Raw genomic sequence first — 57,671 nt, forward strand, 5'->3', positions numbered from 1 at the left:
GTGAACCAGCATCTCCACCGCGTCGCCGATGGCACCTTCCATCCGCTTCAGGTTCTCATCCAGCAGAGCGACATGCGAGGCATTGGCGCGCTTTGCCGCCTCTTCAGCAATGCCACCTTCGATGATGCTGCGCGCCTGGAGAATTTCGAAAGGCCCGTCGCTGTCGTCCGCACGCAAGATCGAGTGCGCTTTCGGACGTTGGCTTACATAGACCCCTGAACCCATGCGGATCTGGATGTAGCCTTCGACTTCCAGCACGATCAACGCTTCGCGAACGGTCGGCCTTGAGACTGCAAAGCGTTCGGCAAGATCGCGTTCTGCCGGAAGCTTGGCTCCGTCCGCGATTTCTCCTGCCTCTATCAACGTCCTGATCTGATCCGCCACCTGTCTGTGGAGGCGACGCGGCTCAAGCGCCACAAACATGATGTCCCCTCCCGCTGCGGCATTGGTAAAGTGGTATTACCAATCATGCCCATTAAGGCAGTTTCGCCGACGAAGTCAATTGGCAAACTTGGATCGCACGTCCAAGCCCCCGTCACATCAGGCGAATGGCTGCGTAATACCCAACCGATTTGCCAGATCTGCGAATGACTGCCGCGTCGCCGGGTCCAGGACGACACCTTGACGCTCCCTTTCGGCCGCGACTTCCCACTCGCGGTCTCCTGGCGCCATCACCCGCGCGCCCTCACGTGCTGGCGAGTTTCGCAACGAGTCCAGATAACGCGTCATCGCTCCCTCGAAGACGCTTTTCTCCAGAAATGCCTCAGGCTTCAGCGCAAGGACGAAGGCACCCATGCCCCTTGGCGTGGAAAAATCCGGGCCACCCATCGAAGCGATGTCGAAGCTGAGCTTCATACCGGTCAACACCGCGCTGAAGATTTCCGCCACACCGCCAAGTGCTGCGCCCTTGAAGCCGAACTCGCCACCGAGCGGAGCAAGCATTGCCGCGGCATGCGGATCCTTGGTGTCATGGCCGCCTTCGTCGGAAGCTGTCGCATCGGGCAAAGGCTGACCAAGGCTCCGATAGAGCAGCACACGGTTATAGGGGATGGAGCTCGTCGCCATATCGAGAAGCCACGGATTGTCTCCGGCGGACGGAACACCAACAGCAATCGGATTTGTGCCATGGAAGCGCTGCGCGCCGTCGTGCAAACGCACGAAGCTATCGGAGTTGCAGAAGGTGATGCCGATAAACCCTCGCTTGGCTGCTTCCAGCGAATAGGCGCCAGCGGGACCAAAGTGAGAGGTATTGCGAATGGCAACGGCCCCGATGCCGAACTGCGTCGCAAGCTCGGTGGCATGGGTCATCGCCGTATAGGCAGCCAGTGCCCCATGCGCATCATCCGCATCCAACGTTTCGACAGCGCCGAGCCCAGCCACCTTGCGAAGGCGGGGTGTGCGGTTGATGCGTCCACCCTGCATGGCAGTCACATAATGGTCGAGCAGACGAACGCCGTGGCTGTCCACGCCATAGCGTGTTCCATGCATCATGGCACGCGTCGCCGCATCCGCTGTTGGGGCATCCGCACCGCAGGCGGCGAAGACCGCACGGCAGAACCGGTCCAGCAATGTCAAAGGGACATGGGCGCGCGCCTGGTCTTGCAGCATCCTGGCTTCTCCTCTTCAAAATGTCTTATGCATACACTAGACATTATTTTTTGGCCGTGCAATCCCTGTAGCGCTAAAAACGATCGCTGGTCGGCCACGAAACCGAGAGTGAGAGAGGAGAACGATGAAGAGCGCTACGACCGGAATCGCGCCCCGCCTGTACCGCAGAGCCTGCGATCTTCTGGCTGCGGACATCGCCAATGGCGTCATCGTTCACGGTACGAGGCTGACCGAGACCATGGTGGCCAATCGCTTCGGCATCAGCCGCGCACCCGCACGCCAGGCGCTGGCTGAACTGGAGCGTCTTCATCTAGTGCGCAAGGCCGAGAGCCGCGGCTATGATGTCGTGGCAAAAAGCAAATCGGTGCCAAAGATACGCACAACCGATGAGATTTCGGTCCCCACGACCGACACTATGCGCATGCAGCCGAGATCCAGTTGGGAACTCATCTACGACAATATCGAGATCGAGATCGTCTCGCGCACATCGCTCGCAGACTGGCGGATCAATGAGGCGATGCTGGCCAAGCATTATGGCGTCAGCAGAACCGTGGCGCGTGATGTCGTCGCGCGTCTGCAGCAGCGCGGTATCGTTCACAAGGACGAGAGCGGGCGATGGTATGCACCGGCGCTCACGGCCAAGCATATCGACGAACTCTATGAGCTACGCTGGATTCTCGAGCCCGTCGCGCTGGAAAAGGCGGCCGCCAATTTTCCGGACGGGCTGCTGCTCTCCTTGCGCAAAAACGTTGCGGACGCCATCCACTCGATCGACAAGATCGACGGCGAAATGCTCGATGCGCTTGAACAACAGTTGCATGTCGAGCTGCTCGGCTACTGCGAAAACGCCTCGCTGATGCGTGCCATCAGCCTGCCGCAGGCGCTGCTCGTCGCCCACCATTTTCTCTATCACTGGACAATGGGGCTTTTCGACACCGAGCCCTTCCTGCCGGAACACCTGGCGATTTTCGACAGCCTTCTGGCAGGCGATATCCAAGGGGCGAAAGCCGGGCTGACACGCCACCTGCAAATCTCCAGAAGCCGCGCGATGATGCGCATCAAAGCCGTTGCGGAGGTCATTTCGCCTGACGAGCTGCCTTATCTCGAGAAGATGGAAGGCGGCTGAGCAGCAGAATTTTACAAGACATACCACCCGATAACCGGAGGAGGGTTATCCGTCATGAAAATTGCATCTATCCATCCCTTCATTCTTCATCTGCCGCTCACGTCCGATTCCATTTCGGACTCGACCCATTCCATCACCCATTGGGGCGTCGTCGGCACGAAGCTCGTCACAACGGATGGGCTGGAGGGTTACGGCTTTACCGGCACGCATGCACATCTCGCCTCGGACCGGCTGATCACTGCCTGCATTCGCGATTGCTATGCGCCTCTTCTGATTGGCGAAGATGCCAATGACCATTCGCGGCTCTGGACCAAGCTTGCCCGCTATCCATCGCTGCAATGGGTCGGCCGTGCAGGCATCACCCATCTGGCACTTGCCGCGGTCGACGTCGCGCTCTGGGACTTGAAGGCGAAGAAGGCGGGCCTTCCGCTGTGGAGCTATCTCGGCGGAGCCCGCACTGACAAGCTTGAGGCTTACAATACCGATATCGGTTGGCTTTCATTCACGAAGGACGCTCTGATCGAGGGGTCGGCAAGAGCCGTCGATCAGGATGGCTTTACCCGGCTAAAGATCAAGGTCGGTCACGACGATCCGAATGTCGATATCGATCGGCTGACGGCGGTTCGCGAGCGTCTTGGCGGGTCGGTGCGCATCGCCATCGACGGAAATGGCAAATGGGATCTGCCGACCTGCCAGCGTTTCTGCGCGCTCGCACGGGATCTGGATATCTACTGGTTTGAAGAACCGCTCTGGTATGACGATGTCGGCAGCCACGCAGCACTCGCCCGCAACACGGCAATTCCGATCGCGCTCGGTGAACAGCTCTACACGGTCGATGCCTTCCGCTCCTTCATATCAGCGGGCGCGGTCGCCTATGTTCAGCCGGATGTGACCCGGCTTGGCGGCATTACCGAATATATTCAGGTGGCGGATCTGGCCCTGGCGCATCGCCTGCCCGTCGTGCCGCATGCAGGCGAGATGAGCCAGGTCCATGTCCACTTGAGCTACTGGCACCCGGCCTCGACGATCCTCGAATACATTCCCTGGATCAAGGATCACTTCGAGGAGCCGGCAGATGTTCAGGGCGGCGTCTACAAGCGGCCGCAACGCCCCGGCGCTGGCACGACCGTGCTGGAAAAAAGCTTTGCCCGTTTTGGCAAAAGCATAGGCTGAAGCGACGTTGGCGCGTTTAGAGCGTGCGATAAGCCCGCTTGAAGTAAAGCAGCGCCTCTTCCCCTTCTCCTACGGCAGTATCGACCACATCGCATATGATGATGTCGTGGGTACTGCCATCATGGATTGCGCGAACACGGCAATCGAAGGAGGCGAGTGCGCCTTTCAGAATCGGTGCACCGGTTTCGAGCGACGACCACTCACCGCCTGCGAAACGCTCCTCCATCGGGGTCTTGCCTCCGAAGAGCTGGCTCAATGGCTGCTGATCTGCTGAGAGCGTGTTGACGCACACGACGGCGTTCTCAAACAACATCCGATACGCCGATGAACTGCGATTGATGCAGACGAGAAGGGTTGGGGGATTGTCCGATACGCTACAGACGGCGGTGGCGGAAAACCCCGCCCTGCCTGCCGGTCCATCTGTGGTGACGATATTGACTGCGCCGGCAAGCTGCGCCATCGCGTTTCTGTAGTCCAGGCTGCGCTCTTCCGCAGTCTTAATCCCCATTGCGGCTTCCTTCTCACCATCTGACATACGCATCTCAAGCGACTGTTCCTAAAGAGTCGTCAAATACAGGACGTCTGTTCCGCTCCACATTAACGTCTCGAGGCCGCAAGGGAATCGAAAATTCTTCCCGCAGCGAATAAATGCGGGCCGACCTCAATTCGCTGTCCCCCAGAGCGCCTTACGTCGTCTTGTTGGATGCACAAACAAAGCCTTACCTTCTTGAAGACGCGCATCGTGATTTTTGCGAAATTTCAAGCCTGATTTTTACACCTCTATTGGTGACAGAAAAAAAGCCCCAGACGACGTCCGGGGCCTTTCATCAGCGATGCTGATCGCGCAGTTTCAGAACTCTTCCCAGCTGTTTGCCTTCAGCGCCGCGTTCCCGTTGAAGGAAGACGCAACGCGATTGACGAGGCTACGAACTGGAGAGCGCTGAGGTGCCGCGGATGGAACGACGGGACGTGCCGAGACCGCCGTCTGAGCGCTGCGCTGCGAACCCGTTTCGAACGCGCCCACGAGGGAAAACAGCGAATCCGCCTCTCTGGCGAGCGAGTGGCTGGCTGCCGTCGACTCTTCCACCATGGCAGCGTTCTGCTGCGTGCCCTGATCCATTTGGGAAACCGCGTTATTGATTTCCTTGATACCGGTGGACTGCTCACGCGATGCCTCAACGATTGAGAGCACGTTGACGCTGATATCCTTCACCTGCGCGACGATGTGGGTGAGCGCCTCACCCGTCTCACCGACAAGGCCAACACCGTTTTTGACATGATCGCCTGACTTTGCAATCAGTGCCTTGATGTCCTTTGCAGCACTGGCCGATCGTTGGGCAAGCTCGCGCACTTCCTGGGCGACGACAGCGAACCCCTTACCGGCCTCACCCGCGCGTGCGGCTTCGACACCAGCATTGAGTGCTAGCAGATTGGTCTGAAACGCAATCTCGTCGATGACTCCAATAATATTGGAAATCTCTCTTGAAGACGCTTCGATCTCGTTCATGGCGCCGATGGCCTTTGTCACGACAACGCCGGAGCGTTCTGCGTTTTCACGCGTTTCGCTCACGAGGCGACCGGCTTCCTCTGCCCGGCGCGTCGTATCCGCCACCGTGGTCGTGATCTGCTCCAGCGCCGCGGCGGTCTCTTCGACCGACGCTGCCTGCTGTTCTGTGCGTCGTGCCAAATCGTCGGCAGATGCTCTGATCTGGTTGGAACCCGCCGCAATCCCCTGCGCGTTTCCGCTGACCTTTATGATCGTATCCTCAAGCCGCTCTATCGCACCATTGAAGTCCACGCGGATCTTGTCGAGACGGTCAGCGAAGCTGTCTTGGATGCGGTAGTTCAGCTTGCCGTTTGCAAGAGCGCCGAGACCCGCACCGAGCGTATCGACCACGTGCTGCACTTCCGCTGCGTCCTGGGCCTGCCGCGCTTCGCGCTCCAAACGTTCACGTTCAGTGAGCGATCGGTTGGCCTCGGCTTCGGCCTCAAGCTTGATACGCTCCTGGGCGTTGGTTTTAAAGACTGCAACGGAGCGAACCATTTCGCCGATCTCGCTGCAGTCAGGTTCAACATCCAATGCAGCATCGGCGCGACCTGCTGCGAGTTCACGCATGGTGCCAACCACGCTGCCGATAGGGCCCGTGATCGAGCGGGTAATGATTGCGGCAAGAACAGCCACGACGGCAAGGACACCTAAGGATGTTAGAATTGATACAGTAAGGCCACGTTGTTCAGACGTCGCAACGCCTGTAGCATAGGCACTCAGTTCCGCACCGACTTTGTCTTCGACCGTCTTGAGAACGTTGATGCGGTCCGTGGTCGCTTTGTACCAAGCTTCTCCGCTGATGCCACTCAACTGGCCTCCAAAGGGCGCCTGTAGAAGAACAGAGCGCTGCGTATCGACAAGCTTGGCGGCATCGCTGCCAAGTGCAGCCTCCAGCGCTGATTTTTCAGCAGCACCTGCATAGGAATCGAAGATCGAGAAATAGACGCCCTGCATGGCACCGAGGCGAACGAATTTCTGATAGCTTTCGGGAGTGATGCTTCCGGTGGTAAAGGCCGCGGTTCCGATTGTTCGTTCCTGGCCCGCCCGTTCCTTCCCTTGCAGGAGTGCAGAATAAGCGATTATCCGATTGGAAATGCGGCTGTCCGACGTCAGAGAACTCATCGATTCGATGAGCTTGATCTGGCTGCCGATCGTATCGGCGAAATAAGCACCAATATCGGCAACAGATGCCTTTAGCGAGGTAATGTCCTGCCGCATGGCGTCAAGCTTGTCGAGCTTTGCTTGCGCGGTAATGGCGAGCTGCATGAAAGCAGGAGTGCCGGCGGCTTCTTCGGTCGTCAGATTAAGCTTTCGAAATCTCGCAATCGCGGCATCGGTCACGAGGCGCTGTTTTTCGAGAAGAGGTCCGAACTCGCCCTGCCCCTTCGCACCCACAAAGCCGGCAGAGGCACCGCGCTCCTTCTGAATTTCGTGGACCATACCACCGATCAGAGGTGCCATGGCTGAGATCTCAGAGACGGAACTGGCTTGAGAGGCAACGTCCAGCCTTCGGAAATTATCTTGGACCACAGCGCCTAGGAGGGCGATTGTAGGGATAGCGGCAACCACGACGATGCGGGTGCTGATTTTCAAGTTCCTGAAAAAATTCACTTTTGCCTCGATCCATCTGAAGACTCTTCGACGGCGCTTGAACGCCTGCGACGACTTTCGTCATGGATGAAGGTAATAGGATAAAATAATTTATTATCGGTTTAATTGCCTAAATGATGATCAGGTGTAACAGCAGTTGATCACATTTTTCATGGCTTAACCAACAGGTAAGGATTGGAGGTGCCTTCCCCTGCGGAGATACTGGGGAAGACGATCCATCGCGAGGCTGTACTGGCCTTAGTCCATCTGAACGTTGGCTTCCTTCACCACCGGACCCCATTTGGCAATCTCTTCCGACACGTGGGTCTTCAGCTCCTCCGGCGACGAACCGACGATTTTAGCGCTGAAATCCGCCATGCGCTTTGCCACATCCGGATCGGACAGTGCCGTTTTGGCAGCCTCATTCAGCTTGGCGATTGCCTCAGGCGGCGTCCCGGCCGGTGCGAAAAGTGCGTTCCAAGTATAGGTTTCGTAACCAGGCACGGTTTCGGCAATTGTCGGCACATCTGGGAATGAGGAAGCTCGCTCCGCCGTCGTCACACCCAGAGCCTTCAAGGTTCCAGATTTGATATGGGCAGAAGAGGACGGCAAATTGTCGAACATGATCGAGATCTGGTTACCGAGAAGGTCATTCAAGGCCGGACCGGAACCCTTGTAAGGCACGTGCTGCATCTCAACCCCGGCCATGCTCTTGAACAGTTCGCCGGAAAGGTGAAGCGGCGTGCCGTTGCCGGAAGAGGCATAAGCGTGTTTATCTGGCTCCTTTTTCAGAAGCGCGATCAGTTCGGCCGCGTTGTTGACGGGCAGCTGCGGATTGACCACGAGCACGTTAGGCACGATAACCAGAAGAGAAATCGGCGCGAAATCTTTTTCGGGATCATATGGCTTCGTCTTGAGGATCAACGGGTTGAGCGCATGTGTCGCAACCGTGCCCATGAGGATCGTGTATCCATCGGGCTCGGCACGGGCGACGCGGTCGGCACCGAGATTGCCACCTGCCCCGCCGACATTTTCCACGACGATCTGCTGACCAAGAGCATCGCCCATTTTCTGCGCAATCACACGTGCAACGACATCGGTCGAGCCGCCTGCCGCAAAAGGCACGACGAGCGTGATCGCGCGCTCAGGAAAGCCTTCGGCATAAGCAGCCGTGTTAAACGTCAACAAAGCTGCCGCAGATGCAGCAAGCATCAAAGCTGCACGTCGTTTCAAAAATCCAATTGCCATAAAATCTCCTCCTCACGGCCCAACGGCCTGGGAGGCATAGTACTAAAAGCAACGACCGTAGCAACCTCTACATGCGATCTGAGCTTTTTCAGGAGTCAATTTGTTATGAAATACACGTATGACGCGTTTCTTATATTTGGATGTATAATCTGAGCAATAAAAAACCCGCCATGAAAGCGGGTTTTTCAGCATCATCACATGAAGCACAGGATTACGCGCGAAGCACGCCGCCCGTTGTCTTTTCGACATTACCGACGATCTTTGCGGTCAAGGCTTCGAAGTCCTCATCCGTCAGGGTCTTGTCCATCGGCTGGATCTGAACTTCGATCGCAATCGACTTCTTATTCTCACCGAGCGACGCGCCTTCGAAGACGTCGAAGACGTTGACGCCGGTGACGAGCTTGCGATCGGCGCTGGTTGCCGCCTTTATGATGGCGCCCGCCTCGACCGACTTGTCGACCACGAAAGCGAAGTCGCGTTTCACCACTTGGAACGGTGAAAGCTCCAGCGCCGGCTTGGTGCGCGTTGCCTTCTTCTTCGGTTCTGGCATGGCGTCGAGATAAATCTCGAAGCCGCAATAGGCACCGGAGATATCCAAAGCGCCGAGTGTCTTCGGATGGAACTCGCCGAAGTAACCAAGAACGACCTTCGGACCCATCTTGATCGTGCCGGAACGGCCAGGATGGTACCAGGACGGAGCACCGGCCTCGATCTGCACATTCGCCATCGGCAAACCGCAGGCTTCGATCACGGCAAGCGCATCAGCCTTGGCATCATAGACATCGACGGGCTTTCCGCCGCCCTTTGCTGTGTTCGACCACATGCGGCCTGCACCGGCAAGCGATGCGGTGCCACGGCGAACGCCACCGGCGACGCGCCGCTGGCCCTCCGGCGTATCGCCTTCATAGGTACCCGACACTTCGAAAATCGCCACATCGCCATAGCCCTTGTCGGCATTGCGCTGGGCTGCGGTCAAGAGACCGGGAAGCAGGGATGGCCGCATGTCGGACATATCGGCAGCAATCGGGTTGGCGAGCTTGAGCGCGGAGGAGCCGCCGCCGAAGAGCTTCGCCTGCGATTCCGGAATGAAGGACCAGGTGACGGCCTCGAGCATGCCACGGCTCGCAAGTGCGCGGCGCGCGGTGCGCGTGCGGATCTGCAGCGTCGTCAAAATGCGCCCGTTGATGGCGCCAACGCTCTCAAGCGGTTCCGGCTTGATGTTGTCGACGCCGTGGATGCGCATGACCTCTTCCACCAGATCCGCCTTGCCATCGACGTCCGGACGCCATGAGGGCACCGACACGGAAACACGCTCGCCGAAGCCTTCGATGCCGAAACCGAGACCTTTGAGGATAGCAAGGCTTTCTTCCGCCGAAACCTCGAGACCCGTGAGGCGCTTCACCTCGGAGAGTGGGAAATCAATCCACTTCGGCTCGAAGCCCTTGTAGCCGACGACCTTGGCATCTCCGGCAACGCCGCCGCAAAGCTCGAGCACCAGTTCCGTCGTGCGCTCGAGGCCCGGCACCATATATTCCGGATCGACGCCGCGTTCGAAACGATAGCGCGCATCGGTAATGATGCCGAGAGAACGTCCGGTCTTGGCGATGTTGATCGGATCCCAAAGTGCCGACTCAATCAGCACATCGACGGTATTCTCGTCGCAGCCGGAATGTTCGCCGCCCATGACACCGCCGATGGACTCGAGCCCGTTGTCGTCGGCAATCACCACATTGTTTGGACCGAGCTTGTATTCACGCTGATCGAGGGCAAGGATCGTTTCGCCTTCTTTCGCGCGTCGCACGACGAGATCGCCCTTGACTTTCGCCGCATCGAAGACGTGCATAGGGCGGCCCTGATCGAAGGTCATGTAGTTGGTAATGTCGACCAGTGCGTTGATCGGGCGCAGGCCGATTGCCAGCAGGCGCTGCTGCATCCACTTCGGGCTGGGGCCATTCTTCACGCCGCGCACGATGCGAAGCGAAAAGCCCGGGCAGAGAGCCGCATCATCAAGCTCCAGCTTGACATCGACCGGCGTTGCGCCCTCGACCTTGAAGCTCGGTGCAGACCGCGTCTTCAACGTGCCGAGACCGGAGGCCGCCAGATCACGTGCGATGCCATAGATCGAGGTGCAATCCGGACGGTTCGGCGTGAGGTTGATCTCGATGACCGGATCATCAAGCCCGGCATAGGACGCGAAAGACGTGCCGACCGGCGCATCTTCCGGCAGATCGATGATGCCATCGTGATTGTCGGATATGTTGAGTTCCTTTTCGGAACACATCATGCCGTGGCTTTCGACACCGCGGATCTTGCCGACGGAAAGCGTCACATCGATGCCCGGAACATAAGTCCCAGGACGCGCCAAGGCGCCAACGAGGCCGGCGCGCGCATTTGGCGCCCCGCAAACGATCTGCACCGGCTTGCCGTCACCGGCATCCACCGACAGCACCTTCAGGCGATCCGCTTCCGGATGCTTTTCCGCCGACAGAACCTTTGCGATGACGAAGGGCTTGTAAGCCGCCTTGTCGTCGACATCCTCGACCTCGAGACCGATTGCCGTCAGTCGTTCGCAGATCTGCTCCAGAGAGGCATCCGTATCGAGATGCTCTTTTAGCCAAGAGAGCGTGAATTTCATACTATATACTCCTCGACTTGACCGATCAGACGCTCAGACCGCCGAACAGCGTCGGCATGTCGAGCGGGCGGAAGCCGTAATGGTTCATCCAGCGAACATCGGCGTTGAAGAAATCGCGCAGGTCCGGCATGCCGTATTTCAGCATGGCGATGCGGTCGAGACCCATGCCCCAGGCAAAGCCCTGATACTCATCCGGATCGAGCCCACCGGCGCGCAGCACATTGGGGTGCACCATGCCGCAGCCGAGGATCTCCATCCAGTCCTTGCCTTCGCCGAACTTGATTATCGGGCCGGAGCGGTCGCACTGGATATCCACTTCGAAGCTCGGCTCGGTGAAGGGGAAGAAGGACGGGCGGAAGCGCATGACGACGCTATCGACCTCGAAGAAGGTCTTGCAGAACTCTTCGAGAATCCAGCGAAGGTTTCCGACATGCGCTTTCTTGTCGATCACCAGGCCTTCGACCTGGTGGAACATCGGCGAATGGGTGGCATCGGAATCCTGGCGGTAGGTCTTGCCGGGAATGACGATACGGACCGGCGGCTTCTGTGCTTCCATGGTGCGCACCTGAACCGGCGAGGTGTGCGTGCGCAGAACCTTGCGCTCACCGTTCTCATCCGGCTGGAAGAAGAAGGTGTCGTGCATTTCGCGGGCGGGGTGGCCTTCCGGGAAGTTCAGCGCCGTGAAGTTATAATAGTCGGTTTCGATATCCGGGCCTTCGGCAATGGAGAAGCCCATATCGGCGAAGATCGCCGTGATCTCATCGACGATCTGGCTGATCGGATGAATGCGGCCGCGTTCGGCAGGAGACTGACGAACGGGTAAGCTGACGTCGAGCGTCTCGGCCTTCAGCCGCGCTTCGATGGCTGCATCCTTCAGCTCGCTCTTGCGAGCGGTGAGGAAGTCCGTCACTTCATTCTTCAGCTGGTTGATGGCGGCGCCGCGTGTCTGGCGCTCTTCCGGCGTCATGGTGCCCAGCGTTTTCAGCAGCTCGGAAACCGAGCCCTTCTTGCCAAGCGCCGACAGGCGCACGGCCTCGATGGCCGCCTCGTCCGCCGCCGCAGCGATCTCCGACATCAGTTGCGATTTCAAAGTGTCCAGTTCAGTCATCTTTTCCTGCCCTGCCGGAGGTCTTGGCCCCGACATCGGTTTCAACAGCATTCTTTAGAAAGTCGGTCGCCACGATAAAGCGTCGCAGATCACTACCCATCTGCACGCGGCCAATCAACCGGGCGAGCGGCAAAAATCGGCCAAGCACACGCACCAGGCGACGCAATTCATCGATGGTCGCCTGTGGTGCATGGGCGGACCATCCGCGATAGGCAGCGCCAAGCGTTGCATCGGTGTTTTCGGCAAAGGCGCTCAGCGGCAAGAACAGCAGCCACAGGTCACGCGCCTGAGCGCTGGCAAGCGGCATGACCGCCTGCGGCTCTTCCTCGAAATCCATGAAGCCGATCCGGCCACCTTTGAGAAAGAAATCGCGAATATGCGGGCGCCCATGGCAAAGACCGGCGGCGTGAAGCTCGCCAAGTTCGATCGCCGACTGAACCAGCAACCGGTCGGGATGTCCTTCGCTTGCCTTGCGCGCCACGATGCCCTGGATGGTCGGCCCCACATCCTCCAGCACGATGGCGGTATCGGAGGAATAGATGATCGCCGGAACGGTGAAGCCCGCATTGCCGAACTCGATCATCCGGCGCTTTTCGCGCGCCATCATCTCGACAGGTGAAAGCACCGGGGAGGGTCTGAGGAACGCGTATGGAAGAAGGCGGGCAGCAAAGCCCTGCAACTTGCTCCACCACCGTGGTTCTTCCGTGCCTTGACGCTTGATCCAGACGGCGCCGGAACTCAGCTCCAGTCGCTGAATGCGCTTTTCGCTCATCAACAGGGTCTGCATGAGCGCAGCAATATCGGCGTCTTCCAGATGAACATGGAAGCCCTTTTCCCTCTCGCTCGCATTGGCAGCCTGAAGCATGATAGTCCCGTCGGCGCCAAAGCGCCCAGAGGGCTTCCTTCTGAAAAGGAAGCATTTTCAAACGTAAAACCCGCCCCGGTTGCCCGGCGCGGGTTTCAAATGAACAACAATTTGTCCGCGCCGTAATTACTTTACAGCGGATTCAAACTCGTTGGCCGTACCTGCATCCTTGAGGTACTCAAGAGCCTTCTTCGCGGCGTCGACGAGCGCGCCGAAAGCTGCCGGCTCATGGATAGCCATGTCGGACAGAACCTTACGGTCAACTTCGATGCCAGCCTTGTTCAGGCCGTCGATGAAGCGGCCATAGGTCAGGCCGAATTCGCGGACAGCAGCGTTGATACGCTGGATCCACAGAGCGCGGAAGTTACGCTTGTTGACCTTGCGGTCGCGGTAAGCGTACTGCTTGGAACGGTCAACCGCTGCCTTTGCTGCACGGATGGTGTTCTTGCGACGGCCGTAGAAGCCCTTGGCTGCCTTGAGTGTCTTGGTGTGCTTGGCGCGGGAAGTTACGCCACGTTTTACGCGTGCCATGTCATGATCTCCTTAAAGTGTCCAAAAATGCGGAAGAGTCTTAGAGACCGTTCGGCAGGTAGTTCTTGACGACTTTTTTGCCGTCAGCTTCGGCCAGAACCATGGTTCCGCGCGCGTCGCGAATGAACTTGTTGGAACGCTTGATCATGCCGTGGCGCTTACCGGCGGCGGCTGCGAGAACCTTGCCGGTGCCAGTGATCTTGAACCGCTTTTTTGCAGCGGATTTCGTCTTCATCTTGGGCATTTTGCTACTCCGTTATTTTGTATCGAAACAGGCAGACGAAGCCCGCTTCAAGCTATTCAAGAACGGCCACGGCATGCCCTGCCGGACCGTTCGGACGCGCGCTTATAACCGCAGTTATGAGAAAGCGCAACGGGGAAGCCAAACTTCCCCTGCGAGAGTGGAAAACGCCGACCTCGATGTCAGCGCGCCCAAGCATTACTTCGGTGCAAGCACCATCATCATCTGGCGGCCTTCCAGCTTCGGCTCGGCTTCCACCTTGGCGATTGTCAAGGTATCTTCCTTCACCTGCTGCAGCAGCTTCATGCCGAGTTCCTGGTGAGCCATTTCGCGGCCACGGAACTTCAGCGTTACCTTCACCTTGTCGCCTTCTTCGAAGAAACGGTTCATCGCCTTCATCTTCACCTCATAGTCATGGGTGTCGATGTTCGGACGCATCTTGATTTCTTTGACCTCGACGATCTTCTGCTTTTTGCGCGCTTCGGCCGCCTTCTTCTGCGTCGAATATTTCAGCTTACCGAGATCGAGAATTTTGCAAACAGGCGGTTCTGCATTCGGCGAAATCTCGACAAGATCAAGACCGGCCTCTTCCGCCATCTTCAACGCCTGGTCCGTCGGCATCACGCCGAGGTTCTGGCCTTCTTCATCAATCAGCTGAATTTTGGGAATGCGAATTTCCCTGTTGGAGCGCGGGCCTTCCTTGACGGGGGCATCGGCTTTGAACGGTCTGCGAATGGTCGTATTCTCCTGATCTGTTTCGATATCGCGTCGGCAAAAACAGCTTGTCGGTGCAAATGGCTGAAATGTCGTGAACGCCTCTGGGAAGTCAATAGCATGGCTTTGCAAAAAAATCACCTCCTGTCGTGGTTTTTACGAATCTGGTCTACAGGGGAAAGAAACGTATGGAGAATAAGATGACGCAGCCACACGAAGCCCCACAGTATATTGTCGTCGGTGAAGGTGACGCCGCGCGCGAGATCGCCATCCTGTCTCGATCGGCTCAAACGTCGGATCATCGCCCTGCCCTCGTCTGGCTCGGGGGCTACCGCTCCGACATGACAGGCACGAAGGCTGTCGAGCTCGATCGTTTTGCGCAACAGGAGGGGCTCGCCTGCATCCGCTTCGATTATTCTGGTCATGGCGCATCGAAAGGCGAGTTCAGAGACGGCACCATTTCACGATGGCTGGAGGAATCTCTTGCCGTTCTGGATGACAAGGCACCTAAAAGCGTCATTCTGATCGGTTCGTCCATGGGTGGATGGATCGCACTCAGACTGATTGAGGAACTGCGCAAGCGCGGCAAGGGCCCGAACGTTTCAGGTCTTGTCCTTATTGCGCCAGCGCCGGACTTTACTGCGGAATTGATCGAGCCCAATCTGACGGAAGCTGAACAGGCGTCGCTTACCGAGCGCGGCTATTTCGAAGAGCCATCGGAATACAGCCCCGAGCCCAACATCTTCACCCGCGATCTGATGGAGGACGGCCGCAAAAATCTGGTTTTGAAGGGCGTGATCGATACCGGCTGCCCCGTTCATATTCTGCAGGGCATGCACGACGACGACGTTCCGTACCAACATGCCCTGCGACTGATGGAACACCTGCCTGCCGACGATGTGGTCTTGAGCCTTATCCGTGATGGCGACCATCGGCTTTCGCGTCCCCAGGACATCGAAAGAATGCTCAGTGCGGTCAAAAGCCTCGTAGCTTCGGGCACCGCGCGTCTTTAAGGGCGCACAAAGAATGCTCTACTCCTTTGAATCGATGCGCCGTTCTTTCCGAAAATCGATTTCGATCTTCGGGCCGATGCTTTAAGCATGTCGGCAACGCTCTTAACCATAATATTCATCTTGCGTTCATAGAAAGCCCGCTTCCGATTGACACTTACCCCTGATCTCTCTTAACACTTTATTAAGACTTCAAGGGACGGGTTTGATGATGAATGCATCGCAGGCACGGGCGCTGCTCATTGCAGTGGCGGCCGGACTACTTTCTGCGGCCTCCGTGCAGGCTGAAAACAAAGGCAGCCCGGCCATGGTGACGGGCGGCATTACATCGCAGCCGATCGGCCATTACGAATTCTGCCAGAGATACGCATCCGAATGCGATATCCGCAGCAAGCTGACACCCGCTCCTCGCGTGACGGATTATGGCTGGACTGTCATTCGCGACATCAACACTGAAGTGAATACCACCATCGTCGCCATGACCGACCAGGAAGTCTATGGCAAGGACGAATATTGGGAATATCCCAAGACCGCAGGCGATTGCGAAGACTTCGTGCTGTTGAAGCGCAAGAAGCTGATCGAGAAGGGCTTTGCCGTCTCCGATCTTCTCATCACCGTCGTGCGCAAGCCCGATGGCGAAGGCCACGCCGTGTTGACCGTGCGGACCAATGACGGCGATTTCATCCTCGACAATTTGTCGAACGAAGTGAAGCTGTGGACCGACACCAACTACACCTATTTGAAGCGTCAGGCTTCCTTCAACACCGGTCGCTGGGTCTCCATCGAAGATGGCCGTGATGTTCTGGTTGGCGCACTGCGCTAAACAGACAGCATTGGCAAACACCGCTTAGGTATCGCCTTATCGAAACGCAGAACGTGATGTGTCACCTGAGGCGTCGCGCTTTTCTTTCAGGCGGGGAACAACAGACCAGCCCAATGTCGAACCTGCTGCGGCCGCAAGAATGGCGACCACGCCGATGATCTGCAGTGGCTGCAGGTGATGGCCGAAGGCAATACGATCAATCATGATCGCCGCCACCGGATAGATGAAGGACAGGGAGCCGGTGAGGTTGGTCGGCAATTTCTGGATTGCGCCATAGAGCAGAATATACATCAGTCCGGTGTGAACGACGCCAAGCGTCACCAACATCATCCATGCCTGTGCCTCGATGCGAGGACCGTCTGCCGAAAATGGCAGGAGCAGAAAAATGCCGGTGACCACCTGAATGAGCGCGATCAGTTGCGGCGGAACGCCCTTCAGTGTCTTGGCGATGATGGCGGCCACCGCATAGAAGAAGGCGGCGGCGAGAGCGAGCGCAATTCCGGCGAGATAGTTTTCACCAGAATATCCGACACCGGGCTTCGCATAGATGATGGCCAGCGTGCCGACAAACGAGATGGCGAGCCACACCATCTTATTGAGCGTCAGCCGCTCGGACAGGAAGACAGCGCCCATGGCCACCAGCATAAAGGGTTGGGTATTGTAGACCGCAGTCGCAATCGAAATTGAAGCGCGTGGATAGGCGGCGAATAACAGCAGCCAGTTCGTGACAATCGCGATTCCGCCGAGCACTGCGAAACCCAACTGTTTGCGCGACATGATACCGAGCCTGAAAAATCCCATTGCTGCGCAGATCGGCAGCAGGATCGCCGCGCCGAAAACGCAGCGCCAAAATACGACGCTCGTCACCGGTTGGCCGGACAAGACAACAAACAGGCCGATGGTGCCGGAAATCACCATCGCGCTTGCCTTTTCAATTACGCCGCGCATCTTTTCAGTCATGGTCAGGCCCTCATTGTGATGCATGGATCCTAATGGACTTGATGGGAGATTGCCTTGAATTTTAAAAGGCTTTACCTCAACAATTCCTATCAAAAGAAGGCTGGGATTGGCCTTCGCTTTAAAGGACAAAGCCTATGCTCGACGATGTCGATAAGCGCATTCTGGAGCTTCTGTCGAATGACGGGAGAATGTCTGTCAAGGATCTCGCGCAGCATGTGGGACTGTCGGCACCGAGTACATCCGAGCGGATCAAGCGGCTGGAAGAACGGGGCGTCATCCGTGGCTTTACAGTGGAAATAGACCCGGCGAGTATCGGGTTCACGCTCCAGGCCATCATTCGTGTTCGTCCCTTGCCTGGCAAGCTGCATGTTGTTCAGCAACTCATCGAGGCAATCCCTGAGATTTCGGAATGCGACAAGGTGACGGGAGACGATTGCTTCATTGCCCGTCTGCATGTCCGCTCGATAGAGGAGTTGGACACCATCCTCGATCGGATTGCCGACAAGGCGGAAACCAACACATCGATCGTGAAGCTGCAGCCGGTCAAACGCCGGCTGCTTCCTCTGTCCTGAAATTTATCCGTGCCCGATGATAATGCCGGCCGCCAGAACCAGCGAGCCGCCGAGGACCACCTGAAACACGGCGCGCAGAAACGGTGTTTCCATGAACCTGTTCTGGATGAAGGCAATCGCCCACAACTCGATGAACACGACCACGGCGGCAATCGCGGTTGCCGTCCAGAAGTGCGGAATGAGGTAGGGAAGCGCGTGACCAAGACCGCCGACAGCCGTCATGATGCCGGACGCCAGGCCGCGCTTTATCGGCGATCCGCGTCCTGAAAGCTTGCCGTCATCATGAGCGGCTTCGGTAAAGCCCATGGAAATGCCAGCACCGACCGAGGCGGAAAGACCGATCAGAAAGGTCTGCCATGTATCCTGGGTGGCGAAAGCTGCGGCAAAGATCGGCGCAAGCGTCGACACCGAGCCGTCCATCAGGCCCGCTAGGCCCGGCTGCACATAGGTCAGCAAGAACTGGCGCTTGGAGGTCTCATCTTCTTCCGATCGCGCATCTTCGGGAAGATGCTTGTCGCTGAGCATGCCGGCAATGTCTTCATGTCCCCGCTCCGCTTCGGCCAGATCGCCGAGAAGCTTGCGGGTTTCTGCATCGGTCACGTGGCGGATTGCCTCGTCGTAGAAGCGAATGGCCTGCTGCTCCATCTCTTCAGCCTGCTCGCGAATATGGTCTAGCGACAGCGTATTGATCAACCAGTCCGGCTTGCGCTCATAAAAGCCGCGCACATGCTCGCGCCGAATAAGCGGAATGACATCGCCAAAGCGGCGCTTGTGCATGTCGATCAGGACATTGCGGTGCGCGTGCTCCACTTCAGCCATGTCGTCGAAAATCTTGGCGGATTGCGGATATTGAGCGCGCAAATGATCTGCATAGGACCGGTAGATCCGTGAATCATCCTCTTCCGACGAGATGGCCAGAGCAAGGATTTCCTGCTCGTTGAGAGAGGAGAAGGGACGTTTGGAGGAAGAGAAGAGACTGCGGAACATGGTGCCATCCTTTTAGAATGATTCTAATTACTCCTGTGATCCGTGCTTCGCAAGTCGTTTTAGAATAATTCTAAGTAGGTCTTTTTGCATGGCCGGAAAGCGCAAGGACATGTCTCGCACACCAATGGTGCCGCCGGTATTCGACCAATGATGGGATGCGAGCAAAGCGCCACAAAACACAAGCGCAGGCAGCACGTTGACCCAACAGCCATCAACCCATTCGCAGCACCCGGTTTATTGTACCGACTGCCAAACGGAATCCGGATCCGACACGCTTGGGGCAGACCATCATGTCCTTGATCCGGAACATTGCTGAAGGTTCGGCATTCCTCATTGGCAATGCCGCATCCGGCTGCGTTGCTCCCCAATCAAGCGAGTTTCGAGAGCGCAATGCCATCACCAGAAAAGAAAATCCGTTACGCCGTCGTCGCCGGAGGCCAAATCTCACAGCAGGCCTTTATGCCCGGCATCAAGCAAACCAATAATTCCGAGCTGGCAGCGCTTGTGACCGGTGATCCGGTGAAAGCGGACAAGCTTGCAAAACTTTACGGAATAAAACCCTGGTCATATGAGCAATATGATGAGCTGCTGAAGTCCGGCGAAATCGACGCCGTTTATGTTGCCACCCCAAACTTCCGTCACGCCCCATTCGCCGTTGCCGCTCTCGAGGCCGGCATTCACGTGCTTCTGGAAAAGCCGATGGCGTCGAGTGTCGAGGAGGCTGAACAGATCCTGGCAGCCCAGAGAAAAAGCGGCGCCAAGCTGATGATCGCCTACCGTCTTCATCACGAGCCCGGCAATGTCGAGCTTTTCACGCGCGCTCGTAATGGCGACTTTGGTGATCTTCGCAGCTTCTCCTCAACCTTCGCCCAGAATGTCGCAGAAGAAAACTCTCGTGGTCATAACGGCTATTGGGGTGGGCCTGTGCCAGACATGGGTGCCTATCCGCTCAATGCAGTGCGCAACCTCTTTGGCAGCGAGCCCGTCGCGGTTCACGCGGTTGGAACCAAGGCCAAAGATCGCGGCTTCAACTTTCATGATACGGTCGCGGTCACTTTACTTTTTCCGCAAGAGCGCACCGCCCAGTTTACCGTGAGTTACGCCACCGCATCGGCCGAAAACTTTACACTGGTCGGAACGAAGGCGACGATCGAGGCTTCGCCCTGCTACATGTTCGGGCCTTCCATGGGGATCGCTTACCGCGAAATCACTGACGAAGGGGAGAAGGAACACGTCTTCGAGCCGGTAGACCAGTTTGGTAACGAGACGCAGTATTTTTCCGACTGCATTCTGAATGACCGCGATCCAGAAGCGAATGGCGAGGAAGGCTTGATGGACATGCGTGTCCTGGCTGCGGTTGAGCGATCGCTTGAGACTGGGGAGACCATCACGTTACCCGCAGCTTCACGATCTCGCAGGGTCGAAGCCGACCAGGCGCTTCACCTGGACCCCGCTGAGCAACCATCGGAAGACGAGATGATCAGCATCATTCCCCAGTCGAAGTAATCAGATCCACGCGCCTCCATGCGTCACGAGCAATCTGCGACACGGGAACAAGCCTTTCGTGTCGCGGTTACGAGACGATGTTCACCTTGGAGGAGACCACAATGGCTTTGAAAGCAATCGCGCTTAATGCAACCTTGAAGGCATCTGGCGGCGAGCCATCATCGACGGATCGCATGCTCGCACTCATTGCGTCGGCGATGTCAAAAGACGGCGTAGAGACCGAAACTATCCGCCTTGCGGATTTTAACATAAAGCCGGGCGTGTCCTCTGATGAGGGCGACGGAGATGATTGGCCGGCAATTCGTCAAAAGGTTCTCGACGCAGATATTCTTATCCTCGGCACACCAATATGGCTTGGACAGCCCAGCAGCGTTTCGAAGCGTGCGTTGGAGCGAATGGACGCGTTTCTTGAAGAAACAGATGAGGCGGGCAGAATGGTATCCTATGGGCGCGTGGCTGCCGTAGCCGTTGTCGGCAATGAAGATGGCGCCCATCATGTCTGTGCTGAACTCTATCAGGCCCTGAACGATGTCGGCTTTACGATCGCCCCCAACGCGGTGGCCTATTGGGTGGGCGAAGCGATGGGTAGCACGAACTTTTCCGATCTGGAGCATATCCCAGAAACAGTGACGAAGGCCGTCGACATGCTGGTCCGCAACACCGTGCATTTGGCAAGGCTGACCAAAGAAGACCCCTATCCAGGTGAAGCGTGAGAACGGGTATTCATATCTTCCTGCATCAAGCGAGTGACGCCTCGGGTCTCAATCATACCGTTAATTAGTCGGCTAATAAAAGCGCCTTGATCGGTTCTTTAAAAGCTCGGAGGCGTGCAGGCACTGATCACCTCGCAGGGCACCGGCCCAACGCAGCGAAAAACATGGGGGCGCCTGCTTTCGAAATAGTAGGCGTCGCCCGGCCCAAGAATGCGGCGCTCGTCATCGACGGTGACCTCGAGGCGGCCAGACAGCACGATGCCACCCTCCTCCCCATCATGTACCAGAGGCACACGTCCGGTGCTGGCGCCGGGTTGATAGCACTCTTTGAGAATCTGCAGGCTCCTGCCGAACAGGTTATCTCCGATTTGCCGGTAGGAAATCGGCCCCTTGCCGATCTCGACCAACTCTTCCGCAGCATAGAAAGCCTTGCGCGGCTTGTCCGGCTCGAAGGCAAAAAACTCTGCAAGGCCAATCGGGATGCCGTCCAGGATCCGCTTCAGCGCACCAACGGACGGATTGGCCGAATTGGACTCGATCAGCGAAATCGTCGAGTTCGTTACGCCTGCCCTGCGGGCCAACTCGCGTTGCGACAACTTGTGCATAGACCGAAGATGACGCAATCTGTTGCCAATATCGACGCTCATTGAAATCTCCGCGTTTCACATGTTCGGTATAGCGCAAACATACACCCTTCTACTCAGTTAAAACAATAGGTTAGGACTGAATAGAAAAGGACTTGTTTACAGCCATAAAGTCGCGGATGGATGCATCATCCAAGTCAAGGGGACCATCATGGACCATCAAACCAAAGCCAACATGCCAAACCTCGCCAATTTCTGGATGCCGTTCACGGCGAACCGCCAGTTCAAGGCGTCACCCCGTCTGCTGGCAAGTGCCGAGGGCATGTACTACACCGATATTGACGGCAACCGGATCCTCGACGGCACGGCAGGCTTGTGGTGCGTGAATGCGGGCCACGGCCGCAAGCGGATTTCGACGGCTGTCGAGCGACAGCTCTCCACGATGGATTTCGCGCCCACCTTCCAGATGGGCCATCCCATCGCTTTCGAATTTGCCGAGAAGCTCGCCGCGCATGCACCAGGCGGTGCCGCAGCCGAACTCGATCGCGTCTTTTTCACAGGTTCTGGATCTGAATCCGTAGATACCGCGCTCAAGATTGCCATTGCCTATCAGCGCGCGATTGGTCAGGGAACGCGCACCCGTATCATCGGTCGCGAAAAGGGTTACCACGGCGTAGGCTTCGGCGGTATCTCGGTTGGCGGCCTCGTCAACAACCGCCGTGTCTTCCCGCAGATCCCCGCCGACCATATGCGTCACACACTCGACTTGGAACGCAACGCGTTCAGCAAGGGTCTACCACAGCATGGTTTGGAGCTTGCGGAAGATCTGGAGCGTCTCGTCGCTCTTCACGGCGCAGAGACGATTGCCGCAGTGATTGTCGAACCGATGTCGGGTTCGGCCGGCGTGATCCTGCCACCCAAGGGCTATCTGGAAAGGCTTCGCGCCATTGCCGACAAGCATGGCATCCTGGTGATCTTCGATGAGGTCATCACCGGCTTTGGTCGTCTCGGTCAGCCATTCGCCACCGATTACTTCGGCGTCGTTCCGGATCTTGTCACGACCGCCAAGGGTATCACCAACGGCTCGATCCCGATGGGCGCGGTGTTCGCGAAGCGCTATGTCTATGATGCGCTGATGCACGGCCCAGAAAACCAGATCGAACTGTTCCACGGTTACACCTATTCAGGCCACCCGGTTGCCTGCGCCGCCGGCATCGCGACGCTCGAGATCTATGAGGAAGAAGGCCTTCTGACACGCGCGGCATCTCTGGCGCAGAAATGGGAAGATGCCCTCCATGGACTGAAGGGTGCACCACATGTGGTCGATATCCGCAATCTCGGCCTCGTCGGCGCCATCGAACTTGCCCCGCGCGACGGTGCTCCAGGGACACGCGCTTACGACGTCTTTGTCGATTGCTTCAAGAAGGGCCTTCTTGTCCGCGTTACGGGAGACATCATAGCGCTCTCTCCTCCACTGATCATCGAGGAAGACCAGATCGATACGATCGTCTCCATGATCGGGGACGCACTTCAGCGGGCTGTGTGATCGCTCACGCTCTGAAAAATGTCCGGGGTGAGGAACCCGCCCCGGACCATATCTGACCAGATTTAGTCAAAATTTAAGAATTTTCATCCCGTTGTAATATAACGACAAAAATCCTCATATCAAAGCAAAGTCACGCTTTGCTTTCTGCACTTCGTATAGCTGTTTTTGTTGGATTTTGATCGCTTTGCGGTGCCTCGACTTGAGTACATTGTTCGATCGATTCGGCGACTTTGCGAGTCTGCACGCGTATGTCAGGCACAGCAGTAATTTCCCAAAACTGCCCCGCTGTCAAGGCACCCACAGCGAATAGGTAAGCCTGTGTATGCCCATCAGGCTTGAGAACGTGAGATTGCGCATCGACCCTGATGCCCAGTCCAAGTGGATCGGTATCGATCATTTTGTCTGTGACCATCTGCTGCAGAAGCGGAGAGTGGGCAATGCCAGCTCGTTCCATGCCGGTACAATTTACCAGCCAGTCGAACGGCAAACAGACCTGGCCCGTTTCACCTCGTTTACGGTAGGTCAGGAAAGGCCCCTCCTCCGCCCTGGCAATACTTTGTACGAAACCAGCGTGAACTTCGACCACATCCTGCTTCAGCAATCCATCGAAGACCTCATGCACTTGCGGCGCGACCCGGTGCCGGTGAATATTCCACCAGGCAAGGGCATGGCGAAGGAACCGCGCCCGCTTCGGTTCATCCAGGGACTGCCAGAGCTTTTGGGTCTGTGGACGCAAACCATCCATGACGGCACGCCACTCCGCGCCCGCTCTTACAACGCGCCGAAGGTCGGCCAGGATTTGACTGATTTCGCTGCGGCCTGGATTGAGCTTCGGGTCTACCGGGGTGACGGGCGATGTGCTGTGACCATGCGGGACGAGGCCACGGCGGGAGATCACATGGATCTTTCCGCGATGCCCCATATTCCGGAGCGACAAAACCTGATCGATCATCGTCAAGCCGGACCCCAAGATACAGATCGTGTCATCGGGCTGAACTCTGGAGAGCCAGTTGAGACGCCATGGGTTTCGGACGACGCGGCGCAGCAGCGCCATATCGGCTTCTCGAGTTAGCCGCGGTAAACTTGCCGTCCCGACGCCAAGACACAGGACCCCCCTTTCGGCAATCAGCGACGTTCCGTCACTAAGCCGAAAGGCGACACGGCCCTCACCAATGGCTGCACACGACATCGCCTTGGCCTTGATAAAGTCAACTCGGATTCGCTGCCTTTGATCTCGAAGAAGGGCGGCGAGTGTATCGTGCAAATAGAGTCCGTAGTCATTTCGGCTGGCAAAGCCAGACCCGTCTACGTCCCGTCCTCGGCTACTCAGCCAGTTGAGAAAGTCGTCGGGACGATCGACAAAGGCGCTCATTCGCGCTGCTGGTACATTTAACCGATGAAGATGCAGTTCAGTGCGATATGCCGTTCCTCTTCCGAAGCTCGCATCATCGCCGACGATGGCAATCGATGTCCCTGCCGGAAGCAATTGCAAAAGATTGGTCACCAGACTGATCGCTGAAAATCCGGATCCCACCACCGCGACGTCATAGATCATATTGGCCTCCTTGGTATTGCATGACCAACAAAGCTCACGCCGACTCAAAAAGCAAATGAAAGCATCGACACACTTGAACTGAGGTACCGCTCGGCAGCGTTGCGGAAATCGGTTAGCCGCGGCTAACACAGTGAACGCATAATGGAGCTTCCGCCTCACGCCTTTGCCAAGACACCAAACTCTATTTCTGATTCAAAATGCCGTTGTATGACGCTGAAAAGATTCATGTTTGGCTTAAGAAATGCCTATTGCGTCAAAAAGAGAATCGGCGCTTATATCCCAGTTGCGGAAAAATCCGATTTCGACGGAAAAAACCGCAACTGATCTAACGAGCGGAAAAGAGAGAAATGACACCTGGTGCTGACCCCAACATTGCTGAGAGAGCGCCCGATCTCACGAGCCTCATCTTACAGCATTCGGCAGCTTTGTCTGCACAGCTTCAGGCGCACAATGCTCACACATTTGCGCCGTTGTCCGAAAAGACCATGCGTACATTCTCACCTTCCGAGACAGCAAAGCTAATCGGTATTGGTGAGGCCTATCTTCGCCAAATCGCCGCCGAAATGCCGGACCTCAGCGCATCGCAGAGCGGCGGCCGCCGCAGCTATTCCGTCGATGACATCCACGCAATCCGCAAACACCTCGATCAGGGCGCGCGCGGTACACGCCGCTATCTTCCGCATCGCCGTGAAGGTGAGGCGCTCCAGGTCGTCGCAGTCATGAATTTCAAGGGCGGCTCAGGCAAAACGACCACCTCCGCGCATCTCGCTCAATATCTGGCGTTGCGCGGCTATCGCGTTCTCGCCATCGACCTTGACCCGCAGGCCAGTCTGTCCGCCCTCTTCGGTCACCAGCCTGAATTGGATGTCGGTCCAAACGAAACACTATACGGTGCTATCCGCTACGACGATGAACAGCGTCCCGTCGCAGAAATTGTCAGAGGCACCTACATCCCTGACCTCCACATCATTCCCGGCAATTTGGAACTGATGGAGTTCGAGCATGACACGCCTCGTGCTTTGATGCGCCGCGCGCCTGGCGACACTTTGTTCTTCGCCCGCATCGGTCAGGCAATCGCTCAGGTGCAGAACTTCTACGACGTCGTTGTCATCGATTGCCCTCCCCAGCTTGGCTATCTGACACTCTCGGCCCTGACGGCTGCGACCTCTGTTCTCGTTACCGTTCATCCGCAAATGCTCGACGTGATGTCGATGAACCAGTTCCTGGCAATGACCGGCGATCTTCTCTCTGAAATCGGCCGTGCCGGTGCGCGTTCGGATTACCATTGGATGCGTTATCTGGTGACGCGCTTCGAACCGAGCGACGGACCGCAGAACCAGATGGTAGCGTTTCTCCGCTCCATCTTCGGTGAGAACGTTCTAAACCATCCAATGCTGAAGAGCACGGCGATCTCCGACGCCGGTTTGACCAATCAGACCCTGTTTGAAGTCGAACGGACCCTCTTCACCCGGTCGACTTATGACCGTGCTTTGGAAGCCATGACTAACGTAAATGCCGAAATTGAAGGCCTGATAAAAAAAGCGTGGGGTAGAACCGCATGAGCAGAAAGCAAATCTTCGCCAATCTCGGCGGCAATAATGCCGATAACAACGAAGCCGCTGCGGACCGTCCGCGCCCACGTATTCGGCCTATTCTCGGCTCGCCGGATCTGGTTACCGATACGGTCAACTCGCCGGTTGGAATGATAGGCCAGTCACTCAACGAGGTTTCCGAACGCAGCAAGCGTGCCGAAGAAATCGAAAAGAAGCTGGCTGAAGGCTTGGCGATCGTTGCGCTTGATCCTGCCGATATCGATCCGTCCTTTATCCCTGACCGCATGCCGGCCTCGCGTGAGGCAGATGTGGGTTTGGTCGAAGCCATTCGTGAGCAGGGCCAACAGGTCCCGATCCTGGTTCGTCCGCATCCAGATAGGCCCGGCCGCTATCAGGTCGCCTTCGGACATCGTCGTCTGCGTGCTGTCGCGGAAATCGGTATTCCTGTTCGTGCTGTCGTTCGTGATCTGTCAGACGAGCAGCTCGTCGTGGCACAAGGCCAGGAAAACAACGAACGCCGCGATCTCAGCTACATCGAGAAAGCGCGCTTTGCACAGAAGCTGCAGCTCAGGTTTTCGCGTGAGACCATCATGGCGGCGATGTCTCTCTATAAGAGCGATCTTTCCAACATGCTGTCGGTCGTAGGCCGCATTCCCGATGATATCGTGGACAAGGTTGGTCCTGCTCCTGGCGTTGGCCGCCGTAACTGGATGGATCTCGCTGATCAACTGACGTCATCCAAGGTGAATGATGTCGCACGGTCCTTCCTTGAGGACGATCGCATCGAAAGGCTCGCCTCGGAAGACCGTTTCAAGGCTCTGCTGGAATATCTCAAGCCGAAGGTGGAACCCAAGCGAAGCGGTGTTCTGGCGTCGAAGAGCGGTCAAAAACTCGCGAAGATCGTCGAGACGGACCGTAAGATCGATATCTCCATCGACCGTAGGGAAGCTCCTGAGTTCGCGTCTTTCGTTCTGGAGCACCTGCAGGCTCTGTTTGAGGAGCACCGCTCTAAACACTAGTGCCCGTCTGTTGCGCGAGGTCAACCAAGGCTTTGCGATAGCGACAGGTTCGAACACGACATCCAAGCGCGAGACGGATTTCTCAAGATTCGACGCGCTTTAACGAAACCAACGAGTGAAACAGAAACAGGAGCATCTGGCCCAAAAGAAAAAAGCCCCCGAACGTTGCCGCGCGGAAGCCTTTCTTTGATTTAAGCACCCGAAGAATCTCATTTCCGCGAATCATAGTCAAGACTCTTGGCATCGAATTCTTTTCGGTGAGCGATTTTCTTTTGCCTTTTTGAAGGTGAAAGACATGAATAGCGATACTGTAACGACGCCCTTTGGGCGCCGAGGGGTTAGTTATGCCCAACTCGCACATCAATTTGCGTCTCAACGCATCAATACGGAACATTCCATCGACAAGTGGAAACTCTTCCGTCGCATCTGTGAAGCAAGAACCGTCCTAGGCGTTTCGGACCGGTCTCTGGCCGTTCTCAATGCGCTTCTTAGCTTCTACCCGAAAACAGAACTATCCGACGAACATGGTTTGGTGGTCTTCCCATCCAACGACCAACTGTCACTGCGGGCCCATGGAATGTCGGAGCAGACATTGCGCCGGCATCTTGCAGCACTCGTAGATGCTGGTCTCATTCTGCGCAAGGACAGTCCAAACGGAAAACGCTATGCCAGGAAGAACCGCGCGGGCAGTATCTGCGATGCTTTCGGATTCTCGCTCGCACCTCTCATCGCACGCTTTGACGAAATCGAGGCCATTGCGGAAATGCTGGCAGAAGAGCGCCTTCAGCTCCAGCGCATGCGTGAAAAGATCAGCCTTTGCAGGCGTGACATTGTCAAACTGATCGAACTCCTTGCCGACTGCACCGACCAAGATCGACTGGAGGTCTTTCACGCACGTCAAATCGTCATCACTGCAAAGATGGATCGCAAGACAAAGGCACCGCAGCTCAACCTTATTCTCGATGAACTTAGCGAAATCCGGGATGATATCGCTAAGCTTTTGGAAAAACAGCTAGAAATCGAAAAAATAAGCGCCAATGCCTATCAAAATGAGCGGCTTATACAGAGTTCAGAATCCGAATCCTCTTTTGAAGATGGCAGCCCTGTGGAAAACGCGGACGCTCCGGAAGAGGAAACGGTGGAGGCACATCCATTGGCGATCAACGCAAACCAATCCTCGAAAAGCGAGGGAACCCTCAGCGAAGAGAAATATGATCTCCAGACGGTGCTACGAGCATGCCCTGAGATCGCGCTTTACGGCCCCAATGGCACTGTGAGGAGTTGGATGGACCTCAAAACTGCAGCCAATGTGGTGAAAACCATGCTCTCTATCAGTCAATCGGCTTATGATGAAGCAGAGAGACAGGTAGGCCCGCAAGCTACCAGTGCAATCATAGCGTGTATTCTGGAGAGATCAGGACAGATCAATTCCGCCGGTGGCTATTTACGAAGCCTGATCAAAAAGAAGCACAGCAACAGCTTCAGTGTGAAACCGATGCTGATGGCGCTTCTTCGTTCCAAAGTGTCAGCCAACCTGGCTCCAGCATCACTTCGTTGCTGAAAAACACCTCCCATGACGCATATTCGGCCCGCTGAACCACAAGAGCTAAGACAACGACCGAGATCAAAACGAGTACCGTAGACACCCCATCCCTTCGCAATCTGCATTGGGCTTCCCATATCAGAAACAAGAAGAGCAATGACAAGGAGCAGCCCATTGAACGACCAGAGCGTATCACTGAAGCCCATGGGACCTGTGACGGAAGCGTCGACGGCCAGAGCGCTGCTGGCGCTTATCCGCAACCCACTCGAAGCACTGCCACCTGCAGTCTTCACCGAACCCCTGGTGTTTTCAAAAGTCGCCGGGCGGGTCAGCATCTACATCTCCGACCCAACGCTGATCCATGAGGCGCTTGTGAAGAATGCGGATGTGTTGGGAAAGGGCGATCAGGTTCGTCGTGCACTTGGCCCCGCGCTTGGGTCAGGACTATTGACGGCCGACGGGGCACACTGGAAATGGCAACGCCAGTCAGTCGCCAGCGCGTTTCGCCCATCTTCGTTGACGGCACTTCAACCTGCCATGCTCGACGCTGCAAGACAAACGCTCGACCGATTGTTGGGCCACCAAGGTGAAACGGTCGATGTCGGCCACGAGATGATGAAGACGACCTTCGATATCATTGTCGAAACGATGATGTCCGGTGGTCATGGCATTGATGTTGAACGGGTTGAACGCAGCATCACCGATTATCTTCGCCCTAGCGGCTGGACCTTTGCACTTGGCGTCGTCGGCGCACCGGACTGGACTCCCTATCCCGGAAGACAGCGGGCCATGAGGGCGGTGGAATTTTTGCGCTCGAGCCTGATGAGCGTCTTGGAAGAGCGCCGGCGTGACCCGTCAGATCGTCAGGATCTCGTTTCCATGCTGATCTCCGCGACCGATCCCGAAACCGGGCGTATGATGACCGATGTCGAGATCATCGATAATCTCATGACCTTCATCACGGCCGGCCATGAAACAACAGCTCTTGGTCTCGCCTGGACCTTCGATCTTCTGGCGCGGAATCCCGAATGTGAGGCCCGGCTGTTGGCGGAAATCGAAGAGGTCACGCGAGGCGGGGAGGTGAGGCCGGAGCACATCGGGGAGTTTAATTACACGAGGCAGGTGTTTTCCGAAGCAATGCGGCTTTATCCACCAGCGCCGATCATTACGCGAACGGCGCTAAAGGACTTCAAGCTTGGAGATTATCTTGTGCCGGAAGGCACCGTCATGTTCGTTCCGATCTATGCCGTCCATCACCACGCCGCGATCTGGAATGAACCGGAGAAATTCGATCCCGACAGGTTCCTGACTGACGCGACGAAGGCCCGGCACCGTTATGCCTATATGCCTTTCGGGGCAGGCCCGCGCGTGTGCATCGGCAACGCTTTCGCCGTGATGGAAGCCGTCGCGGTTTTGGCCGTCATCTTGCAGAAGATGCGCTTGAGAACGGACGGCATCACGCCCGAGCCGCTGATGAAGGTAACGCTGAGACCAAAAACCAGCCTGAAGATGAAGGTGGCATCAGTGTGATACTGGACTGAGAGCCATGTGCAGGCTCGCAAGAAAATGGCCAGCGGATCGTCGCTGGCCATAATGGTTTCACATATCGACTTTGGCGTTTTCGCCCATATCTGGACGGGTGTTGCTGACGGCGGCGGCAGCCATCTTGATGTAGCTAATGACGGTGCCGGGGCTGTCCCAGTACTCAGCGGAGGAAGGCGTGACCTTAAGAACGCGAATGGACGGGTCTTCCGCACTGTCCCACCAGGCTTTTGCCGGCGTTGACCACAGGTCTCGGATCCGCTCACGGTCGTTTTGAACCTCAGCGGTACCGGAAATCGAGACGTATTTCTGTCCCTTCGAGTCGGCGAAGGCGAGGCAGACATTTGGGTGTCGGGCGATCTCCTCATCCTTGTGACTAGCAACATCGGTGAGGAAGTAAAAAGCATTCTCCAATCGCTCTGCATGCGCTGCCATGGGTCGTGCGCGAAGATCGGACCCGGTCTGCGTTGTCAGCATGCAAAAGCCGATCTTTTCAGCCAGATCCCAAACCTTTGTGGTGTCGTCTTCGATATGTGCCATCTGGCCCTCCTCTGATCGATCCTCCCTCAACGAGCTTCGCTATGACATCGTTCCTCTCAAGGAACTTCGAACGCACATGGCCATTTTTCTCTCAGGTCCTATCGGCAGAGAGACAATCACATGCAAAGCAAAGAACTGGGTAAAAGCGATCCATGGAGCGAACGCAACTTCGTGCTCGTCCTGGACGATGGAGAGGAGGCGTTTGGCGCCATCACCAAATTCTGCGAGGAGCAGAACATCACGGGAGCCTCACTCACCGCAATAGGTGCTTTCAAACGCGCTAAGCTCGGCTTTTTCAACTTCACCCAGAAACGCTATATCGACATTCCTGTCGATACCCAATCGGAAGTTCTGAGCGCCATCGGGGATGTGGCCGTCGATGACGAAGGAAAGGCCAGCGTCCACATGCATGCTGTTCTCGGTTTTGCCGATGGCTCAACCAAAGGAGGGCATTTCATCAGTGGCATCGTTCATCCGACATTAGAAATCATCATCCGCGAAAGTGCCGTCGCTTTGCGTCGACGCAAACGGCCTGATCTGGGGATCGCCCTTCTCGATGTGTGAGGGGGTTGCTTCGGATCGCGTGCCCCGGCGATGTCTCGTCTAGCGCTTGTTCAAAGCTCAATATAAGAAATCATTAAATAAACCTTGGCGTTTAACCACCGTTGTGGATCATCTACTGATTTCAGATAGGCAATGTCTTCTAAGAAGAAGCGCAGATGCCAATATAACAATTATCAAATTTTTATAAAATACTTTCCCTGTAAAAGACGCAATTTTGAGACGAACAGACGATCATTTTAGCAATGTAATGATTTTTATATTGAATTTATATTTATGGAATTCATCGGTAATATTCGCCGTTAACCATTCATCAGACGTTTCGCCGGGAATTTATCTCGAATTCAAACGAGAGGAAATCCTATGCAGTTCCGTTCCCTGAAAAGTAAAATAGCAGTCTTATCCGCCTTCAGTGTTCTCGCGGCCGTCGGTGGACTGTTGACCTATAGCCTCATAGCAACGCAGAACAGTCAAGCGGTCGTCGCAGAGAGCGTGTCGGAGTTGACGCGCGACTTGACGAAGGAAAGCCTCCAGCGCCTTGCCACAGCACAGGCCAGTAAGATTCAGGGGTCGCTCAATGAGGCTTTCGATGCCGCCCGTAACATGGCGCGTAGTTTCGAAGCGCTGACGAACGGCGATGTATCTATTCCCCCAGAGGCGCGCAGAGGTCGGCTCAATCAGATCCTGCTGAATGTGCTGAAGGACAATCCAGCGTTCAACGGCACCTATAGTGCATGGGAACCGGGCGCTCTGGATGGGATGGACGAGCGTTTCAGGGACAATCGCAAAGCGGGCTCGGACGCGACGGGCCGTTTTCTGCCCTATTGGACGCGAAACGCCGCGGGTCAGATCGATATCCAGCCTCTGGTGGAATATGACAGCCGGGATTTACATCCCAATGGCGTCACGAAAGGGGGCTGGTATCTAGGTCCCCAGAGCGGCGGGGGCGAGAGCATTCTCGATCCATTGCCCTATATCGTTCAAGGCAAGAATGTCTATCTTGCCACCATGTCGGTGCCGATGACGGTCAACGGTCGCTTCGCGGGCGTAGCCGGCGCAGATTTTGACCTGTCTTTCGTTCAGGAACTGGCACAGTCCGTAAAGGCCGGAATCTACAGTGGCCGGGCCGTCGTGGAAATTATCAGCTACAAGGGCCTGATCGTCGCCTCCAGCCGCAATCCGGACCTCATCGGTCAACCATTTGACCGCAACGATCCTGAACTTCGCGCCGTCCTTCAAAAAATCCAGGCCGGTGAAGCCAATGTCTATAACGACGAAAAGGAACTGCGCGCCATCGCGCCGATCATGATCGGACGGACAAAAACGCCCTGGTCCGTCATGATCGAGGTTCCCGTCGAGGTGGCGCTCGCCAAAGCTGCCGACCTCGATCACACGCTTGCGCAGATAAGTACGCGTGACGGCTGGATGTTGGCGGTCGTAGGTCTCGCAGTCCTGCTGTTTGGTGTCGCCACAATGTGGTATGTGGCCCGCTCCATCGCGGCCCCGATCAGTTCCATGACATCGGCGATGAGCAGTCTTGCAAATGACAATTTCGACGCCGTCATTCCCGGTATTGGACGACCTGACGAGATCGGAAAGATGGCTGCAGCCGTGCAGGTCTTCAAGGAAAATGGCCTGCGCGCACGCACGCTGGAAAAGGAGACTGAAAGCAATCGTCGTGAAACCGAGGAGGAGCGGCGTCGCAGTGCAGAACGTGATGCCAAGCGGAACGACGAGATGCGTCACGCCACCGAAAATCTCGCTAAGGGTCTCAAGCGGGTTGCCGAAGGCGATCTGACTTTCAGCTTCGGCGAAGCCTTCGCCGATGAATACGAAAGCTTGCGGCGAGATTTCAATGCAGCGGTGACGCAGTTGAAGCAGGCGATGGTTTCCGTCGCGGCGGCCACCACCGCAATCGACGATGGATCGCGTGAACTCAGCCAAGCTGCCAACGATCTTTCCAGGAGGACGGAACAACAGGCTGCGGCGCTCGAGCAAACCGCTGCGGCTCTTGACGAGATTACGGCAAACGTCTCAAGCTCAACCAAGCGAGCGCAGGAAGCGCGTACCGTTGCGATCGATGCGAATGAGGCGGCGCGCAAATCCGGGGTCGTGGTGGCGGACGCCGTGGATGCCATGAAGCGCATTGAGACGTCGTCGAGCCAGATATCCAACATCATCGGTGTGATCGACGAAATCGCCTTTCAAACCAACCTGCTAGCCCTTAATGCCGGTGTAGAGGCGGCTCGTGCCGGCGAAGCAGGCAAGGGTTTCGCCGTGGTGGCGCAGGAGGTCCGCGAACTCGCACAGCGTTCTGCGCAGGCGGCGAAAGAAATAAAAGGGCTGATCCGCAATTCATCGATGGAAGTGGAGGGCGGTGTCAGACTGGTTCAGGAAACCGGGTCCGCTTTGAAAGCGATCGAAGACTATGTGGCGACTGTCAATCACCACATGGATGCGATCGCAACCTCTGCACAGGAGCAGTCCCTCGGTCTCTCAGAGGTCAATGCCGCCGTCAACCAGATGGACCAGACAACCCAGCAGAATGCCGCGATGGTGGAAGAGGCAAGCGCGTCCAGTACCTCGCTTGCCAACGAAGCAGATAAGCTGCGCCGGCTGGTCGCGCAGTTCGAGACCGGCGGAACGCTATCCCGACAGACCGCCGCAGCCCGGCCCGAGGCAGTCCGCTATGACCACAGGGCAACGCAATCGCCAGCGCGGCGTCTCCTCGCCAAAGTGGCAGGTGGTGTCGGGTTGCGCGGGGAGGCTGCCGCTGAAAGCTGGGAAGAATTCTAGGGTATGTCGCGCAAAACTGTGCCGGGGTTTTGCAATAACGACATGAGATAAAACAAAGAACCAAAGCGTAATGAGCGAATTGAAAGATCGCGACAGGCTTTAAGGGAACTAGACGACGTTCATTCTGTGCCCAGGGACGGTGTTTCGACTCGTCTCTGGGCAGCACCGTTCGATAGAGACGATTGCCTGGGAAAGGCTCTGTCGCTGCAAGATAGAATGGTGCGGTGTACGTCTCTACCGGCGGACCACCGATACTCCGGGATTTTTTATTTTTAGCGCAAACAGGCAACGCGGTTATCCTCGACGATCTCGCGGTTCACAAGAGCACTAAGGCGGCACAGGCGTTGAAAGAACAGGCGCTTGGTTCCTGTTCCTGCTGCCTTACAGCCCCGATCTCAATCCCATTGAGATGCTTTCTCCAAGATTACGGCCCACCTGCGCGCCGCAGCCGCAAGAATGTTCAAGACCCTTTCAAATGTTCTCGGATCAATCTGCAATCTCTTCGAGAGAACCACGTGCTAAAAATATCTCAAAGCAGCGGGGCTATGCATCCGATTAAACGCATAGTGGTTTGAGTAGATACTGTGAGCTGACTGTACCGAGCCGACCCTTTGCCGTTCAGGCGATGGGTTCGTTCGTGAATAGGTGGCAAGCGGTTCGATCGCCTGAACCTCAGCTCCAGTCTCCCGACCAAACCTGGACAACATGTCCGGGCGAGACTTCCTGATAGGTGCGTGCAGGAGGGTTGAAATCCTTGTTGCGGATGGGGCTTTTCAGCTCGCCGATCGTCAGTTTACGGCGCAACCGCCTGCGCGACGGGTCTGGTACGGGAACAGCCGATAGGAGCCGGCGCGTATAGGGGTGTTGCGGGTGGGAAAAGACCGCTTCGCGAGGTCCGGTTTCCACGATTTCTCCCAGATACATGACTGCCACGCGATGGCTGATGCGTTCTACCACGGCCATGTCATGGGAAATGAAGAGAAAGCCGAGCTTCAATCTTTCCTGCAAATCGAGCATCAGGTTCACGACCTGCGCCTTGACCGAAACATCGAGTGCCGAAACGGCTTCGTCGGCAATGATCAGCCCGGGCTCAAGTGCCAGGGCTCTGGCAATGCAGATACGCTGGCGCTGCCCACCGGAGAATTCATGCGGGTAGCGGCTTCCCATATCAGCCGAAAGCCCGACTTCACCGAGCAGATCGCGTGCAAGCTTGCGCGCATTCCTCGGTGTTTCCAGTCCGTGGATGAGCAGCGGTTCCGCAATCGCATTTTCAACCGTCAGCCGCGGATTGAGGCTCGCAAACGGGTCCTGAAAAATCATCTGCACCTGGCGGGACAGATCGGCACGGCGAAAGGACTTAACCTCGTTGCCATTGATCCGGATCGAGCCGGAATGCGGGCTGTTCAATCCGGCGAGCAGGCGTCCCGTCGTCGATTTTCCACAACCCGACTCTCCGACGATGGCAAGTGTTTCCCCTCGTGCCAAAGAAAAGCTGACATTTTCCACGGCGTGAACACGCGCCTGCACCATGCGGGTATAGGGAGAGCGTATTTCAAAGCGGCCGGACAGCTTCTCGACTTCAAGCAGCAGGGGACCCGACGTATCGACGGTATCTGGCCGACTTGGAACCGGCAGAGCAAGACCTGTCTCCATATCGATGATGGGGAAGGGCCGCGGCCCGCCTTCACCGGCGGAGCCCAACTGCGGCACGGCCGACAACAGGGCTCGGGTGTAGGGGCGCTTGGGCGCAGCAAAAACATCGGACGTCGCGCCCGCCTCGATCTGATCGCCGCGATACAAGACCATTGTGCGATCGGCGGTTTCGGCAACGACCCCCATATCATGGGTGATGAACAGAACGGCTGTGCCTTCCTCTTCCTGAAGGGTTTTGATGAGGTCGAGGATCTGCGCTTGGATGGTCACGTCGAGAGCGGTCGTCGGTTCGTCGGCAATCAGGAGAGCCGGCCGGCAGGCCAAGGCGATCGCGATCATGACGCGCTGGCGCATACCGCCTGAAAATTGATGCGGATAATCGTCGATGCGCCTGGCGGCTGACGGAATGCGTACCTTTTCCATCAGCTTGATTGTTTCTGTCCGCGCCTGCTTCTTTGAGATGCCGCGATGGGCAATGAGCGGCTCCGCGATCTGTTCACCGACCGTCAGCACTGGGTTGAGGCTCGTCATCGGCTCTTGAAAGATCATCGCGATCTGGTTGCCTCGGATCGTTCGCATCCTGGCGGGGGAGGTGCCGATCAGCTCTTCCCCGTTCAACTTGATCGAACCTTCGATCTTACTCGAATTCTCCGGCAGCAGTTGCATCACCGACAGAGCTGACACGCTCTTTCCTGACCCGCTCTCGCCGACGATTGCAAGCGTTTCGCCCGCATGGATATCGAGATTGAGGTCGCGAACGATGGCATTGAACTTGCCCTCGCGCAGGAAGGAAATCTTCAGGTCGCGGATCGAGAGAACAGGATGAGGGGTGGCTTCAGTCATTGTGTCTTTTTCCCTTAGGCGCCGGGTTTGCCGACGCCGCCCAATGCGGCGGAAGAGCGTGGATCGAGCCAGTCTCGGAGGAGGTCGCAAACACCGTTCAGGATCAGGATCATCGCCACAAGCGCAAGGCACGGCCAAACCAGCAGCATAGGTTGATGCGCGATGGCCGCGCGCCCGGTCCCGATCATCAGTCCCAGCGACGGGGAGGGCGGTACGACCCCCAATCCGAGAAACGAAAGACCCGATTCCAGAACGACGGCGGCCGCGGTGACGAAGCTTGCCTGGACCAGCAGAGGGCCCATGATATTGGGAAGGATGGTCTTCATCATGATCCGGCCATTGCTCGCGCCCATGGCCCGCACAGCTTCCACATAGTCCTGGGAGCGTACAGTCAGCACACTGGCATAGGCGACGCGGGTAAACCCGGGAACGAAGACTACCGACAGGACAGGGATCAGCGTTATCGGACCAGGGCCGTAGAGTGTGACCGCGAGCATCGCAAGGAGAAGTGGCGGAAAACACAGGACGATATCCATGGCGCGGAGCGTGAAGATTTCCGACAAGCCACGCATATAGCCGCCGAAGATACCAAGGGCCGTGCCAACGATCGCCGACAGGAGCGCCGTCGACAAGGCTATGAAAATCGAGATACGAACACCAAACAGCAGACGGGAGAAAACGTCGCGGCCCATCTCATCCTGCCCGAGCAGGGAAGCAGCGGAGGGTGGGGCAAACCGTTGTCCCATGTTCATCTTCAGCGGATCCGGGATCGGCAGGACAGGAGCCAGGAGGCACGCCGTTACCATGAGCGTCAGCAGCACCGGCCAGATGAGACGAAGTGAGCGCGTCATTTGCGGACCCTCGGATCAGTAATGCCGTAGACGATATCGACGACGAGATTGAGCGTGATGAACATGGCGGAGATCACTAGAATGACAGCCGTGACGCTTGGATAATCGCGTGAATTGACGGCACTCACCAGCATGCCGGACAGTCCCGGCCAGTTGAAAACGTATTCCACAAGAACCGTTCCACCGAAGAGGCCGCCGAGGTTGAGTGCGAAGACCGTGATGACCGGCATGAGGGCATTGCGAAGAACGTGACGCACAACGATCCGCCTTTGCGGCAATCCCTTGGCGCGGGCAGTGCGGACATAATCGAGCGGCAGAACATCCAACACCGCGGCGCGCGCGATACGAACGACGATCGCAGCAAGGCCGAGAGCGATGGCAAAAGCCGGCATTGCCAGCAGGATGAGATGCTTGCCGGGGTCAACGCTGAAATCGACATAGCCTCCAGCCGGCACCAATTTCCATATTTGAGCAAAGAGCAGAATGATGATCGTTCCGGCAACAAAGACAGGGATACCCTGAGCAAAGCCCGCAAGCACGTTCGACACACGATCAAATCTGCTGCCCTGCCGCAATCCTGCTGCGACGCCTGTGGGGATGCCGACCAGCAGGCTGAGAAGGGCAGCCGCTGCGACCAGTTCCAGTGTGCGGGGCAAACGTTTGGCGATCTCCGGACCGATAGGCGACCCGTCGATCATGGAGTTGCCGAGATCAAAACGCATCAGTCCTGCAAGGCGTTCGGCATATTGGGCGGCGATGGGACGATCGAGGCCAAGGTCGCTGCGCAGCTGCGCGATCGATGCGGGGTCGGGCGTCATGCCATCGCCAGAGAGCAGAAGCTCTGCCGGGTCTCCGGGAACCATGTAGATGGAAAGGAAGACGAGGCTGGTGACGACCCAGAGCAGCGCCAGGGAAATGGCAATTCGCTGCAGAAACCAGAACATGAGGGCAATCCTCCACGGATCTGCCATGCAATGCGGGGAGGACGGACTTCAGCCGTCTCGACCGTGCTGCATGGAGGAAAAGAGATGACGGCCGGTCCTTTTGCGAAGGACCGGCCGACCCGGATGTTATGATATCGAAAGCTCGTCGAAGAGACGCCCAGAAAAAGGAGATATCTGGTCAGGCAGCATGTGGAAGTCTTTGACCGGATTCAGATGCGCAAAGCCTGTGGCGCGATAGGAGAGACCGCAGAAGGGCGTATATTCGATCACCAGCTTATCGACTTGCGCGTAGATTGCCTTGCGCTTTTCTAGATCGAACTCGGCACGTCCCTTCGCCAGCAGCTCGGTGAGCCCCGGAACCTCGAAATTGCGTGAGCGGAAGAAAGTCGGAGAGAGCGTCGGATCGATCAACGAGCTTGCCGCATCCGGATCGAATGTTTCGAGGCCGAGGCCCTGGACAGCAAAGTCTCCCTGGCCGCGATTTCCCATGGTGACGCGGGTGGACCAGTCGGGCATGGTCAGCGTGACATTGATCCCGACTTCGGCGAGATGGCCCTGGACGATGACGGCAGTGTCCCGGTGCATGCCATATTGTGCCGTCGAAAGCAGGTTTACGGTCACGCCTTCCGCGCCGGCTTCCTTGATCAGGGCCTTTGCCTTGTCGGGGTCATAGGTCTGGCCATTGGCCAGTTCTGCATTGTAGTAAGGTGTCGTCTGCGAGCGGGGAACGCCGCCAAGCACGGCGCCGCGACCAAAGAAAACACCATTGACGATTTCCTCGCGACGGATGGCCAGTGCCACGGCGCGCCGCAGACGGGCATCCTTGAAGACGCCTGCGCCGTTAAAGGAAAGGAACATGAAGGCGCCCGTCGCAACGGTTTCGAGCTTCACATTGGCGTCCTTCTCGAGCTGGTCCATCGCACTCCAGGGAACGTAGTCGATCACATCGACGTCGCCAGCGGTGATGGCGGCAACGCGCAGGTTTTCATCCGCATAAGCAGTGACGCGCGCTTTCTTGAACGTCGGCAGCCCGCTCTTGAAATAGTGCGGCGAGGCTTCGAAATCAAAACCAACGCCCTTTTCCGCATTGGTGAGGGTGAATGGCCCGGCGCCTATTCCGTGGTCTTGCGTATCTGTCGAACCCTTGGCGATAATCTGCAGAAAAGGATTGGCAAAGAGCGCGGGGAGCGCGGCATTTGGTAGCTTCGTCATCAGCTTGAAGGTGCGCTCGTCAACGATGTCAACCTTCTCGACATCCAGCATGGAATCGCGTGTCGACGCGCCGGAACCCTCTGCCTTGATTTTCTCGATATTCCATTCGACATCCGCGGAGGTTACCGGCTGGCCGTTGGAGAATTTCGCGTCTTTCAGTTTGACGATCCAGCTGCGGTCGCCGTCGCGCTCAAAGCTTTCAGCCAGCTCCCCCACCAGCTTGCCGTCCGGCGTATAGGCCATGAGGAAACGATTAATCAGCGATGATACGAGTTGACCGGCATAGCCGACATTCACCCAGGGCTTGAGATGAGCCGGATAGGTGGAAAGACCGATGCGCAGTGCGTCGGAGCTTGCAGCGGAAAACGCACGCGGCGCACCCATCGCAAGTGCGGCACCAGAAGCGGCAGTGAGTTTTAGAAGGGTACGGCGATCGAGTATCATGGTTAGTTCCCCATTATGTGTTGATACATGCTTGCCAGCCGGCGTGACGTGTCTGCGGCCCCTTTTTCTGGTTTTGCCAGTCCGAACTGAGCGTGCAGGATTGGTCTCGTCGTTATGGAAAACAATAAAGAGACCCTTTTCGGGGTGTCAAGTGAAATTCCATTAATTAGTCCAGCAGATAAATATTATGCCAATTATCGGAATAAGAAGTGTCCGTTGACCGAGATAAGTGCCTTAACCGCTTCTTATTGTCATTATAGGAATATCATTATTCTTTTGGTCTTAATAATGGAATTTGGTTGACAAGGAAGAACAGCGCGCCTTAGGCTTTTGTTACGGACTGAGATCATCGATCTGCCGTGTTCAGGTGCCGTGGCCTTTTTCTCTCGGCCTCCGGCGCTTTCATGAAAATGCCGCGGCCACTGGCTTCAGGGGAAGGGTCGCTGGGCGATATCGAAAAAGGAGCGACCATGGCTTGGCGTGTTGGCGTGGATTCAGGTGGGACTTTTACCGACGTGTGTCTGTTCGAAGACGAGACGGGTGAATTGATGATCTGGAAGGTCTCCTCGACGCCGGATGACCCCTCCCGCGGGATCACGCAAGGTGTGGCCGATGGTATCGAGCGCGTGGGTATCCAGGCGAGTGAAGTGTCCTATGTCGGTCATGGGACGACGGTTGCCACCAATGCCCTCATCCAGGGCCGAGGTGTCAAGACCGGGCTCTTGACCACGGGCGGATTTCGCGACCTTTTGGAAATAGGACGCCAGAAGCGACCCGATCTGTATGATCTGCAGGCGGAAAAGCCGGAATTGCTCGTGGAACGGCATCTCCGCTTCGGTATTTCCGAACGGGTGCTGGCAGACGGCACGGTCGAGACGCCGCTTGATGAGGTGAGCCTGCGTGACGCGGTCCGCGCCCTGAAGGCTGCAGGCGTGAAGGCCGTTGCGATCAACTTCCTCTATTCCTTCAGCCATGCCGAGCACGAAAAGATCGCGGCGCGTATTCTCGAAGAAGAATTTCCGGAAGCCTTTCATTCGCTTTCGCACCGGATCGCGCCGGAATTCCGCGAATTCGAGCGGCTGTCGACAACGGTCGTCAATGCTTATCTCGGACCTGTCATGCAAGGGTATGTGAAGGCGCTTTCCGGCAAGCTTTCTGATCTCGGAATTGCTGTGGCGCCGCAGCTAACCCAATCCAACGGCGGGGTCATCAGCTTCGATGCCGCGGCGGAAATGCCGGTTCGCACCGTGCTGTCCGGCCCGTCCACCGGTGTCGTCGCCGCGCAGGCCGTCGGCCGGATGACGGGTATCGACAATCTCATCACCTTCGACATGGGGGGAACCAGCTCCGACGTTGCGCTTCTCGCCGATGGTCATTGCCGGGTGGTGAACGAGTCCGTCGTGCATGGGTATCCAATCAAGGCGCCTATGCTCGATATCCACACCGTCGGTGCTGGTGGCGGATCCATCGCCTATATTGACTCGGGCAATCATCTGAAAGTGGGGCCACGTTCGGCAGGAGCCAATCCTGGTCCCGCCTGCTACGGCCTCGGAAATGACGAGCCGACGGTGACGGACGCCAATGTCGTATTGCAAACACAGCATCCTGAATATCTGCTCAATGGTCGCATGAAGATCGACCGGTCCCTATCGGTAAAGGCCGTCGAAAAGCTGGCTGACAGGCTCGGCATGGGTGTTCTGGAAACCGCCAACGGTATTCTCGATATCGTCACGGCCAATATGGCCAAGGCCATCCGCGTCATCTCCGTGCAACGCGGCCATGATCCTCGCGATTACGCACTTGTGGCCTTCGGCGGTGCTGGTCCGGTACACGCGGTGCGCCTTGCCAGAGAGCTCGGCATGAAGCGTATCGTCATACCGAAGACGCCGGGCGTCCTGTGCGCCCTCGGTCTGCTGATGACGGATCTGAGGACGGATTTTTCAGCCACCGTTCTGCACCGTCTCGATGATGTGCAAGCTTCGACGATCTCGTCATTGTATGACGCTCTCTCAGAACAGGCCGAGACATGGTTCGAGCGGGAAAAAATTCTGATCCCGGCGCGGGTCGTCAACCGTACCGTCGATTGCCGTTACGCCGGCCAGAATTACGAGATTGCCGTCGCTCTTCCAGATGGACCGATCACGTCCGAAACCCTGCGTCTGATCAACGACCGTTTCGAGCAGGCACACCGTCAGCTCTATGGTTTCATTGCCGAAGGTGAGCCCGTTCAACTCGTTACCTACCGCCTTTCAGCAAGCGGTCGCGTCGAGAAGGCCGCGTTCAAGCCCCGTCCGATGGAAGGGGAAGACTCCTCTTCTGCGATCACCGGCAAGCGCGACGTATGGATGGCGGAGGCGGGCGGCTTTACGTCAGCGGCGCTTTATGATCGCGACCTGCTGAAGCCCGCCAATATCGTTGTCGGTCCCGCCATTATCGATCAGATGGATTCCACCACCGTCCTGCCCCTCGGCTACACCGCCAAGGTCGATGCCTATCTCAATCTCATCGTGGAGGAGAAGTGATGACCAACGCCGCTATTGCCGAGAAACCTGTCTCGACGCTCAATCCCATCACGGTCGAAGTCATCGGCAGTGCTTTCGCCTCCACGGTCGAAGAAATGGGCGAGGCCCTCGTTCGCGCCAGCTACTCAACAAACATCAAGGAACGGCGTGATTGCTCCACGGCCTTGTTCGATGCGGCCGGCTATATGCTCTGCCAGGCAGAGCATATTCCCATGCATCTTGGGTCTTTCATCGGTTTCATTCCCTATATTCTCGACCATGTGGATGCGGGCAGCCTTGCGCCCGGGGATGTTTTCATCGGCAACGATGCCTATGAGGGTGGCGGCACGCATCTGCCGGATATCGTGCTCGCCGAGCCGATTTTCCATGAAGGCAAGCTGACGGCCTGGGCTATCAACACGGCTCACCATTCCGACTTCGCCGATCGTGGCCATGCGCATATCTATCAGGAAGGATTGCGCATTCCGCCGGTTCGGCTCTATCGCAAGGGAATTCTTCAGGAAGACATCCAAAAGCTCTTTCTGCTGAACTGCCAGGTGCCGCACGAGCGCATGTCTGATCTTCGCGCGCAGATGGCCGCAAACCGTCTCGGCGTTACCCGCTTCAAGGAACTGTGCGAAAAATACTCGACCGACACGGTTCTCGCAGCTGGTCGCGAGTTGATGGATTATGCCGAACGAAAAATGCGCTCCGGTATCGCCTCGATACCGGACGGGACCTATCGTTTTTCGGATCTGTTCGATGCGGAGTCACTTCGCGAGCAGCTGGAATTTTCCGTCACCATCACCGTGAAGGGAGACGAGATACATCTCGACTTCGTCAGCCCGCCGCAGGTGCGTGCTGGCTTGAACGTGGTCTATACCGCGCTTCTCTCCACCGTCTATTACGCGGTAAAGACGGTTGTCGACCCGACAGTCCTTCCCAATGCCGGGCTGACAAGGCCAATCCACGTGACCGCGAAAAAAGGGACGCTGCTGAATTGCGCGCACCCCGCTGCCGTCGATGGTCGCATTGCGGCATGCCAGCGGGTGGTGGATCTGATCCACGGCGCGCTGGCAGAAGTCGTGCCGGACCGCGTCACTGCGGCCTGCAACGGTTCTGTCGCCGTCGCGAGTTTTTCCGGGACACGCCCGGATGGCAGTCTCTGGGTCTACCTCGAAACGATTGGCGGGGGCTTTGGCGCGCGGCACAACAAGGATGGCCTTGACGGTGTCCACGTCCACATGACGAACACGTCCAATCTGCCGCTGGAATCGTTGGAGACCGAGTATCCGCTGACATTGGTTGCCTATGAGCTGGTGGATGGTTCGGGCGGTGCCGGGGAGTTCAGGGGCGGCATGGGCTTGCGCAGGGTCTACCGAGCGGAGGCGGACTGCCGGGTGTCGGTGGGCGGTTCACGCTTCGTCTCGCACCCGTGGGGATTGAAAGGCGGTCTTTCGGGCGCCTGCGGCTCATTTACCGTCATCGGCGCACCGGATCGCTTGGTGAATGGCGCCGGCGATATCCATAAGGGCGACGTGCTGGAAATCATTACACCCGGCGCTGGTGGATATGGCGCTCCGCGCGAGCGGGCTCCAGCATCCGTTGCCGCAGACATTCGGGATGGGCGCGTTCCGCTCGACATCGCCAAGTCCGTCTACACTGTTTGATTTCCCGCCTGGCCCGGGTTTCGGCGCGCTGAAACTCGGGCCTCTTTTGATCGGCTCTCCCATGGGTGCAACTCATTGTTGTGCTTGACTATCGATCTTCCTTTTTCTATCGGTTCCAATAATCGGATTTTAATCCATGTTATATTCACTGGAGATCGAGGAACCGGATGGCCAAGCAATCTTCCAGCAATGTCGAACGCGGTGCGGAAATATTGCTCTCGCTGGGCAATGCAGGGCGCGCGGGTATGAGTCTGGCGGAGATCGCCGAAGATATCGGCGACGCGAAGTCCGCTGTCCATCGCGCATTGACAGGGCTTTCTCATTACGGCTTCGTCGAGCAGAGTGGTCGTCGCGGCAATTATCGGCTGGGCAATGCCATCTACGCCCTGGCGCAGCGCGTGCCGGGCATTGGCGATCTGGTGGATCTTTTCCGGCCCGCGCTGATTTCCGTCACCGCCGGGACTGGCATATCGAGCTTCCTCATGGCCCGTTCGGGTTTCGAATCTGTCTGCCTCGATTTCCAGTTGAGTGCAGCCCCGGTTCAGCCACTGCTTTCAGGCGTCGGTGGACGTCTTCCTCTCGGCATAGGCCACGCGGGTGTCTGCATGATCGCACGGCTCGACAAGGAGTCGCGCGAGCGCATTCTCGAGATCAACGCGCCGCATTACGAGGAATGGAAGATCGAAACGGATACGATACGAGCCGAGATCGAGATGTTCCTGGAGAAGGGTTATGTCATCGGCACACGCAAGGCGGCGGGCTACGAGGTTTGGACACTGGCATTCGCGCCCGCTCCCGGCGACAACCGCTACGGCGAAACAGGTGTCTCGCTTCTGGCGCTGGCCAACAGTGTTTCGGACGAGGAGGCGAAGCGCTGCATCGCACTGATGACAGAGTCTTTGCCTTACAAGTGGTTCGGCAACAGCGCGTAACGCCGTACCATCTCCTGGATATGCGCAAGCCGTGCACTGCGTGCCGGCTCGGACAGAACGTCACGCTCGAAGGTAAAGCGTATTGTGTGAACTGTGGCAACGGTGGCCCAACAGAGATTGGAGATCGAGAGCCAGAGTTCCACCGGGTCGAGGCCCTGCCGAAAAAGGCCCGCGGCCACGCCTTTCTCGAGAATGCCGGCAACCATGCGGGAGATATTTGCCGCATGAACAATGTCGCGATCGGACTCGCGGATGTTTTCGCCGCCATGCAGGTTTTCGATGCCGACGAGCGTCAGAAAAGACTGGTTTTCGCTGTAGTAGTCAAAGGTGAAGGCGGTCAGGCGGTCCAGTGCCGCAACGGGATCCGCCGGCATGTCCAACGCCTGTTCCGCATCGCGCATCGCCCTGTAGGCATCTTCCAGAACATGGCGGAACAGCAGTTCCTTGCGAGAGAAGTGACGGTAGATCAGCGCCTTGTTCACGCCTGCCGCATGCGCGATCGCCTCCATGTTCGCGCCCTCCAGCCCGTGCGCAACAAATTCTCCCGAAGCCGCCGCCAGAATGGCCTGGCGGGTGCGCATGCTGCGAGCAGCGTGCGTTCCAGAGGAGGTCTTTCTCGGTTTTCGGATCTGAGCGTCGTCGTCCATACATCTGGTCCTGTGATCAGTGCTGAATATCACTTTTTGGCCTGTCGTGTGCCACTTCGTGCCACGCAGATGAAATTCGAACTTCTGCCGGCAAAAACCCTTTACAGGTCCCTGCACTTCTGTTTTTGTAACGACAACGTTACTGTTACACAAGAGCTAATCATGACCCCCCATATTCGTGTTGCTTCCGATGTCGGTGGTACCTTTACCGACAGCATTGCCTATGACGAAAAGACGAGGACGATCACGGTCTCGAAGGTCTCCACAACGCCCGTTAATCGGGCGCTCGGCACATTGGAAGGGTTGCGCAAGGCGCTCAGCCTTCAAGGCGGGACCGGCGCGGATGTTGCTTATGTAGGCCACGGCATGACGACTGCGACCAACGCCGTCATTCAGCGCAATGGTGCAAAGACCGCGTTTCTCACCAATCACGGCTTTCGCGATATTCTCGAAATCGGTCGGCAGAACCGCCCGACGCTGTTCGATCTCACCAAGGTAAAGCCGGAGCCGCTCGTCCCGCGCGAGCTTTGCTTCACCGCGCGCGGCCGTATCCTGCCGACAGGCGAGGAATTGCAGCCGCTTGACGAGTCCGATGTGCGCGAGGCTGGCGCGGCCATGAAAGCGGCAGGCGTTGAGGCTGTCGCCATTCTCTTCCTACACTCCTATGCCAATGCCGCTCATGAATTGAGGGCGCGCGATATTCTAGCCGACATGCTTCCGGATGTGGCCATTTCTGCCTCGGTCGAGGTCAACGCAGAGTTCCGCGAGTATGAGCGTGGTTCGACGGCGGTTCTCAACGCCTATCTTCGCCCCGTCATGAACCGCTATCTCTCCTCGCTTTCGGGCATGTTGCAGGATGAGAAGGAGGGCCTGGGCCTTGCGGCTGACCGTCCGGTCATGGTGATGGATGCCGCAGGAGGTTTGATGAGCCTTGAGGGCGCGCGGCTAAAGCCGGTCCATACCGTTCTGTCCGGTCCTGCAGGCGGCGTGGTGGCGAGCGCCCATGTCGCCAAGCTGGCTGGGATTCCCGATATCATCACCATGGATATTGGCGGGACGTCCACCGATATCAGCCTCATTCGCGACGGCCGGCCGGAAGTAACCCGCTCGGCCAGCCTGGAAACAGTACCGATCAGGTTGCCGGTCATCGACATCAATGCCATCGGCGCTGGCGGTGGCTCCATCGCCTGGATCGACGAGGGCGGTGCTCTGCGAGCGGGCCCGATGAGCGCCGAAGCGGTACCGGGCCCGGTTTGCTATCGGCGTGGCGCAACCCTGCCTACCGTCACCGACGCAAATCTGGTGCTTGGCCGTTTTTCGCCCCAGTCACGACTGGGCGGCACGATGACACTCGATCTCGATGGCGCGCTGAAAGCGATCGATACGGTCATTGCCAAGCCGCTGGGGCTCGATGTCTACGAAGCGGCGGCGGGCATATTGCGCGTCGCCCATGCCAATATCGTGCGCGGTATCCGCGTGGTGTCGGTCGAGCGTGGTTACGATCCTCGAGACTTTGCTCTGGTGCCGTTCGGTGGCGCCGGACCCATGCATGGCAGCCCCGTCGCCCGTGAGTTGAAAATGCCGCGCGTGATGGTGCCCCCAACGCCTGGTATCCTGTGCGCGCTCGGCCAGCTGATATCGGATTTGCGTCATGACTTCGTAGAAACTCATGTGGTTGCCTATGAGGCGATGACGGAAGCTGAAGCCTCAGCTCGTATCAGGCGCCTGACGGACCGGGCCGACGCCCATCTGGACCACGACGGCGTTGCCCGGGAAAATCGCGAGATGGAAGTGCGCATCGATATGCGCTACCGCGGCCAATCCTTTGAGTTGCCAGTCACGGTCGATCCCATGACGCCGGGCTGGTGGGCAATGCTTCCCGACCGCTTCCACGCGGCGCATCGCGCTCGCTTCGGCCATGCCGACCAGAGTGCGGCTCTCGAGATCGCCGGTTTTGGAGTAACGGGCATCGGCCGCATCGAGACGCCGGTCTTGCCGGAGCTGGAGCGGGGTGGTCCCGTTCCTTCTGAAGATGCCCGCATCGGCGACCGGCAGGTTTACTATGAGCCCGGCGACACCGGCGCCAATGGCGCATTTCAGACCGCTGCGGTCTACGCCCGAGACAAGCTCAAGGCGGGCAACGTCATCGCCGGTCCCGCCATTATCGAGGAAGTTTCGTCCACCACCGTCCTTTATCCGGGTGATCGCCTGACCGTTCATGCATCCGGCAGTCTGATCGTTGAGGTAGCAGCATGAGCAATTTCGATCCAATCCGCCTTGAAGTATTGCGCAACGCGTTGGAGGCGTCCGCACAGGAAATGGGAGTGGTGCTGAAATGCACCGCCTTTTCTCCCAATATCAAGGAGCGCATGGATGCATCCTGCGCCATCTTCAATGCCGAGGCGGAACTGGTCGCCCAGGCGGAGCATGTTCCTGTCCATCTCGGCTCCATGCTGAAGGCTGTCGGCCCTACGCTTGCAGAGCTGCCGGCGCTGAAAGAAGGTGACGTCGTCATCGTCAACGACCCGTTCATCGCCGGTGCCCATCTGCCGGACATCACGCTGATCGCGCCGGTCTTCGCTGAGGGTGAATTGGTCGCCCATGTGGCCAGCCGCGCCCATCATTCCGATGTCGGCGGCATGGAGCCAGGCTCCATGCCGGGAAGTTCCACCGAGATCTACCAGGAAGGTCTCATCATTCCGCCTGTGCTCCTCTACGACGGTGGTGTGGAGCAAAGCGGTATTATGCGCATGGTGCTTGCGAATGTGCGCACGCCGGAAGAGCGGCGGGGCGATCTCAATGCCCAGCTTGCGGCATTGCGCGTGGGCGAAACCCGCATTCACGAACTTGCCGCGCGCTTTGGTGTCGGAGGCTTGAAGGAAGGGCTTTCGGCCATTCTCGCCTATTCGGAACGACGCATGCTGAAGCGTCTCGCCGAATTGCCGCCGGGGCGCTATGTCGCGGACGATTGGTTGGATGACGATGGGTCCAGCCCAGAACGGGTTCTGATCAAGGTCGCTGTCGAGGTGTCATCGGAACGGCTCGTCTTCGATTTCGAGGGAACCGCACCGCAGCGGCGCGGCAATGTCAACGCGGTCAAGCCCATGACCCATTCGGCAGTATTTTACGCCATCAAGATTTTGACGGATGCGACGCTTCCGCCCAATGCCGGCGTGCTGCGTCCTGTGGAAATCCGCATTCCGCCCGGTTCTTTCCTTGATGCCCGAGCGCCGGCGGCTGTCTGTGCCGGCAATACGGAGACGACCCAACGAGTTGCCGATACGGTGCTGCGCGCCTTTGCCCAGATCGCTCCCGATCGTATTGCTGCCGCCAGCCAAGGCACGATGAACCTCATTGGCATAGGAGGACGCGATCCCAGAAGCACTCGGCCCTACACCTATATCGAAACGATTGGCGGTGGACAGGGCGGGCGTCCCTACGGCCAGGGGATGCATGGAGTCCATGCCAATATGTCGAACACGCTCAACACACCGGTCGAGGCGCTCGAAATCAGTTATCCTCTGCGCGTCGAACGCTACGAACTTCGCGAAGGTTCGGGCGGCGGCGGTCGTCATGCCGGCGGTGAAGGGTTGATCCGTGCCATTACAGCCATTGATCACGAGGCGCGTGTTTCGCTGCAATCCGATCGGCGTTTGACTGGCCCCTACGGTCTGCATGGCGGAGCATCCGGTGCCACCGGGCAAAACTCCGTTCGGGACAGGCAGGGCAAGGTCACTGCGCTGCCGGGCAAGGGATCGGTCACATTGGCACCAGGAGAAACCGTCATTGTGGAGACCCCGGGCGGGGGAGGGTGGGGTGCCCCGCAAGCGGCCGATAGTCGGTTACATGTGGCTGCGGCGCGGGTAGACGCCTGATACTGAGACACTCTCAGCGCATACGAAGGCGGAAAGGACAAGGGCATGATCTCGGAGAAGCGGGTGGCAATGGTGAGCGGTGCGTCGCGCGGCATCGGTGCAGCGATCGCGGAGACACTGCTCTCTGCTGGCTGGAACGTCAGCCTTGGCGCGCGCGCGCCTGCATCGTCGCGTTTTTCAGATCATCCCGATGCCTTGGTCTGCCCATTCGATGCGCTTGATCCGGAAAGCGAGAGGGCTTGGGTCGAGGCGACCATCGCCCGTTTTGGCCGTCTGGATGGCCTGGTTCATAACGCTGGTATCATGATACCGAAGTCAGTTCTTGAAGCTGGGGACGATGACTTCGACATGATCTTCAACGTGAATGTCAAATCGCCGATGCGGCTGAGCCAGCACGCCTGGCCCTACCTTGCCGATGCGAAGTTCGGGCGCATCGTTACAGTCGCCTCGCTGTCCGGCAAGCGGGTGAAGTCAGCCAGTTCCGGTCTCTACGCCATGTCCAAATTTGCGGTTGTTGCACTCGGCCACGCGCTGCGCCAATGCGGTAAGGAAAGCGGAGTACGTTCTACGATCATTTGCCCGAGCTTCGTGGCAACGGATATGGGTAACGCCCTTGCCGGCAGAGATAGCAATGAGCTAACCCAACCGGAGGATATTGCGCGGATCGTGCATATGGTGCTGGAACTGCCCGTCACAGCCAGTATCTCTGAGATCCCGGTGCATTTTAGTGTGGAAGACTGTTACTGACATGAACGCTGCCTTTTCTTATCACATGCCCGCGATCACCCCTGTCGTAAGTACCGAAGACCTGCCCGAGGCGGTTGATGTGGCAATCATCGGCGGCGGGATCATCGGTGTTTCGGCCGCATTTCAGCTCGCCAGGCGTGGCGTCCGGGTCGCAGTCCTGGAAAAAGGCATTGTCGGTGGCGAACAGTCCGGTCGCAACTGGGGCTGGGTGCGCCTTACCGGTCGTGACACACGCGAATTGCCGCTGATGCTGCAATCCCATGCGATATGGGAAACGCTGCATCAGGAGACCGGCGTGGATGTCGGCTACCGAAAGCGTGGCATCATTTATGCAGCCAAAACCCCAGAGGCGCGCGCACGATATGAGCGTTGGGCCGTTCTGGGGCGTGAGTTCGGTATCGGTGTCAGAAGTCTTGAACCACAAGACGTTGCGGCCTTTGTGGCCGGGATGGACAGGACGACGTTCGGCGGCATCTTCGTCCCGGAGGATGCGTCAGCCGAACCGCAACTGGCTGCGCCCGCCATCGCCTCACGCGCCCAACGGGACGGCGCCTTCATCCTTCAGCGGTGTGCGGTGCGTGGTCTCGATATCGAAGCGGGACGCATTGCAGGGGTGGTAACCGAGAAAGGCCGCATAAGAGCCTCGACCGTCATCGTCGCGGGGGGCGCTTGGTCATCGCATCTTCTGTCGCGCCACGGCCTTCGCCTGCCGCAGTTGAAGGTCTTGTCGTCGGTCATGCGGACAGCTCCCGTCGATGCAGGTATTGAGCCTACGATGGGCTTTTCGGATTTCACACTTCGCAAGAGGATGGACGGCGGTTACACGGTGGCGTCTTCGGCCACCAGCCTTGTCGATATCGTGCCCGACAGCTTTCGTTTCTTCCGTGACTTTCTGCCCGCTTTCATGATGGAGCGGAAATCCCTGAAGCTGAGCTTCGGCAAACCCTTCTTCGATGAACTGATCGGATACAGACACCGGGCTTTCGATCAGGCAAGCATCTTTGAAAAAATCCGCGTTCTCGACCCAACGCCCGACGCCAATCTTTTGACGAGTGTCGAGGCTGCAATGCGAACAAGTGTTCCGGCACTGCGGGACGTTCCGATTGCCCAGAGGTGGGCAGGGATGATCGATACGATGCCGGATGTCATTCCGGTCATATCAGAGGTGGAGGCCCTCCCTGGCCTCATCGTCGGAACCGGCTTTTCGGGCCATGGTTTCGGCATTGGGCCGGGGGCCGGACGTCTTCTCAGCGATCTCGCAACAGGCGACACGCCCTGTGTCGATCCGACACCATTCCGCTTCTCGCGGTTCAGCGATGGTAGCCGTCCGGAAATCCAGTATTGGCTTTAAAGAACGCCCCATAGTGTGCAGCGCTCTTGCGATGCCGACACGCTGGCGAATCTCGAAGACTGCGACGGGCATTAGTCGCAGCGCCGTGAATGGATCAGGCGAATTCCGCGCTCATTCTAACGAGATCGTCCCATAGGCTTTCGGCAAAGCCGCGCAGCACGATGATCTCGAAGGCGCTCTCTTCCAAACGAGTGAGGTGGGCGGTGATATGGCCGACCAGTGTCGTGACAGAACTGCCCACAGGGAAGGCCGGAAGAGAGAGATCGACCGCCGTCCCCTTGGCCAGAACGCGTTCGACCATCTTGCCCTCGATACGGATGCGAACCCGACCCTGACTTTGGTCCACACCCATCGCTTGTGGCTCTAGCGCGTCGAGCAGAGCCTTCAACTCGCCGTGAGACAGACGTTCATCGCTGACGATAAACCATTGCGCCGGCGATACAGTGCGAACATCACCCTTGCCGATTGCGCGCAGGCGGTCTTCCACCGCAGGCGCGGATGGTTCTGCCAATACGTGGATGACGCTGCCTTCTTGCAAGGCGGACAGGGTAATCATGTTGGACGCGAAAGCTTTTTTCATGCCAAGCACGGGGCGTAATGTCGGCTGAAAGCCGGATTTGAAATCAAGCTTTTGATCAGGCATGGAGCTTCTCGTTCTTGGGATCGAGGAAAACCGGATCGCACAGGCGCGCGGCGGTATATTCGTTGCGAATGCCATTCCACACGATGACCTCCTCGCCATGCCTGTGTGACCCCTTCTTCACGAGGGCAAGGCCGATGGTCGATCCGAGATGGGGAGAGAAAGCGCTGGAGGTGACGTAACCCTGATCGTTCTCCAGTGTCGCAGCGGCGTCCTTCGCCAGAATATGGGAGCCGGTGCGGAAGCTATGGTTTTTATCGATCGGGACAACGCCGACCAGATTTGGCCGGTCGCTGGCTGACAGCCCTTCGCGCTGCAGCATCGCCTTGCCGATGAAATCCACCTTGGTGGCGGACACCATCTTGCCGAAGCCGATATCGGCCGGCACGACCGTGCCGTTGATCTCATTATGGGTGACGTGACCCTTCTCGATGCGCAGGACGCTCAGCGCCTCGACGCCATAGGGCATGATACCCTCCGGCTTGCCTGCCTCCATCAGCGCATCCGCAACGCTCTCGCCATAGCCCGCGGGAACGGCAAGCTCATAGGCGAACTCGCCCGAGAAGGAGATGCGGAACAGGCGTCCGTTCAGCTTTCCGCCAAACAGAGAGACCTCTTTCGCGGCAAGGAAGGGAAAAGCGTCATTCGAAAGATCATCATCGACGATCTTCTCAAGAATGGTTCTCGATTTCGGTCCGGCAATCGCCATCTGCGCCCATTGATCGGTGACGGAGGCGAGCCGCACATCGAGATCCGGCCACAGCGCCTGGGCGCAGAATTCCAGATGGTTCATCACGCCCGCGGCATAGGCCGTGGTCGTCGTCATGAAGTAGCGGTTTTCGTCCAGCCTGCTGGTTGTGCCGTCATCATAGATCATACCATCCTCGCGCAGCATCAGGCCGTAACGCGCCTTGCCGACGGCAAGCTTGAGGAAGCCATTGCAGTAGACCCGGTTGAGGAATTCTGCGGCGTCGCGCCCGCAAACCTCGATCTTGCCGAGCATGGAAACGTCGCAGAGCCCTGCATTCTTTCGCACATTCAGAACTTCGCGATCAACGCTTTCGCGCCAACCGTTTTCGCCCTGTCGCGGAAACCAGGATGAGCGATACCAGAGCCCGGTTTCGACGAACACAGCGCCATTCTTCTCCGCCCATCCATGCAGTGGTGATTTGCGCACCGGCTGAAAATGATGGCCGTGATAGGCACCGGTGAGCGCGCCGAAAGAAACCGGCGTATAGAAAGGTCGGAAGGTGGTGGTGCCGACCTCTGCCGGAGAAACGCCGCGCGCCTCAGCCAAAAGACCAATGGCGTTAACGTTGGAAAGCTTGCCCTGGTCCGTTGCCATGCCATTGGTCGTATAGCGCTTGGCAAGCTCCACATGGGCATAGCCTTCGGTCACCGCCAGGCCGAGATCCTTGCGATGCACATCGTTCTGGTAATCGACGAAAGCCTTGGCTTTCACGCCAGGAATGGACCAGAGCGGCTTTGCCGGTGCGGCAACGACATCGTGTTCGACCGGTCCGAAGGACGGCGCGGTCGCGGCAAAGCCGATCGCTTTCGCCAACTCCGCACCCTTGTTTGCACCCTCTTCAAGGCATGCGGCGAGGCCATGCGTGGCAGAGACGGCACCGGCGAGATCAAGCCCTTCGAGACGACCGGGCGCGAGGAAGGCCGCCTCTTCGTCCGACCATACGGGTTTTCCGCCCCGGTGGCAGGCGAGGTGAATGACCGGGCTGAACCCGCCAGACATAGCAAGCGCATCGACATCCAGATGCTCGGTGCTGCCGTTTCTGTAGACTTCGACTCCGGTGAGCGCCTTGCTGCCCCGGGTGTTGGCAACGACGCCGCCTTTGATGACGCGCGCCTTTCCGCCATAGGAGAGATTTCCCTCACTGCGGCTATCGATAATGGCGACGAGCGAGACACCTTTCGCTTCCAGGTCACGCGCCAGCGCATAGCCGCTGTCATTGGTGGTGAAAATCGCCGTCGCTTTGCCGGGGCTGACGGCATAGCGGTTGAGATAGCTGCGCATCGCGCCCGCCATCATCACGCCTGGAACATCATTGCCACCGAAAACCAGGGGCCGTTCTTCCGCACCGGTTGCCAGAAGCGCGCGTTTCGCGACGATCCGCCACAACCGTTCCACAGGCACATGAAGCTTGGGATCGGGTAGATGTTTCTGCACGCGCTCCACCGCGCCGAACACATTGCCATCATACCAGCCGAAGGCGGTTGTTCTGGTCAGGACGGTGACATTCGGAAGGGATTCAAGCTCGGCAATACAGGTTGCGGCAAAATCCGGCGCGCTGGTGCCGCCAATGGTCGCCGTTTCTGAAAGCAGCCCGCCGCCCGCGACGGGATGTTCGTCAACAAGGATAACGCGCGCACCTGTCCGTCCGGCGGTGAGAGCGGCTGCGAGTCCGGCAGAACCAGCGCCGATTACCAGTAGATCGCAATGCGCCCAGCATTTGTCATAGGCGTCGGGGTCGGCCTCGTAGCTTGCCTTGCCGAGGCCTGCTGCGCGGCGGATGAAGGGCTCGTAGAGCTTTTCCCAGAAGGCGGCGGGCCACATAAAGGTCTTGTAGTAGAAGCCCGCGCTGAGAAAGGGCGAGATCAGGCCCGTCATCGCGCCGATGTCGAAGTCGAGAGACGGCCAGCGGTTCTGGCTTCGCGCTTCCAAACCGGCATAGAGCTCCTGCATCGTGGCGCGGGTATTGGGCTCGGTTCTGCCGCCGTTGCCGATCGTCATCAGGGCGTTTGGTTCTGCTGCACCCGCGGTCAGGATGCCGCGGGGACGGTGGTATTTGAAGCTGCGGCCGACGAGTTGCTGGCCGTTGGCAAGCAGGGCAGAGGCGAGGCTATCGCCTTGGAAACCCTGCATCGCCTTTCCATCGAAGGTAAAGAAGAGTGGCTTGGAGCGGTCGATCAGACCGCCAGTGGGCAGGCGGTGGGATGTCATGCGCTTTTGACCTTTGTCTTGTCGGCTGCATCTTCGCAGGTGCTGATCTCGTGCGTTGCCGTATTGCGGGTCACCACAAGCCACCGGCGGCAGCCTGCCGTGTGGTGCCAATATTCCTCATAATCGCCACGCGGATTGTCGCGGAGATAGACATAGTCGAACCATGCCTCCGCGCTGGCGTCCGGTGCGGGTCGCTGAAGAACGGCACCCTTGATGGTGAACTCTTCCTTGGGTCTTGGCCCGCAATGCGGGCAGGGCACGAGACTTGCCATTTCGAACGTCCTTGATCCGCTTTGTCAGTGAAGATTGGGCTGGGCGCCCTGGCCCTTTTCGTCAATGAGATAGCCGCGTTGAAAGCGATCCAGACGGAACGCGGTGGCCGTTTCCTGCGGCGCGTCGCGCGCCAGAAGATGAGCAAAGCAGAAGCCTGAGGCAGGCGTTGCCTTGAAGCCGCCGTAGCACCAGCCGGCATTCAGATAGAGATTGTCAATGGACGTGCGGTCGATGATCGGCGACCCATCCATCGACATATCCATGATGCCGCCCCAGGAACGAAGCACGCGGACCCGGGAAAGCGCGGGTATCATTGCCTTGCCGGCTTCCGCGACATGTTCGACGGTCGCGAGATTGCCGCGCTGTGCATAGGAGTTATAGCCATCGATATCGCCGCCGAAGACGAGACCGCCCTTGTCGGATTGTGAGACGTAGAAATGTCCGGCACCAAAGGTGACGACGCCATCGATGAAGGGTTTCAATCCTTCCGAAACGAAAGCTTGCAGCACGTGGCTTTCGATCGGTAGCCGAAGCCCGGCCATGGCGGCGACCTGGGAGGAATTACCGGCGGCTGCGAGCGCCAGCTTGCCGCAGCCGATAAAGCCGCGGCTCGTCTCTACACCGACCACCTTGCCGTTTTCGCGGCGAATGCCTGTCACTTCGCAGCCCTGGATGATGTCGACGCCGCGTTGATCGGCCCCGCGGGCATAGCCCCAGGCAACCGCATCGTGACGCACGGTGCCGCCGCGCCGCTGTAACAATCCCCCTTGAATGGGAAAGCGCGCATTGTCGAAATCGAGAAACGGCAGCATGGATTTGACGGCGACCCGATCCAGCAATTCGGCATCGACGCCGTGCAGCCGCATGGCGTTGCCGCGACGCGTATAGGCATCGCGCTGCGCGTCTGAATGGTAGAGATTGAGAACGCCGCGTTGGGAAACCATGGCGTTGAAGTTGAAATCCTGTTCCAGACCTTCCCACAGCTTCATCGAGAGTTCGTAGAACGGATTGTTGCCCGGCAGCAGGTAGTTGGACCGAATGATCGTGGTGTTGCGCCCGACATTGCCCGACCCGATATAGTTCTTTTCCAGCACCGCCACATTGGTGATGCCGAATTCCTTGGCCAGATAATAGGCGGTCGCCAACCCATGTCCGCCGCCGCCCACGATGATGATGTCGTAATGGGGTTTGGGCGCGGGGTCCCGCCAGGCAGGCTTCCATGCCTTGTTGCCACGAAGGCCGTTCATCAAAATGGAGAGGGCGGAATAGCGCATGGCAATACCTCGACGGATGTCCGACCAGAGTAATCGCGCAATCCGTTACACGATTGCATAAAACGGACGTTTTGATATAAGAATGGGACATGCGCGATCCCGATCAAAAAAATGTCCAGCGTATTGGCTTCGTTCTTATCCCGAACTTTGCTTTGATGTCCTATGCCTCAGCAGCCGAGCCATTGCGCGCAGCCAATCTGATTGCCGGCACGGATCTTTATGACGCTGTTCCCCTATCCTTCGGTGGCGAGGCGGTAAGAAGTTCGTCTGGCATCACTGTGGAGTGCCAGCCGCTGATGAGCCTCGGTGAAGGGTGCAACACGATTTTTGTCTGTGCAGGTGGGGCGCCGCAGGACTGGGATTTATCGGAAGGTTCACTTGCGCTTTTGCGCCGTCTTGCACGGCAGGGTGTCAGGATCGGCGGCATTTCCAGCGGCGCCTATGTTCTGGCGGCGGCAGGCTTGCTCGATCATCGCGACTTCACCATTCACTGGGAACATGCGCCCGTGCTGCGAGAAGCCTTCAACCATCTGGCGCCGCGGCAGGCGCGCTTCGTGTTCGATGGCGACCGGATCACCTGTGCGGGCGGGGTTGCGCCGCTCGATATGATGCATGCGATGATTTCACAGCGCATGGGCGCCCATTTTGCAAGGCGTG

Annotated in this window: 47 protein-coding genes (2 of these 47 running past the window's edge); 22 read left to right on the top strand and 25 right to left on the bottom strand. The window is 57.7% G+C overall.

The features are described 5' to 3' along the window. Together PVA19_RS07205 and PVA19_RS07210 are read right to left on the bottom strand one after the other, a co-directional pair. A protein-coding gene (locus PVA19_RS07205; protein WP_274101779.1) for a FadR/GntR family transcriptional regulator crosses the window boundary here: on the bottom strand, positions 1-423 show its 5' portion. The gene continues 276 nt to the left of window position 1, outside the view; only the first 423 of its 699 coding nucleotides appear in the window; its start codon is at positions 421-423; its stop codon lies off the left edge, out of view. 117 nt (positions 424-540) lie between these two features. Next, positions 541-1,608, bottom strand: coding sequence for an Ldh family oxidoreductase (locus tag PVA19_RS07210; RefSeq protein WP_274101780.1), 1,068 nt, complete (start codon positions 1,606-1,608; stop codon positions 541-543). A 124-nt stretch (positions 1,609-1,732) separates the two neighbouring features. Between PVA19_RS07210 and PVA19_RS07215 the strand changes: the two genes are divergently transcribed. Beyond that, the gene (locus PVA19_RS07215) at positions 1,733-2,734 is read left to right on the top strand and encodes a GntR family transcriptional regulator (RefSeq protein ID WP_274101781.1); all 1,002 of its coding nucleotides are present in this window, start codon (positions 1,733-1,735) and stop codon (positions 2,732-2,734) included. Positions 2,735-2,788: 54 nt separating this feature from the next. Then, the gene (locus PVA19_RS07220) at positions 2,789-3,907 is read left to right on the top strand and encodes a mandelate racemase/muconate lactonizing enzyme family protein (protein ID WP_274101782.1); all 1,119 of its coding nucleotides are present in this window, start codon (positions 2,789-2,791) and stop codon (positions 3,905-3,907) included. A gap of 16 nt (positions 3,908-3,923) precedes the next feature. Here the strand turns inward: PVA19_RS07220 and PVA19_RS07225 are convergent, their stop codons facing one another. The 9 genes from PVA19_RS07225 to infC all read right to left on the bottom strand — a co-directional run bounded on the left by PVA19_RS07225 (position 3,924) and on the right by infC (position 14,409). Then, positions 3,924-4,448, bottom strand: a complete 525-nt coding sequence (locus PVA19_RS07225; RefSeq protein ID WP_112520606.1) for a flavin reductase — start codon at positions 4,446-4,448, stop codon at positions 3,924-3,926. A 309-nt stretch (positions 4,449-4,757) separates the two neighbouring features. Then, positions 4,758-6,917, bottom strand: coding sequence for a methyl-accepting chemotaxis protein (locus PVA19_RS07230; protein WP_274101784.1), 2,160 nt, complete (start codon positions 6,915-6,917; stop codon positions 4,758-4,760). Between the two features lie 387 nt (positions 6,918-7,304). Beyond that, positions 7,305-8,294, bottom strand: a complete 990-nt coding sequence (locus PVA19_RS07235) for a Bug family tripartite tricarboxylate transporter substrate binding protein (protein ID WP_112359035.1) — start codon at positions 8,292-8,294, stop codon at positions 7,305-7,307. 211 nt (positions 8,295-8,505) lie between these two features. Beyond that, on the bottom strand, positions 8,506-10,929 hold the full coding sequence (gene pheT / locus PVA19_RS07240; RefSeq protein ID WP_274101786.1) for a phenylalanine--tRNA ligase subunit beta: 2,424 nt from the start codon (positions 10,927-10,929) through the stop codon (positions 8,506-8,508). Positions 10,930-10,954: 25 nt separating this feature from the next. Continuing rightward, positions 10,955-12,037 (bottom strand): phenylalanine--tRNA ligase subunit alpha, encoded by a 1,083-nt coding sequence (pheS, locus tag PVA19_RS07245; RefSeq protein ID WP_274101787.1) that lies wholly within the window; start codon positions 12,035-12,037, stop codon positions 10,955-10,957. Continuing rightward, positions 12,030-12,902: a serine/threonine protein phosphatase gene (locus PVA19_RS07250; protein WP_274101788.1), complete on the bottom strand. Its 873-nt coding sequence runs from the start codon at positions 12,900-12,902 to the stop codon at positions 12,030-12,032. Before PVA19_RS07250 ends, pheS begins: the two co-directional genes overlap by 8 nt. A 126-nt stretch (positions 12,903-13,028) precedes the next feature. After that, positions 13,029-13,433, bottom strand: coding sequence for a 50S ribosomal protein L20 (rplT, locus tag PVA19_RS07255; protein ID WP_027674723.1), 405 nt, complete (start codon positions 13,431-13,433; stop codon positions 13,029-13,031). Positions 13,434-13,473: 40 nt separating this feature from the next. Further along, positions 13,474-13,677: a 50S ribosomal protein L35 gene (gene rpmI / locus PVA19_RS07260; RefSeq protein WP_027674722.1), complete on the bottom strand. Its 204-nt coding sequence runs from the start codon at positions 13,675-13,677 to the stop codon at positions 13,474-13,476. 195 nt (positions 13,678-13,872) lie between these two features. Beyond that, positions 13,873-14,409, bottom strand: a complete 537-nt coding sequence (infC, locus tag PVA19_RS07265; protein ID WP_111847509.1) for a translation initiation factor IF-3 — start codon at positions 14,407-14,409, stop codon at positions 13,873-13,875. A 179-nt stretch (positions 14,410-14,588) separates the two neighbouring features. Here infC and PVA19_RS07270 point away from each other — a divergent pair, with 179 nt between their 5' ends. Then, a complete protein-coding gene (locus PVA19_RS07270; protein ID WP_274101789.1) occupies positions 14,589-15,401 on the top strand; it encodes an alpha/beta hydrolase in 813 nt (270 codons plus the stop codon). A gap of 205 nt (positions 15,402-15,606) precedes the next feature. Then, on the top strand, positions 15,607-16,221 hold the full coding sequence (locus PVA19_RS07275) for a transglutaminase-like cysteine peptidase (RefSeq protein ID WP_062423626.1): 615 nt from the start codon (positions 15,607-15,609) through the stop codon (positions 16,219-16,221). A 36-nt stretch (positions 16,222-16,257) separates the two neighbouring features. On the opposite strand, the gene PVA19_RS07280 is transcribed toward PVA19_RS07275, so the two are convergent. Then, positions 16,258-17,181, bottom strand: a complete 924-nt coding sequence (locus tag PVA19_RS07280; RefSeq protein ID WP_274101790.1) for a DMT family transporter — start codon at positions 17,179-17,181, stop codon at positions 16,258-16,260. 134 nt (positions 17,182-17,315) lie between these two features. On the opposite strand from PVA19_RS07280, the gene PVA19_RS07285 reads away from it, so the two are divergent. Next, on the top strand, positions 17,316-17,753 hold the full coding sequence (locus tag PVA19_RS07285) for an Lrp/AsnC family transcriptional regulator (RefSeq protein ID WP_111847257.1): 438 nt from the start codon (positions 17,316-17,318) through the stop codon (positions 17,751-17,753). A 3-nt stretch (positions 17,754-17,756) separates the two neighbouring features. On the opposite strand, the gene mbfA is transcribed toward PVA19_RS07285, so the two are convergent. Further along, positions 17,757-18,740: an iron exporter MbfA gene (gene mbfA, locus PVA19_RS07290; RefSeq protein ID WP_112359039.1), complete on the bottom strand. Its 984-nt coding sequence runs from the start codon at positions 18,738-18,740 to the stop codon at positions 17,757-17,759. Positions 18,741-19,130: 390 nt separating this feature from the next. Here mbfA and PVA19_RS07295 point away from each other — a divergent pair, with 390 nt between their 5' ends. Both PVA19_RS07295 and PVA19_RS07300 read left to right on the top strand, forming a co-directional pair. Further along, positions 19,131-20,246 carry a Gfo/Idh/MocA family protein gene (locus PVA19_RS07295; protein ID WP_274101791.1) on the top strand — a complete coding sequence of 372 codons (1,116 nt, stop codon included), beginning with the start codon at positions 19,131-19,133 and terminating at the stop codon, positions 20,244-20,246. A 101-nt stretch (positions 20,247-20,347) separates the two neighbouring features. Continuing rightward, a complete protein-coding gene (locus PVA19_RS07300) occupies positions 20,348-20,959 on the top strand; it encodes a flavodoxin family protein (protein WP_274101792.1) in 612 nt (203 codons plus the stop codon). A gap of 98 nt (positions 20,960-21,057) precedes the next feature. Here PVA19_RS07300 and PVA19_RS07305 read toward each other — a convergent pair whose 3' ends face one another. Beyond that, positions 21,058-21,606 (bottom strand): cupin domain-containing protein, encoded by a 549-nt coding sequence (locus PVA19_RS07305; protein WP_062443694.1) that lies wholly within the window; start codon positions 21,604-21,606, stop codon positions 21,058-21,060. A 148-nt stretch (positions 21,607-21,754) separates the two neighbouring features. On the opposite strand from PVA19_RS07305, the gene PVA19_RS07310 reads away from it, so the two are divergent. Further along, positions 21,755-23,089: an aspartate aminotransferase family protein gene (locus tag PVA19_RS07310; RefSeq protein ID WP_113227530.1), complete on the top strand. Its 1,335-nt coding sequence runs from the start codon at positions 21,755-21,757 to the stop codon at positions 23,087-23,089. A gap of 130 nt (positions 23,090-23,219) precedes the next feature. On the opposite strand, the gene PVA19_RS07315 is transcribed toward PVA19_RS07310, so the two are convergent. Then, positions 23,220-24,644, bottom strand: coding sequence for an FAD/NAD(P)-binding protein (locus PVA19_RS07315; protein WP_274101795.1), 1,425 nt, complete (start codon positions 24,642-24,644; stop codon positions 23,220-23,222). 347 nt (positions 24,645-24,991) lie between these two features. Between PVA19_RS07315 and repA the strand changes: the two genes are divergently transcribed. The 4 genes from repA (at position 24,992) to PVA19_RS07335 (ending at position 30,289) form a co-directional block, all read left to right on the top strand. Then, entirely contained in the window at positions 24,992-26,206 is a 1,215-nt protein-coding gene (gene repA, locus PVA19_RS07320) for a plasmid partitioning protein RepA (RefSeq protein ID WP_082479330.1), read from the top strand. Next, positions 26,203-27,216 carry a plasmid partitioning protein RepB gene (gene repB / locus PVA19_RS07325; protein ID WP_274101796.1) on the top strand — a complete coding sequence of 338 codons (1,014 nt, stop codon included), beginning with the start codon at positions 26,203-26,205 and terminating at the stop codon, positions 27,214-27,216. The genes repA and repB overlap by 4 nt, the downstream gene beginning before the upstream one ends. Before the next feature lie 295 nt (positions 27,217-27,511). After that, positions 27,512-28,777 carry a plasmid replication protein RepC gene (gene repC / locus PVA19_RS07330; protein WP_274101797.1) on the top strand — a complete coding sequence of 422 codons (1,266 nt, stop codon included), beginning with the start codon at positions 27,512-27,514 and terminating at the stop codon, positions 28,775-28,777. A 138-nt stretch (positions 28,778-28,915) separates the two neighbouring features. After that, positions 28,916-30,289: a cytochrome P450 gene (locus tag PVA19_RS07335; RefSeq protein ID WP_443111627.1), complete on the top strand. Its 1,374-nt coding sequence runs from the start codon at positions 28,916-28,918 to the stop codon at positions 30,287-30,289. A gap of 69 nt (positions 30,290-30,358) precedes the next feature. Here PVA19_RS07335 and PVA19_RS07340 read toward each other — a convergent pair whose 3' ends face one another. Then, positions 30,359-30,841, bottom strand: a complete 483-nt coding sequence (locus tag PVA19_RS07340) for a pyridoxamine 5'-phosphate oxidase family protein (protein WP_112520594.1) — start codon at positions 30,839-30,841, stop codon at positions 30,359-30,361. A 120-nt stretch (positions 30,842-30,961) separates the two neighbouring features. Between PVA19_RS07340 and PVA19_RS07345 the strand changes: the two genes are divergently transcribed. Together PVA19_RS07345 and PVA19_RS07350 are read left to right on the top strand one after the other, a co-directional pair. Then, on the top strand, positions 30,962-31,405 hold the full coding sequence (locus PVA19_RS07345; RefSeq protein ID WP_274101798.1) for a PPC domain-containing DNA-binding protein: 444 nt from the start codon (positions 30,962-30,964) through the stop codon (positions 31,403-31,405). A 360-nt stretch (positions 31,406-31,765) separates the two neighbouring features. Then, positions 31,766-34,198: a methyl-accepting chemotaxis protein gene (locus tag PVA19_RS07350; protein WP_274101799.1), complete on the top strand. Its 2,433-nt coding sequence runs from the start codon at positions 31,766-31,768 to the stop codon at positions 34,196-34,198. Positions 34,199-34,870: 672 nt separating this feature from the next. On the opposite strand, the gene PVA19_RS07355 is transcribed toward PVA19_RS07350, so the two are convergent. The 4 genes from PVA19_RS07355 to PVA19_RS07370 form a co-directional block, all read right to left on the bottom strand. Further along, complete coding sequence (locus PVA19_RS07355; protein ID WP_274101801.1) at positions 34,871-36,694, bottom strand: ABC transporter ATP-binding protein; 1,824 nt, start codon at positions 36,692-36,694, stop codon at positions 34,871-34,873. Positions 36,695-36,708: 14 nt separating this feature from the next. Further along, complete coding sequence (locus PVA19_RS07360; RefSeq protein WP_274101803.1) at positions 36,709-37,545, bottom strand: ABC transporter permease; 837 nt, start codon at positions 37,543-37,545, stop codon at positions 36,709-36,711. Beyond that, positions 37,542-38,489, bottom strand: a complete 948-nt coding sequence (locus tag PVA19_RS07365) for an ABC transporter permease (protein ID WP_274101804.1) — start codon at positions 38,487-38,489, stop codon at positions 37,542-37,544. The genes PVA19_RS07360 and PVA19_RS07365 overlap by 4 nt, the downstream gene beginning before the upstream one ends. Positions 38,490-38,615: 126 nt before the next feature. After that, a complete protein-coding gene (locus PVA19_RS07370; RefSeq protein ID WP_274101805.1) occupies positions 38,616-40,145 on the bottom strand; it encodes an ABC transporter substrate-binding protein in 1,530 nt (509 codons plus the stop codon). Positions 40,146-40,615: 470 nt separating this feature from the next. On the opposite strand from PVA19_RS07370, the gene PVA19_RS07375 reads away from it, so the two are divergent. From PVA19_RS07375 to PVA19_RS07385, 3 genes are all read left to right on the top strand, one after another. Next, a complete protein-coding gene (locus tag PVA19_RS07375) occupies positions 40,616-42,667 on the top strand; it encodes a hydantoinase/oxoprolinase family protein (protein ID WP_274101807.1) in 2,052 nt (683 codons plus the stop codon). Beyond that, a complete protein-coding gene (locus tag PVA19_RS07380; RefSeq protein WP_274101809.1) occupies positions 42,667-44,316 on the top strand; it encodes a hydantoinase B/oxoprolinase family protein in 1,650 nt (549 codons plus the stop codon). The genes PVA19_RS07375 and PVA19_RS07380 overlap by 1 nt, the downstream gene beginning before the upstream one ends. Positions 44,317-44,483: 167 nt before the next feature. Further along, positions 44,484-45,248 carry an IclR family transcriptional regulator gene (locus PVA19_RS07385; protein ID WP_062600396.1) on the top strand — a complete coding sequence of 255 codons (765 nt, stop codon included), beginning with the start codon at positions 44,484-44,486 and terminating at the stop codon, positions 45,246-45,248. Here the strand turns inward: PVA19_RS07385 and PVA19_RS07390 are convergent. Beyond that, entirely contained in the window at positions 45,221-45,895 is a 675-nt protein-coding gene (locus PVA19_RS07390; protein ID WP_274101812.1) for a TetR/AcrR family transcriptional regulator, read from the bottom strand. The two genes, PVA19_RS07385 and PVA19_RS07390, sit on opposite strands and share 28 nt — an antisense overlap. 162 nt (positions 45,896-46,057) lie before the next feature. Between PVA19_RS07390 and PVA19_RS07395 the strand changes: the two genes are divergently transcribed. Genes PVA19_RS07395 through PVA19_RS07410 form a run of 4 tightly spaced genes read left to right on the top strand, consistent with a single transcriptional unit; the run spans position 46,058 to position 51,868 of the window. Continuing rightward, positions 46,058-48,151 (top strand): hydantoinase/oxoprolinase family protein, encoded by a 2,094-nt coding sequence (locus PVA19_RS07395; protein ID WP_274101813.1) that lies wholly within the window; start codon positions 46,058-46,060, stop codon positions 48,149-48,151. Continuing rightward, complete coding sequence (locus PVA19_RS07400) at positions 48,148-49,770, top strand: hydantoinase B/oxoprolinase family protein (protein ID WP_274101814.1); 1,623 nt, start codon at positions 48,148-48,150, stop codon at positions 49,768-49,770. Before PVA19_RS07395 ends, PVA19_RS07400 begins: the two co-directional genes overlap by 4 nt. A 45-nt stretch (positions 49,771-49,815) precedes the next feature. Beyond that, positions 49,816-50,517: an SDR family NAD(P)-dependent oxidoreductase gene (locus PVA19_RS07405; RefSeq protein ID WP_274101815.1), complete on the top strand. Its 702-nt coding sequence runs from the start codon at positions 49,816-49,818 to the stop codon at positions 50,515-50,517. Between the two features lies 1 nt (position 50,518). After that, positions 50,519-51,868: an NAD(P)/FAD-dependent oxidoreductase gene (locus tag PVA19_RS07410; RefSeq protein ID WP_274101816.1), complete on the top strand. Its 1,350-nt coding sequence runs from the start codon at positions 50,519-50,521 to the stop codon at positions 51,866-51,868. 94 nt (positions 51,869-51,962) lie between these two features. Here the strand turns inward: PVA19_RS07410 and PVA19_RS07415 are convergent, their stop codons facing one another. Genes PVA19_RS07415 through PVA19_RS07430 form a run of 4 tightly spaced genes read right to left on the bottom strand, consistent with a single transcriptional unit; the run spans position 51,963 to position 57,014 of the window. Next, positions 51,963-52,511 (bottom strand): sarcosine oxidase subunit gamma, encoded by a 549-nt coding sequence (locus PVA19_RS07415; protein WP_274101817.1) that lies wholly within the window; start codon positions 52,509-52,511, stop codon positions 51,963-51,965. Next, positions 52,504-55,467 carry a sarcosine oxidase subunit alpha gene (locus tag PVA19_RS07420; protein WP_274101819.1) on the bottom strand — a complete coding sequence of 988 codons (2,964 nt, stop codon included), beginning with the start codon at positions 55,465-55,467 and terminating at the stop codon, positions 52,504-52,506. Before PVA19_RS07420 ends, PVA19_RS07415 begins: the two co-directional genes overlap by 8 nt. Further along, positions 55,464-55,739: a sarcosine oxidase subunit delta gene (locus PVA19_RS07425; RefSeq protein WP_062600402.1), complete on the bottom strand. Its 276-nt coding sequence runs from the start codon at positions 55,737-55,739 to the stop codon at positions 55,464-55,466. The genes PVA19_RS07420 and PVA19_RS07425 overlap by 4 nt, the downstream gene beginning before the upstream one ends. 24 nt (positions 55,740-55,763) lie before the next feature. Beyond that, positions 55,764-57,014 carry a sarcosine oxidase subunit beta family protein gene (locus PVA19_RS07430; RefSeq protein WP_274101820.1) on the bottom strand — a complete coding sequence of 417 codons (1,251 nt, stop codon included), beginning with the start codon at positions 57,012-57,014 and terminating at the stop codon, positions 55,764-55,766. A gap of 89 nt (positions 57,015-57,103) precedes the next feature. Here PVA19_RS07430 and PVA19_RS07435 point away from each other — a divergent pair, with 89 nt between their 5' ends. Beyond that, positions 57,104-57,671, top strand: the 5' portion of a protein-coding gene (locus PVA19_RS07435) for a GlxA family transcriptional regulator (protein WP_274101821.1). 407 nt of this gene lie beyond the right edge of the window; only the first 568 of its 975 coding nucleotides appear in the window; it begins with the start codon at positions 57,104-57,106; its stop codon lies beyond the right edge, outside the window.

The organism is Agrobacterium sp. CNPSo 3708 (genome assembly GCF_028674915.1).
In the GTDB taxonomy this organism is placed as follows: domain Bacteria; phylum Pseudomonadota; class Alphaproteobacteria; order Rhizobiales; family Rhizobiaceae; genus Agrobacterium; species Agrobacterium cavarae.

Coding starts and splice junctions, on each gene's coding strand:
- PVA19_RS07270 (WP_274101789.1), top strand. CDS start 14,589: ATGACGCAGCCACACGAAGCCCCACAGTATATTGTCGTCGGTGAAGGT.
- rpmI (WP_027674722.1), bottom strand. CDS start 13,677: ATGCCCAAGATGAAGACGAAATCCGCTGCAAAAAAGCGGTTCAAGATC.
- repA (WP_082479330.1), top strand. CDS start 24,992: ATGACACCTGGTGCTGACCCCAACATTGCTGAGAGAGCGCCCGATCTC.
- PVA19_RS07285 (WP_111847257.1), top strand. CDS start 17,316: ATGCTCGACGATGTCGATAAGCGCATTCTGGAGCTTCTGTCGAATGAC.
- PVA19_RS07300 (WP_274101792.1), top strand. CDS start 20,348: ATGGCTTTGAAAGCAATCGCGCTTAATGCAACCTTGAAGGCATCTGGC.
- PVA19_RS07350 (WP_274101799.1), top strand. CDS start 31,766: ATGCAGTTCCGTTCCCTGAAAAGTAAAATAGCAGTCTTATCCGCCTTC.
- PVA19_RS07315 (WP_274101795.1), bottom strand. CDS start 24,644: ATGATCTATGACGTCGCGGTGGTGGGATCCGGATTTTCAGCGATCAGT.
- PVA19_RS07210 (WP_274101780.1), bottom strand. CDS start 1,608: ATGCTGCAAGACCAGGCGCGCGCCCATGTCCCTTTGACATTGCTGGAC.
- PVA19_RS07370 (WP_274101805.1), bottom strand. CDS start 40,145: ATGATACTCGATCGCCGTACCCTTCTAAAACTCACTGCCGCTTCTGGT.
- PVA19_RS07410 (WP_274101816.1), top strand. CDS start 50,519: ATGAACGCTGCCTTTTCTTATCACATGCCCGCGATCACCCCTGTCGTA.
- PVA19_RS07385 (WP_062600396.1), top strand. CDS start 44,484: ATGGCCAAGCAATCTTCCAGCAATGTCGAACGCGGTGCGGAAATATTG.
- mbfA (WP_112359039.1), bottom strand. CDS start 18,740: ATGTTCCGCAGTCTCTTCTCTTCCTCCAAACGTCCCTTCTCCTCTCTC.
- repB (WP_274101796.1), top strand. CDS start 26,203: ATGAGCAGAAAGCAAATCTTCGCCAATCTCGGCGGCAATAATGCCGAT.
- PVA19_RS07425 (WP_062600402.1), bottom strand. CDS start 55,739: ATGGCAAGTCTCGTGCCCTGCCCGCATTGCGGGCCAAGACCCAAGGAA.
- PVA19_RS07430 (WP_274101820.1), bottom strand. CDS start 57,014: ATGCGCTATTCCGCCCTCTCCATTTTGATGAACGGCCTTCGTGGCAAC.
- PVA19_RS07375 (WP_274101807.1), top strand. CDS start 40,616: ATGGCTTGGCGTGTTGGCGTGGATTCAGGTGGGACTTTTACCGACGTG.
- PVA19_RS07415 (WP_274101817.1), bottom strand. CDS start 52,511: ATGCCTGATCAAAAGCTTGATTTCAAATCCGGCTTTCAGCCGACATTA.
- PVA19_RS07235 (WP_112359035.1), bottom strand. CDS start 8,294: ATGGCAATTGGATTTTTGAAACGACGTGCAGCTTTGATGCTTGCTGCA.
- PVA19_RS07220 (WP_274101782.1), top strand. CDS start 2,789: ATGAAAATTGCATCTATCCATCCCTTCATTCTTCATCTGCCGCTCACG.
- PVA19_RS07280 (WP_274101790.1), bottom strand. CDS start 17,181: ATGACTGAAAAGATGCGCGGCGTAATTGAAAAGGCAAGCGCGATGGTG.
- repC (WP_274101797.1), top strand. CDS start 27,512: ATGAATAGCGATACTGTAACGACGCCCTTTGGGCGCCGAGGGGTTAGT.
- rplT (WP_027674723.1), bottom strand. CDS start 13,433: ATGGCACGCGTAAAACGTGGCGTAACTTCCCGCGCCAAGCACACCAAG.
- PVA19_RS07360 (WP_274101803.1), bottom strand. CDS start 37,545: ATGACGCGCTCACTTCGTCTCATCTGGCCGGTGCTGCTGACGCTCATG.
- PVA19_RS07335 (WP_443111627.1), top strand. CDS start 28,916: ATGACAAGGAGCAGCCCATTGAACGACCAGAGCGTATCACTGAAGCCC.
- PVA19_RS07250 (WP_274101788.1), bottom strand. CDS start 12,902: ATGCTTCAGGCTGCCAATGCGAGCGAGAGGGAAAAGGGCTTCCATGTT.
- PVA19_RS07340 (WP_112520594.1), bottom strand. CDS start 30,841: ATGGCACATATCGAAGACGACACCACAAAGGTTTGGGATCTGGCTGAA.
- PVA19_RS07355 (WP_274101801.1), bottom strand. CDS start 36,694: ATGACTGAAGCCACCCCTCATCCTGTTCTCTCGATCCGCGACCTGAAG.
- PVA19_RS07345 (WP_274101798.1), top strand. CDS start 30,962: ATGCAAAGCAAAGAACTGGGTAAAAGCGATCCATGGAGCGAACGCAAC.
- PVA19_RS07400 (WP_274101814.1), top strand. CDS start 48,148: ATGAGCAATTTCGATCCAATCCGCCTTGAAGTATTGCGCAACGCGTTG.
- PVA19_RS07395 (WP_274101813.1), top strand. CDS start 46,058: ATGACCCCCCATATTCGTGTTGCTTCCGATGTCGGTGGTACCTTTACC.
- PVA19_RS07305 (WP_062443694.1), bottom strand. CDS start 21,606: ATGAGCGTCGATATTGGCAACAGATTGCGTCATCTTCGGTCTATGCAC.
- PVA19_RS07215 (WP_274101781.1), top strand. CDS start 1,733: ATGAAGAGCGCTACGACCGGAATCGCGCCCCGCCTGTACCGCAGAGCC.
- PVA19_RS07310 (WP_113227530.1), top strand. CDS start 21,755: ATGGACCATCAAACCAAAGCCAACATGCCAAACCTCGCCAATTTCTGG.
- PVA19_RS07405 (WP_274101815.1), top strand. CDS start 49,816: ATGATCTCGGAGAAGCGGGTGGCAATGGTGAGCGGTGCGTCGCGCGGC.
- PVA19_RS07390 (WP_274101812.1), bottom strand. CDS start 45,895: ATGGACGACGACGCTCAGATCCGAAAACCGAGAAAGACCTCCTCTGGA.
- PVA19_RS07275 (WP_062423626.1), top strand. CDS start 15,607: ATGATGAATGCATCGCAGGCACGGGCGCTGCTCATTGCAGTGGCGGCC.
- PVA19_RS07365 (WP_274101804.1), bottom strand. CDS start 38,489: ATGTTCTGGTTTCTGCAGCGAATTGCCATTTCCCTGGCGCTGCTCTGG.
- pheT (WP_274101786.1), bottom strand. CDS start 10,929: ATGAAATTCACGCTCTCTTGGCTAAAAGAGCATCTCGATACGGATGCC.
- PVA19_RS07295 (WP_274101791.1), top strand. CDS start 19,131: ATGCCATCACCAGAAAAGAAAATCCGTTACGCCGTCGTCGCCGGAGGC.
- PVA19_RS07420 (WP_274101819.1), bottom strand. CDS start 55,467: ATGACATCCCACCGCCTGCCCACTGGCGGTCTGATCGACCGCTCCAAG.
- PVA19_RS07225 (WP_112520606.1), bottom strand. CDS start 4,448: ATGCGTATGTCAGATGGTGAGAAGGAAGCCGCAATGGGGATTAAGACT.
- PVA19_RS07380 (WP_274101809.1), top strand. CDS start 42,667: ATGACCAACGCCGCTATTGCCGAGAAACCTGTCTCGACGCTCAATCCC.
- PVA19_RS07230 (WP_274101784.1), bottom strand. CDS start 6,917: ATGGCACCTCTGATCGGTGGTATGGTCCACGAAATTCAGAAGGAGCGC.
- pheS (WP_274101787.1), bottom strand. CDS start 12,037: ATGACTGAACTGGACACTTTGAAATCGCAACTGATGTCGGAGATCGCT.